Below are 44,439 nucleotides of genomic sequence, written 5' to 3' on the forward strand. Positions count from 1 at the left end.
GTGGTGGAGGCGCTGCGGCGCGTGGCGAAGCCGTCGGGCCTGTTGCTGCTGGTGGACGACGTGCACCGCGTGGACGGCGCGTCGCTGGAGATGCTCGCCGGGGTGCTGGCGACGAAGGACGCGGGCGTGGCGCTGGTGGGCACGGGCGACGTGGACGCGGTGCCCACGGCCCTGGCGTCGCTGCCCGTGACGGTGCTGGAGGGCCTGTCGTCCGCGGAGCTGAACGCGCTGTTGACCGCGAGCCTGGGGACGTCCCTGTCGCCGTCGCTGGAGCGGGCGGTGGGGGACCGGGTGCGAGGCAATCCCGCGCATGCGCTGGCCCTGGTGCGGCTGCTCGTCGCGGTGGGCGTGCTGCAGCGCACGGAAGAGGGGTTCCAGGCGAATGGGCCGCTGTCCGCCGCGTCCCTGCCGCAGGACCTGGGCCAGGTGCTGGGCGCGCGGCTGGAGCTGCTGCCTTCCGCGTCGCTGCGCTTCCTGCAGCGCGCGGCGGTGGAGGGCTCGCTCTTCTCCGCGGAGCTGGTGCGGGCGTCGCTGCTGGGCACGGAGGGCGCGGAGGTGCTCGACGATGCCGAGTGGGTGGTGTCCGTGCCCCGGCAGCCCGGCATCTTCCGCTTCACGCGAGAGGAGGCGCGGCAGGTGCTGCGCGAGCGCTTGTCGCCCATGCAGCTGCGGAGCGCGCACGAGGAACTGGCGGAGACGTTGGAGCGCGAGGCGTTCGCCAGCGAGCCGGCCCGCGAGGTGCGGGTGGCGGACCACCTGCTGGGGGCGGACGCGCCCGGCGCGCAGGCCGCGTGCGAGCGGGCGGGAGACTGGTTCGCGGCACGGGGGGAGTGGCGCGCGGCGGTGGAGTTCTACCGCTGGGCCCTGGGTCGCGAGCCTGGCGCGACGGCGGCGGTAGTGCGCTGGCAGTTGGGCGTGCTCGCGAGCGCGGCGCGGTGTCTCACGCAGGTGGAGCCCGCGGCGGTGGACGGGCTGGTGACGCCGTGGCTGGACCGCGTGTCGGTGATGCAGACGCCGGGCACGTGGGCGGAGGCCGCAAGGCGCCTGGCCGTCGCGGAGCTGAAGCTGGGGCGCGTGGCGGACGCGGAGGTGCGCCTGAGCATGGCGCAGGGCCCGGCGAACTCGGATCCGGAGGTCGAGGCCCTGGTGCTGGGGGAGCTGGCGCGGGTGCGCGAGGCCAAGGGCGAGACGACGGCCGCGGTGGAGCTGCTGGCGAGGGCCTTCCAGCGCATGGGGAACCGGGCCGCGCGGGCGCCGGACTTCTACTGGGAGCACTACCTGCTGCTGGGCCGGCTGCAGCAGCGACTGGGGCAGCTCGACCGGGCGCGGGTGGCCTTCACGCGCGCGGTGGAACAGGCGCGGTCGGTGGCGAGCGCGGTGGGCCAGGCGCGGGCCCTGTCGCAGCTCGCGGGCCTGCGGGTGCTCGCGGGAGAGCCGGCCCAGGCGCTGGCGGAGCTGGAGCGCGCGCTGGTGCTGGCCGACCAGGGTGGCGACGCGCAGGAGGTGGCGCGCATCCACTTCAACGCCGGCCGGCTGCTGGTTGCGGGCGGCCGGGTGCCGGAAGCGCGCGAGCGCCTGGAGCAGGCCCGGGAGCGCGCCCGGGTGGCGGGATGGCGGGAGGGGGAAGCCCTGGCGGCGCAGGTGCTGGGGACGATGGAGGGCAGGGCCCCGCGCCGCTGAAGTGCGAAAAAGATGTCAGCAGGCGTGCAGGCGTGCGGACTTCGACGGGAAGGAGCGTGGATTTCCCGCCCGTCGCGCGGTGGGCCGATAGACTCCGCCACCTCCCCTTCCGTCTGCCTTCGTGAATACGTTGCGTCTTTCCTTCCGTTCCCTGTGGGGTCTCTTCGCGCTGGGTGTCCTCGGTGCGTGTGGACCGTCTCCGACGACCATCACCGTGGATCCGCCCGAGCTGCGCTACCTGCGCACGCAGGGGCAGAACCTGCCGTTGAAGTACACGGTGCTGGATGCGGATGGGCGCAAGATGATGGACGCGCGGCTGCGCTGGACCAGCTCCGCGCCGGACGTGGCCTCCGTGCAGGAGGACGGCACGGTGGTGGCGCGCAAGTCCGGCAAGACCATCATCGGCGTGCAGGGGGGACGGGCGAAGGCGGCGCTGCCGTTGGATCTCACCATCCTCGCCACGCTGGAGGTGCGCGCGCCGGGCGCGGACTTCGTGGAGATGGGGCGCACCATCAAGCTGCGCGTGGTGGCGCGCAACGAGGTGGGCCACGTCATCCCCGACGCCATGCCCACCTTCCGCTCCAGCAATGAAGAGGTGGCGCACGTGGAGAACGGTGAGCTCATCGCCGCGACGGCGGGCGTGGCCACTGTCACCGCGACGCTGGGGCACCTGAGCCGGGCCATCGCCGTGCAGGTGGTGCCGCCGGACTTCGCCCGCCTGGGGCTGAACCTCACCTCGTACACGTTCAAGAAGAAGGGCCAGTCGGTGCAGGTCCAGGCGCGCGCGTACAACCGCAACGGCGCGGTGCTGGAGCGCGTGCCGCTGGAGTGGTTCAGCTCCAACTCGGCCGTGGTGACGGTGTCGCCCGAGGGCCGGGTGACGGCCGTGGGCACGGGCCGCGCGGTGGTGTCGGTGGTGGCCGGCCGTCGCCGCACCGCCGCGGACTTCATCGTCGAGTAGGGCCCTGGGGTGTCCCGGTGTCCTGGTGTCCCCGCCGTCATGAAGCGGCGGGGACGGGCAACCGGCGCGCGGCCTACTTCTTCTTCGCGGGCGGCGCGGACTTCGGAGCGGAGGGCTTGGGCGCGGTGTTCTTGCGGCCCTTCTTCGGCACCTCGTCCTCGGGGCAGGGCGGGCGGGGGCCGTCGACAGGCGGCTGGATGGTGAACTCGACGCGGCGGTTGAGGGCCATGCCCTCTTCCGACGCGTTGTCGGCCACGGGCTTGCTGCGCCCGAAGCCCTGCGAGCACACGCGCTCCGCGGCGACACCGCTCTCGATGAGGAAGCGCTTCACGCTGGCGGCGCGGCGCTTGGACAGCTCCAGGTTGTAGCTGTCGCTGGCGCGCGAGTCGGTGTGGCCCTCGATGAGGATGCGGTCGAGCTTCGGGTTCACTTCCATCACCCGCGCCACCTCCTCCAGCACGGGGAAGGACTCGGACAGGATGACGTCCTGGTCGGTGGCGAAGTTCACCTGCTCCAGGATGACGATTTTATTGCCCACGGTGCGTGCGAGCGGGCAGCCGTCCTTGCCGCGCGTGCCAGCGGGCACGTCCGGGCACTTGTCGATCCGGTCCACCACGCCATCGCTGTCGCCGTCGGAGTCCGGGCAGCCGCCGTTCTCCACCGGGCCCGCCACGGTGGGGCAGCGGTCCTTCTCGCCAATGACGGAGTCGCCGTCCGGATCCACGGGCGGCGGCGGCGGCTCGGGCGGCTCCTTGAAGCGCTCGATGGCCTCCCATTCACGCGTCTTGGCGGGCACCCAGATGATGGACGTGAAGAAGCTCAGGTTCGGGGACGCCAGCGAACAGCCACAGCCCAGGCCGCCGCCGAAGGTGAAGGTGATGCCGGTGGAGCTGTACCAACGCAGGCCGATGAGCAGCTCGGCGGGAATCTGCCGGGGCTGGTCGGGCTCCTTCTCCAGGCCCACCGCGCCGTTCACCATGCCGAGCAGGGTGATGCCGCTGCCGCGCAGGAGGGGCACTTCCGTGCCCAGGCCGAAGGGCGCCATGTCGCCCATGTTCACGCCGCTGAAGATGCGGTCCGGCCGCTTCCAGAAGCCGCCGTTGAGGGCCAGCAGGATGCCGGATTCAAAGCGGTAGTCGACGACGAGGCCCGGCGCGTAGGTCAGCTCACCGTCGCCCGCGAAGGCCTCCTGCACGCCGGTGGGGAAGCTGACGTTGAAGGTGAGCGCGCTGCCCCAGCCGTGGCCTTCCGCGGAGCGGCGCAGGCCGGGCAGGGCCACCTTGCCGGTGAGGCGCAGGTCGCCGAGCGCGAAGCTCTCCACCGGACCTTCGGTGCCGATGACCTCCAGGTTCTGGCCGCCCTGGAGCATGACGAGCGGCATGTCCACGCCCACTTCGGCCCAGTCGAAGAGGCCCACGGTGGCCATGACATCCAACTGGAGCCGGTTGCCCACGAGGCTGATGGAGCCCAGGTCTCCGTCCTTGGGGACGAGGGAGAGCGGGTTGATGGAGTAGCTGAAGTAGGGCCCGGCGGAGACGGACAGGTGGGACAGGGGCCGGGACTGGGTGACCATCACCAGGTCCTGCGGCGCGCCGGACGGACGGAACAGCTGGAGGTTGAAGCGCGCATCCGGCGCGGCGCTGGCGGCGGTGGACAGCGACAGGGCCAACAGCAGCGAAGGGAGGAGCGGCGTGCGGGAAGGCTTCATCGGACGCGGCGGGCGGAGCGCAGGAAGAGGAAGCCCAGGGCGAGGGTGACGAGGATGGCGGTGCTGCCGGTGGGCGTGTCCTCGGCGGTGGTGCCGCAGCAGAAGGCGCCGCCCTGCGGTTCGGTGCCGGGCTTGCGGCGGCCGCGCTCGCACTGGAGGGTTTCGGCCGAGCAGAACTCGACGCCCAGGCAGTCGCCGCTGTCGGCGCAGGACTCGCTGCAGGTGCTGGAGGCGAGGTCGCAGGTGCCGCCGCAGGGGCAGTGGGCATCCGCGAAGCACTCGACGCACGCGGCGCCGTCGCACACGAGGCCCTCCGCGCACGTCATGGCGCAGGCGCCGGTGTTGGAGCAGGTGCGCGTGGTGGGGTCGCAGGTGCCGCTGCCGCAGTCGGAGTCGTTGACGCAGCCCACGCAGACGCTGTTCTGCACGGAGCCGTCCGTGAGGCAGAACGGGGTGGCGTCACCGCAGGCACCGCAGCGGCTGCCGCAGCGCTCGTCGGTGGTGCAGGCGCTGCACTCACCGCTCAGGCAGAACTGGCCGTCGCCGCATTCGAGGTCGGTGCGGCACTGGACGCAGACCTCGCCGTCGAGACAGAAGGGGCGCTCACCGGGGCACTTCGAGCAGCCGGGGCCGCAGCGGTCGGCGGTGTTGCATTCGGGGACGGCGTCGACGCAGGCGCCGTTCACGGTGTCGCAGCGCTGGCCGTTGGAGCACTGGCTGTCGGTGGTGCACTCGACGCAGGACGGCGGGGCGCCAGGGGTGGGCGCGGCGCACTGGGTGCCGTTGGGGCAGCAGTTGCAGGAGTTGCCGGCGCAGGCGTCGTTGGCGTCACAGAGGACGCAGACGTGGTTGGAGCACTGCTCGCCCCGGGCGCAGTCGGTGTCCTGGTTGCATTCAGAGCAGGTGTTCGAGGTGGGGTCGCAGACCTGTCCGTTGGGGCAGTTCTCGTCGCCGGTGCACTGGACGCAGGCGAAGGTGGGCTCGTCGCAGACCTGACCGGAGCCGCACTGGGCATCGTTGACGCAGCCCTTGCAGGAGTTGTCGGTCAGGTCGCAGCGGCCGGTGGGGCAGTCCGCGTTGTCATTGCATCCGCGGCAGAAGTTGTCGGTCAGGTCACAGCGTCCATTGGGGCACTGGGAGTCCTCCGTGCACTGGACGCAGGCCGTCTGGCCGTTGAGGTTCGCGCAGTAGGGCGTGGACAGGCCGCACGGGGAGCAGCTCGCGCCACAGAAGAGGGCGGAGTCGCAGGGCGCGCAGAGCGCGGCGGAGTTGCAGTAGTAGTACGGACCGCAGGTGCTGTTGTTCTGCGCGTTCGCGTCGTTGCGGTTGCACTGCTCGCACTGGTTGAGATTGCCCGGGTAGGACGGGCGCCCGTTCTCCGACTGGTAGAACTGGGCGGGCTGGACCAGGGAGAAGCCGGCGGATGAGAGGGGGACGAGAGGAGGCGTGTTCGCGGGGCGATCGAAGTCCGTGAACGTGCCGTCCAGGATGGCGAACTCCAGCGCCCCGTGCTCCACGATCTGCACGTAGAGCAGTTCGACCGGATAGAGCCCTGACTGGGTGAAGGTCACGGCGTTGGTCGTGCGCCGTGTCGGAGCTCCCAGTTGCGGCGGGCGGATGATGACGTTGTATCGGGCGTTGCTCCGGTCGAAGATGACCAGACTGATGGCGTCGTCGGCGTAGAAGCCGAAGTGCAGGACGCGCCCGACCATGTCCGGCGTGACGTTCAGGTAGCCGCGAAACCGAGAGACGAAGGACGTGTCGGGACTGTTGTAGTGGAGCCCACAACCTCCGATGGGACAGCCCGTCACCACGTTCACGTAGTCGCCGTAGCTGAGCGTACGACCGTCATTCAGGTTGTTCGACAGGTCGAACGTGGAGCGCAGCACGGAGGTCTGCCGCGTCGCGCGGTTCTCCTCCATGTATGTATTCAGGTCGCCCGTGTAGTTCGTCTGGCTCTGCGGAAAGTCATTCAACGCCCGCGTCCACACGTTGGACGCCATGCAGAGCCCCGTGCCGACCTCGCTGTTCGGGGACGGGGCGACCGGTGCTCCGGTCACCACCACATCCGGCAGCTTCTGGGCCACAGCAGGCGCGCTCGCGAGGCACACAGCGAGCAGGGACAGCGCGGCACACGCGCGGAAGGGCAGGGGGGAGGGTCGCACGGCGGCGGGCAGCCTTTCAGATTTGCTTGACGTTCTCAACTTCCTTTCCCACGTCACACATCCCGGCGCTCGGATGCGACCTCCAGGGTCCTCCGCTCGTCGGACGACGTCCGTCAGGGACGAAATCAAACTCAGTCCGTACAGCAAGCAAAACTGGAAATCGTTGCGGTGCCGAAGGGGTCACGCGCGGCGGCACGCGACATCGCCATCCTGCGAGCGGATGAAGGCCGCGGCCAGCTCTCCGCCCAGTGCCGCGCACAGCACCTCGAAGGTCCGCCGCCGCGCGCCACCAAAGAAGGCCGGTTGCCGGGCGAGCGTCTCCGGGTGACGCACGAAGACGTTGTACCCGAGGATGCACCCATCCGCGCGCAGCACGGTGATGCCGTCGGTGGCCATCATGCCGCGCAAGAGCTGCGCGCTCGCCCGCACCGCGGACGCGGCGCTGCCATCCGGCGTCGCGTGGTGTCGGTCCAGCAGCGCCACCACGTCCATGGGCCGGGGCAACAGGATGCCATCCACGAAGAGCGCCGAACCCGCGCGCTCCCGGGGCAGCACCGCCACCAGCGTGCCGTGCGAGGACTGCATCACCTCGAACATCACCCGCCGGAAGAAACCCCGGGCGTGTTCGCGGCTGGAGGGCAGGACCTGTTCGGTCACCGCGCTGGCCAGCGAGTCCAGTACCACCGAGGGCGGCTCCAGGTCGACTCTCGCACCGGACAGGTACACGTGCCGGACCAGTCCGCCGCCCGCGCGCAGCTCGATGATGTTGTCCGCGAGCTGCAACACGCCCACCACGCGCACGCCCCGGTCCTGCGCATGCCGCAGGCGCTCCAGCGGCGTCTCCGCGAGCGGGAACGGATCCGTCCGGAAGATGCCGTAGGTGAGGCCCTCCGGCTCGCGCAGCAGGTACAGCGCCCACCAGCGCCCCTGGCCCAGCGGCGCGCACTGCTTGAGGGCCCGCTGGATGGTGGCGCGGTTGCGCGGTCCCGAACCGATGGGAATGGGGTCGTGCCCGCCCAGCAGCTCCAGCATCGCGCCCAGGTCGTCGCCCAGGAACGCGGTGGGGAACAGGAGCGCGCCCTCCTCGCGGTAGCGCGACAGCGTCACCAACAGCTCGCTGAGTGCGTCCGCCGTCAGCGGGCACGTCATGTCCGCCTCGTCGAGGAACGCCCCGACGGACTCGGTCAGCAGGTGGCGGAACGACAGGATGAGGGGAGAACCCGCCTCCGGGCCCGGACCGGTCATGGCGGATCCAGCATGACGCATCGGTGGCGGCGTGGCACGAAGTCTTCCCTCCGCCCGCAAGGCCGCAGGGTGTCCGGAAGCGGCCGTCTACTCCGTCGCCGCCCGCGCCGCCTCCAGCGTGGCCGCGGTGCGCAGCCATCCGTCGGCCTGGGCATCCAGGTGGGACAGCAGGTCCGTGAAGAAGCGCGTCTCCATCGCCTGCGCCAGCGTGGCCCCATGGGCATCCGCCCACTTGCGCGTCACCGTCGCGCGCACCTGGGCCCCCAGCAGGTCCACGAAGCGCTCCAGGAGCGGCGTGGACAGGAGCGTTCCCGCCCACACCACCGCGTCATGTCCCAGCCCGCCGGTGGCCACGGTCACCACCGCCGCCGCCCCCGACGGCACCGAGTACACCAGCGTGGTGAGCGTCTGGAGCATCTCCTCGCGCATGCCGCCCTGCAGCTCGCGGCCCACCAGCTCGCGACAGAAGTCATACAGCGTCGCCCGGTCCGCGGCGTGCGCATGCAGCGCGCCCAGCTCCAGCGGCGCGTCCAGCCGGCCGAGCATCGCGGGCCCGAAGGCCTCCGCCAGCTTCTGCTTCGTCTCCGCGTCGCCGCGCCACGCGGCCACCTCCGGCGCGAAGGCGTCCACCAGCCGCCGCAGCCCGTCCTTCAGCGAGTCATCCACCGCCTGGGTGGGCAGCGCCTCGTGGGGCCGGGGGCCGGTGAAGGACTCGCGCACCTTGCGGGTCACGAACGTGAGCGCCGTGGCCAGTCCCCGGAACGGCAGCCGCACCATCCGGTGGAAGGTGCTGCGCGCGTCCAGCTCATCGCGGAACGCATCCACGAGCACGTCCGCGGGCACGGCCTTCAACGCGGCCTGCGCGCCAATGCCCCGCAGGTCATGCCGCAGCCGTTGCCGCAGCCGCTCCGGCTCCCGCGCCGCGCGGGTCGCCGCCCGGGCCACCGCGTCCAGCTCCGCGCGCGCATCCGACAGCGATGCCTCCAGCGCCCGGGCCTTCAGCTCGCGTGCGTGCTCCGCCTGTCCCAGCAGCGCGGCGAGCGGGGGCCGCCCATCCAGCGGTTCGGTGGCGAGCGGCTTCAGTCCCGCCTCCACGTCCGGCTGGTGCGGCGCCAGGTAGCGCGCGAGCGGCGGATGGCCCACGTCCTGGGCCAGCTTCTCCAGGTGGCCTCGGGCCACGTCCTCGCGCGTGGCCTCGTTGTAGACGAGCAGGTACGGCCGCCCGTGGCCCACGGCCGCGCGCAGGAAGTCCACCAGCGCCGCGTTCTGGTACGTCTGCCGGCTCACCACGAACACCAGCACGTCCACCGTGACGAGCAGCGCTTCGGCCCGCTCGCGGTTGTCGCGGTACACGCTGTCGAAGTCCGGCGTGTCCATCACCAGCAGCCCGCGCGGCACCGCGTCCGCCAGCACCAGGTACAGCCGGCCCGCGGGCCCGGGCGCATCCACCGGCGCCACCGTACCCTCCACCACCGTGACGATGTCGTAGCGCTGGGTGAGCACGTCCTTCAGGTCACCCGTCCACGTCTCCGGGTTCGCCGCGGCCAGGCACTGCTTGGTCAGTCCGCCCTCGGGGCGCGCGGGGGACAGGGACGCCTTCGCCAGCGCGTTGAAGAGCGTGGACTTCCCGACGTTGTTGGGCCCGGCGATGGCCACGAGGAGCAGCGGCACGTCCTCCGTACCGGAGCCCAGGCGGGGCAACAGGTCGCGGCGCAGGCGTTCGGCCAGCCGGCGGGCCAGGTCGGCGTCGGTGCCTTCCGGAAACAGCTCCGAGGCGGGCAGGGCATCCAGGGCGGACGCGAGGGCGGTGCGCAGGGCGCGAGGGTCCTTCATGGGCATAGGGGCCCGCGCAAGACAGCACGCGCGCGCGTCGGTGCCCAGAGATGTGTGCGAACACTGTCCACCGGGGACACCCCCTCCACCGCGCTGGTAGGGTGCGCCGCATGCGCTCACTCCTCGTCTGCCTGCTTCTGTCGGGGTCCATCGCCTGCACGGCCACGCACGCCAACGCGCCCGTGGCCGACGCGCACGACCAAGGCCCGCTGCCCTTCATCCCGGATGACTACGCCCGCGCGCTCGCCGACGCGAAGGCGAAGGGCGTGCCCCTGTTCGTCGACACATGGGCGCCCTGGTGCCACACCTGTCGCTCCATGCGGGCCTACGTCTTCACCGACAAGGCCCTGGCGAAGCACGCGGAGCGCTTCGTGTGGCTGGAGCTCAACACCGACCTGACCCAGAACGCGACGTTCCAGGAGAAGTACCCGGTGGAGTTCTGGCCCACCTTCTTCATCATCGATCCGCGCGAGGAGAAGGCCCTGCTGCGCTTCGCCGGCAGCGCCACGGTGCCCCAGTTGGAGCGCCTCTTCGAGGACGGCGAACTCGCGTACAAGGGCGGCGCCACGGGCGCGGACGCACTGCTCGCCCGGGGCGATGCGCTCTACGGTGAGCGCAAGCCCGCGGAGGCCGCCGAAGCCCTGTCGCTCGCGCTCGCGGAGGCGCCCGCCGATTGGTCCCGCCGGGGCCGCGCGCTGGAGTCGCTGCTGATGGCCCAATACGGCGCGAAGCAGTACGTGCCGTGCGCCCAGAAGGCCGTGGCGGAGCTGCCGAAGGTGCAGCGCTCGCTCAACCTGGCCAACGGGGTCCTCAACGGTCTCACCTGCGCGCTGGCCATTCCGCAGGGCACGCCCGAGGCCGCCGACCTGCGCCACGCGCTGGAGGCGAAGGCGCGCGAGGTGCTCGCGCCGCCCGCCATCGCGATGGAGGCGGATGACCGCTCCGGCCTGAACGAGGTGCTGGTGGAGGCGCGCAAGGCCGACCAGGACACTGCGGGCGCGAAGAAGGTGGCGGAGGAGTGGCTCGCGTTCCTGGAGGGCGAGGCCGCGAAGGCGCCGAACCCCGAGGCGCGCACCGTGTTCGATTCGCACCGCATGCTCGCGGCGATGACGCTGGAGCAGCCGCAGCGGGCCATCCCCGCGCTGGAGCAGAGCGAGCGCGACCTGCCGAAGGACTACAACCCGCCTGCGCGGCTCGCGACGCTGTACCGCCTGTCAGGGCGGCTGGATGACGCGCTCGCCGCGAACGACCGGGCCCTGGCGCGGGTGCAGGGGGCACGGCGGCTGTCCGTCCTCTCCGGCCGCGCGGACATCTACGTGGCCCGCAAGGACACCGCGTCCGCGACGAAGACGCTGGAGGAGGCACTCACCTTCGCGAAGACGCTGCCCGCAGCTCAGGTGTCGCCGCGTCAGGTCGAAGGGCTGGAGAAGAAGCTCGCCGGCCTCAAGGCTCCGGCCGCATCCCCGGGCGCGGCGCCGTAGCCCTCACGCCAGGCCATTCCCCTTCGCGCGGGCCGTGTGAAGCGGCACCGCGCGCCGGGCCTCCAGGTCGAACAGTTCGAAGTCCTCCGCTCGGCCCTCTCGCATGGCGCCATCCGTGAAGACCATCACCGCTTCACCTGGACCCGTCGTGGGAGGCGGGCCGTGCGCGTAGTCCACGCGCGTCCCATCCGTCGTCAGGTGGCGCAGCACACCGTCGCGCACGGGACCCGGGGACACCAACTCCCGGACCCGCTTGTCGCGCGTATGGCCCACCACCTGGGTCAATCCCAGGGGCAGCCGCCGCGGATCAAACCGCCGACGGGGCGTCCCTCGCACGCGCTCCGCATCCTCCGCCTGGAGGCTGGGCCGCTGGTAGAAGATGCCCGTTCCCTCGCCCGACGTCGCGTTGCCCGGATGGTGCAGCCCTGGCAGCACCAGCGGCCCGCCCGTCCATGCCGCCACCGCCCGGTCCATCACGCCGTTGAGCGCGTCCGCCACCGCGTGCGCATCCGCCCATCGCCCGGACTCGAGCCCCACCACGTCCAGGTCCTCACGCGTGACGCCCGCGTGCAACACCAGCAATGACGCTCCCGCCGCATGCGCCACGCGGAACCGCCGCGCCCGCAGCAGGTGCTCCACCCACGCGCGCTGCTCCTCGTTCCAGGCGCTGAAGTCCCGCGCCACCAGCTCCACCGTGGGCAGTCCCGGCCAGCGCGCGATGAAGTCGCGTTCGGCCGCCGCGTCCGTGCCGTCCCCCCGGTAGAGCCGGTCCGCCTCCACCTGCGCGGCGTGGAAGGTCGCATCGGTGAAGTCCGCCAGTTCCCCCACGCGCCCCAGGTCGTGGTTGCCCAGCAGCAACACCGCTTGATCCGCCGGATGCGACGCGAGCCACGCCACCAACCGCAGGCCGCTCCGGGCCACGTGCTCGCGCTCGGACGCGGGACCCCAGTCGAAGTGGTCGCCCACGGACACCAGGCACACGTCCGGGCGCAGCCCTCCGTCCTCACCCAGCAGCCCGTGCAGCGAGAGAATGGACATCACCCGCTCGAAGTCCGCCTGCGGGTCTCCCATCGCCACGTGCCGCGTGCGGCGGCGTCCATCCGCGGGCGTCGCATGCGGGCCCTTCGCCACGGCCGCGTCGGCCCGAGCCAACGCCTTCTTGAGCAGCGCTTCGTCCATCCCCTCATCCTACGCACGCCTCGCGCGGCGCCCCACCCACCCCGGAGGGGCTTCGCGTCAGGACTGGAAGAAGCGCGAGATGAGCGCGGAGCGGCTCTCCACCTGGGCCTTGTTCAAGAGGTGCGTGACGTGCACCTCCACCGTGCGCTCGGCGCAGCCCAGGTGCAGGGCGATGGCCTTGTTCGTCTCCCCCTGCACCACATGCTCCAACACCTGCGCCTCGCGCGCGGTGAGCCCCCAGCGCTGGGTCAGCACCGGCAGCTTCGCGGTCGGCTCGATGGAGGGCGGGCCCGGATCCAGCACCAGGTAGTGGTCCGGCAGCCCTGGCGTGCGCAGCGGCCCGGAGGAGAACAGGGGCCCCGTGCCCGGAGGACTCCGGATGCAGTCGCGCACCTGCACCGTCACGCCCTGGACGTCCTGCTCCAGTCGGGCCTGGCCCGCCTTGTTCGTGTGCATCACCCGGCCGCTGAACGTGACGACCCACGCGGGCCGCCCCAACACCTCCAACGCAGCCCCCAGCGCCGGACCCAGGAGCCCCGCCTCCCGCAGCCTCCGGTCCATGGCCATCCGCCGCTGGATGGCCGGCGTCAGCGCGTGGAGCAGCTGCTGCTCCCGCTCCGTGAAGGGCTCGGGCCGGAAGGCCCCCAGCCAGCCGAGCATCGTCTCGCCCTCGCACACCAGCACCCGCAGCTGGGCCATGTGCTCCAACCCCAGACGCCGGTAGAGGCCCATCGCGTGGACGGCGAGCTGGGTCCGGGCCTGCTCCCACTCCGCCTCGCTCAATCCCAGCCGCTCCCACAGCGTGCCGTTCCCGGCCAGGGGCAGGGCCCGCAGCGTCTCCGTCAGCCCCAGCGCGGAGAAGCGCATCGGCTGGTTGCGCTGGGCCGGCGGCGGGCGCGCCGGGTCGAAGTAGCCAAAGTGGCTCCCCGCCGGCGGCAGCGACGCGTCGAACACCTCCGTCAGCACCGGGGGCGGCTCGGGGAAGCCCACGCCATGGACGAAGGCCGTGTGGTAGCGGTCAGGACCTACGTCCACACCGTAGGCCGCCGTCCGCTCAGCGCGCAGGGCGTCCCGGAGGGCCACGAGGACCGTGGGAAGGGCCTCGGAGCCGGGTTCCACCACCCCCAGCAGGCCCTCCAACTCACGTAGGAGGCGTTGGTCCTCGGAAATCAAATCAATCACGATTTCCTTAGTATATCCGTTGGAGGCAATTGGAAGACTTGTGAGGTCGGAAGTGGAATCCACAGTCGTTCCTTCTGTCCAGGTGAGAAGTCATTCCGGTCACCCCGAGTCGTTTGGGACTCGCGTGATTTCCTCAATAGAAATGGCTTTCGGCGGGGGGCACGATGCCGCTCCGTGCCCTTCCGGGGGGGTGGGCCGACCTGGAGTCGAAGAATCCGTGTGTGCGCGCGCCGGCGTCCCCCCAGGGATGTCCGGCGCGCTGCCCCTTTTTCCGACGACGTCCTCCGTGGCCCGGGTTCCTGTCCGACACCCCACGCATCCGGTGCCATGGGGCCTCGCGCCGTGACGTGGCGCGGCGATGATGGCCGCTCGCCCAAAGCCCTGACATGGGAGGTCCTGACATGACGCGTGACCATGCCTATTACGCCCGGGCGCTGGAGGGGCGGCGGTTGCCGGTGGCCTTCGCGGATGTGGACCTGCTGGGTGAGAACGCGGCGGCGCTGGTCCAGCGCGCGGGCGGCCTGCCGGTGCGCCTGGCCACGAAGTCGGTGCGGTGCGTGGCGCTGCTGCGGCGGGTGCTCGACGGGCATCCCGGCTTCCAGGGCCTCATGTGCTTCAGCGCCGATGAGGCCGTGCGGCTGCGCGAGCGCGGCTTTACGGACCTGCTCATGGGCTACCCCATCGTGGATCCGGAGGCCCTGGCGGAGCTGTGCCGTGCGCCCGCGCCGGTGACGCTGATGGTGGACTGCCAGGAGCACGTGGCGCTCGCGGCCCGGGCGGCGCGGCGTCAGGGCACACGAGTCCCCCTGTGCCTGGACGTGGACCTGTCGGTGGACCTGCCGGGGCTGCGCTTCGGGGTGCACCGCTCTCCGGTGCGCACGCCCGAGGACGCGTTGGCGGTGGCGCGGGGCATCGCGGCGGAAGGGGACGTCTTCCTCGCGGGCGTCATGGGCTACGAGGCGCAGCTCGCGGGCGTGCCGGACGCGGCGCCGCACGCGCGGGCGAAGAACCTGGCCATCCGCGCGCTCAAGCGGGCCTCGGTCGGTCCGGTGCGCACGCGAAGGCAGTCGGTGGTGGCGGCGCTGAAGGACGCGGGCTTCCCGGTGCGCTTCGTGAACGGCGGCGGCACCGGCAGCTTGGAGACCACGCGCGAGGACACGAGCGTCACCGAACTCACGGCGGGCAGCGGCCTGTATTCCCCCGCGCTCTTCGACGGCTATCGCGGCTTCCACCACCTGCCCGCGGTGGCGTTCGCCATCCCCGTCACGCGCCGTCCCGGCCCGGGCATTTTCACGCTGCAGGGCGGTGGCTACGTGGCCTCCGGCGCGGCGGGCGCGGACAAGCTGCCCGTGCCCTACCTGCCCGAGGGCGCGAAGCTGCTGCCCCTGGAAGGCGCGGGCGAGGTGCAGACGCCCATCGCGTACGCGGGGCCGGTGCCCCTGCCGCTGGGCGCGCCCGTGTTCTTCCGGCACGCGAAGGCGGGCGAAATCTGCGAGCACTTCCGCACGCTCCTGCTCATCTCCGAGGGCCGCGTGGTGGACGAAGTCCCGACCTACCGGGGCGACTGGGGATGACGGCATGGCGTCCGTGACGGCGAAGACGAAGACGTGGCGCAACTGGTCCGGCGCGGTGGTGGCCCACCCGTCGGAGTTCCTCCAACCGGACTCGGTGGACGCGCTGAAGGCCGCGCTCCGCGACGCGGGAGGGAGGGGCCGCACCGTGCGGGTGGTGGGCAGCGGCCACTCGTTCCCGCCGCTGTGCGCGACGGACGAGACGATGGTGTCGCTCGGCGCCCTGTCCGGGGTGGAGGCGGTGGACGCCTCCGCGCGCGAGGCCACCGTGTGGGCCGGCACGAACCTGCGCGAGCTGGGAACGCTGCTCGCGTCGCACGGCCTGGCGATGGAGAACCTGGGCGACATCAACAAGCAATCGCTCGGGGGCGCGCTGGGCACGGGCACGCACGGCACGGGCGTGGGACTGGGCATCCTCTCCACGCAGGCGAAGGCCATCACGCTCGTCACCGCGAACGGCGAGGAGGTGACGGGTTCGGAGGACGCGGCGCCGGAGCTGCTCCAGGCGGCCCGCGTGTCATTGGGGGCGCTGGGCGTGGTGACGCGCGTGCGGCTGCGGCTCTTGCCCGCGTACCGGCTGCGGCTGACGCGGCGGAACCTGGGGCTGGAGGAGTGTCTCTCCGGCCTGGATGAAGCGCGCTCGCGCCACCGGCACTACGAGTTCTTCTGGTTCCCCCACTCGGACCGGGTGATGACGAAGGCGATGGACCTCACGGAGGAGGCCCCGCACGGGGTGGGCGTGGGGCGCTGGCTCAACGAGATGGTGATGGAGAACGCCGTCTTCGGCGCGGTGAGCCGCGCGTGCCGGATGAACCCCGCGTGGTGCGCGCCGGTGAGCCGGCTGTCGGCGAAGCTGGCGTCGGAAGGCGTGCTGGCGGGGCAGAGCCACACGTTGTTCGCCACGCCGCGCCTCGTGCGCTTCCAGGAGATGGAGTACGGCGTGCCGGTGGAGCGGGGTCCGGACTGCCTGCGCGAGCTGTCTGAATACATCACGCGCGAGAAGCTGCCCGTGCACTTCCCGGTGGAGTACCGCTTCGTGCGCGGGGACGACGTGTTCCTGAGTCCGGCGCACGGCGGGGACCGGGCGTTCATCGCGGTGCACCAGTACCGGGGCATGCCCCTGGAGCCGTACTTCTCCGGCGCGGAGGCCATCTTCCGCAACCACGGCGGCCGGCCGCACTGGGGCAAGCTGCACACGCAGACGGCGGCGACGTTGAAACACCTGTATCCGCGCTGGGACGACTTCCTGCGGGTGCGCGAGCAACTGGACCCGGAGGGACGCTTCCTCAATCCCTATCTGCGACGTCTCTTCGTGGAGGAGCGGCCCGCACGTGCGCGGAGTGAATCCGAGAACGCACGGCTCGCGTAGCACCGGCGCGCCTGACGCGCACGGGCGCGAAATCCGCGACGCACCCTGATACATCCGTTTCGCGCCTGACGCGCGAGGTCATCCTCCAAGCCGCTGATAATGCACCCGTCCCCAGCCGGCATGCGGTTGGCTAGGGATGGGCCGCGCAGGACGCGGTGATGACCTCCGAGGGGGATGGATGCGGATGGAGCGTTCGTGGAAACGCGTGGTGATGGTGTCGATGTTGATGCTCGCGGTGGGCTGTCGCACGCCTGTCGGAGGCCTCAGGGCCGCGGGGGCGTCGGACTCGGGCAACTCCAGCGCGGGGGATGCGAGCAAGTCGGACTCGGGCAACTCCAGCCAGGGGGATTCGAGCAAGTCCGACTCGGGCAACTCCAGCGGCGGAGACTCGAGCCGGTCCGGGTCCAGTGGCGATTCGAGCGAGTCGGGGACGGGGGACTCCAGCGGCGGGGATTCGAGCCGGTCCGAGTCCAGCGGCACCAGTGAGCAAGGGTCGAGCCACTCGGACTCCAGTGACTCCAGCGACTCCACCGACTCGGACTCGGGCAACTCCAGCGAGTCGGATTCGGGCAGCTCCCGCGAGGGCCACGCCAGCCACTCGGAGTCGAGCGAGGGCAGCAACTCGGACACCAGCAAGTCGAGCCAGGCGGACCAGGGCGAGGACTCCAGCTCGCGGAGCGGGAGCAGCAACGAGCGGGGAAACCAGCTGCTGAGCACCGCTGCGGTGGCCCTGACGGTGCTGGGCCTGGGCGTCGTCATCTGGCAGGTGCAGGAGCACTCGGAGCGGCGCAAGGGGTTCAAGCCCTCAACGAGTGAGGTGGGGCGCGCGGCCCAGGTGTACTTGCGCGCGCGCACGTACCAGCTTCGCGAGGACCTGGCCCTGGGCGCGGGCCCGACGGTGGAGGACCTGGCCCAGGCGGCGCGCATCCGCCGTGAGAACCTGGATGTCTTTGGCCGGCTGCTGCGCTCGCACCGCCAGGAGCTGCTGGCGCTGGCGGAGGCGAAGGCCCTGACGCCCGACCGGGCCCGCGCGTGGCTGGAGCGGGTGGGGGAGCTGGCGCGCACCGAACCGCGGCTCGAAGAAGACCGTCAGGCGTTCCTCCTGCGGCAGGAAGGGGAGGCCCCGGCGGCCGAGGTCACCCGTTGAGGCCCTGCGAAGCGCGGGGGGCGTCCGTGCTGCGGATGGGCCTGCTGGTCCTGTTGGCACTGCCCGTCGGAGCCAGGGCCCAGGAGCCGTCACAGGCCGCCAACGAAGCGCAGGACGCGGAGCTGAACCTTCCGTCCCGCGTGGCCGCGCTGGAGGCCTCCACGGGCATCATCCTGCGCGACGCCGCGGCGCGAGATGCCGCGCTGATCTCCGACGTGGAAGCGGGCCTCGCCGCCCTGCCTCCCGCGATGCGCCGTCCTCCCGGAGGCCGTCTGGAGTTCGTGCTCCACCCGGAGCCCGCGCCGCTGGGCCTGGGCGACGGCTCCGAGGCCCGTCCCGACTGGTCCGGGGACCGCGAGCAGTTCCACCTCTACCGCTACGCCCCCACGCAGGAGCGCCGCGCCACCCTGCGCCTGTCACGCCTCACGGAAGTGGAGGCCGAACACCTGTGGCGCCGCCGGGCCGTGGTGCACGCCGTGATGCAGCGCTGGGACGACGCGAAGCGCTGGAGCCGGCGTCGGCAGTGGCGCCGGCTGGACGGGTGGATCCTCCCCTTCGAGCGGCCCCTGACGTGGAAGGAATCCGCGAGCATCACCTACGCCGGAGCCTTCAGCCGCGCGCGAGGCCAGGTCAGCGCCTCGCTGGACCTCGTCACCTTCGCGGAAGAACTCTTCATCCCCGCCGAGTCCCTGCGCGCGGACGCGCTGCCCGTGGATGATCAGGTGCGCTGCCAGGAGCTGTCCAAGGCGCGCGCCCTGTCGGAGTTCCTCGCGCAAGCGCACCTGGGCGACCTGCCCGGACGCGGTGACTGCCCGGCCTTCGACGCCTGGGCGGAGGCGGACGCGCTGTCCCACCTGGAGGTCCTGCTGGTCGCGGCCACGGGCCGGCAGCCCCAATCCCTCTTCGGCCACATCCTCCTGCGTCCGGTGTGGCGCGAGGGCACCGTGGTGCAGGGCCCCGGCTTCGAGCGCGTGGTGCAACTGGTGGCCCTCACCGGCCTGGAGTCGAAGGGCCTGGGCTACCTGGTGAAGGGCATGACGGGTGGCTACAGCACCGTCTTCCTCACCGGCACCCTGGGCGACATCGCCCACGAATCGCTGGAGCTGGAGCAGCGCACCATCCGCCGCTTCCGGTTGAACCTCACGCCCGGCGAAGCCCGGCGCATGCTGGAGCGCACCTGGGAACTCGAGCGGCGCGGCTACCTGGGCTACTACTTCTTCACCGACAACTGCGCCGCCGCGCTCCTCTTCCTCCTCAACGGAGCGCTGGAGGACGACCGTCACGTGCGAGCCCCCGGCACGCTGTGGGTGCTGCCCACCGCCACGCTGGACACGCTGGCGAAGACCGAAGTGGTGGACGCGGACGGACGCGCGGTGTCGCTCCTGGAGCACGTCCCGGACGCCTTTGAATCCACCGGCGACCGTGCCCGGCGCGCCCTCACGGAACAGGAGCAGCTCCTCACGAAGCTCGCCACGCTGCTTCCAGCTCAGGCCCTCGCGCCCCTGCGCGGCGTGCACCGCCTCCTCCAGTCCGCCGAACCCGACGTGCGCCGCGACGGTTACGAACACCTGACGCACGCGGTGACGACGGCGCTGGACTCCGCCCGCCCCACGTCACGCGCGGAGGTGCGCGAAGCCCTGCACGCCTACGTCGCGCACGCGGTGCGGGTGGAGCGCGCGGCGGTGGACCGGGCGGAAGCGGAGAAGCTGACCATCGACCGCGAGCGCCTCCTCGCACTCGACCTGAAGGAGGGCAAGGCCGCCGATGGCGCGCTCGACCGGCAGCGCCTCTTCGAGCGCGAGGATGCCTTGCAGCGCAAGCTCGCGGTGCTGGACCGCACGGCGGTGCTCCAGCAGGCGCTGGACGCGGCCACCAAGCGCCCGCCCACGCCGGAGGAACTCAAGGTCCTGGTGCGCGCGGAACGCACCGAGGCCGCCTTCGCCGCCGCCACCGACGCGCAAGGCCTGCTCAACGACGGACCGCTGGCGGACGTGGATCCGCGCGCGTTCCTCGCCCGGGACCATGCGCGCAAGACGGAAGGGGAGGCCACCTGGGCTCGGGGCGCCCTGCGCGAATCCGGCGCGTCCCGCACGGTGGTGAGCGCGGGCATGGACTTCCCGGGCGTGGGGGATGCCAGGCCCGTGGTGAGCCTGCGCACCTCCGCGATGAACGAAGCGCTGGGGGACGCGCGGCTGCATGGCTTCCAGTCCAGCAGCGAGCTGCGCGTGCTGGACGGGGAACTCTCCGTGGAGCCGCGCTGGGGCGTGCCGCGCATCCTCGGCTCGCGACTGACGCTGGTGGGCTACCGCACGCTGCTTCCGGAGCTGCCCCAGCAGCAGCGCTCGGTGTCGGACGCGCTGGGCTGGGGCGCGGAGGCGGGGATGTCCACGGACTCCGAACGCCTGCTGCCCTACCGGATGTCGGTGCAGGCGGAGGCGCTGGGCGTGGTGGCGTCGTCGGAGCGCTTCGACACCTTCCTCGCGGTGGGCCTGGGCGCGCGGGCGACCATGGACTGGAGCGCGTTCCAGAACGCGCCCGCCGTGGGCCCCCGTCTGTCGTTGTCCCACCGCGCGGGCCTGCCCGGACCGGGCGGCAGCGCGCTGCGGTTGGAGGCCGCGTACGTGCCCGCGTGGCGCGCGGGCACCACGTCAGGCTTCACGCACGAGGCGGACGCGACGCTCCAGGTGGAGTGGTACCTGGGGCGCGTCGCCCATTGGAGCGTGCTGCTCACTCCCCGCGCACAGGTCCACTGGGAGGGACGACTCGCGTCGTGGTCAGGTCCCGCGAATAATCGTGCGAGCCTTCCGGAAGGATGGGCGCGACGTCGCCTTGCGCTAGGAGTGGAGCTCCGCTGACGCGCGGGACGGTGATGACGGGGACCTCGCCGCTGAAGATGGGCCGGCTGGCGGCACCGGAGATGGCGCCCACGAACACCCCGATGGCGTGCAGGACGCTCCACGTCGTGAAGCCCAGTCCGGAGAAGATGCGCACGCTGCCCACGCCGAAGACGTAGAAGAGCGTGTAGAGCACGCCGGGCACCAGGATGGCCGTGGCGAGCGCGGCCCCCAGCGCACGGCGCGGCTTGCCCGCGTGGAAGCCGCCAAACACGCCCGCCAGCATGCCGTTGACCAGCGGCGCGAAGAAGGTGGCGAGGCTGATGAGCACCATCGTCACCACGCTCACCTTGAACCGGTTGTGCTTCCAATCGATGTGGCTGTGCACCACCCGGGTGTTCGCCGGGTGGCTCTCATACTCCAGCGTCTCGTTGGGCAGCGGCGGCAGGCGATGCGAGGGACTCTGGCGTTCAGGGGCGTCCGTATAGGTCTCATCCATGGGGCGTTGGCCTCCGTGCGGGCGGGGGGGAAGGACGGTGCCCGGACAGGGTTTGAGATGGTGCTGGAAGCGGGCAGGTGGAAGGGCTGACGGCTCCTCCGGACCCCGAGAGGAAGGGCGCCCGCCGCGCCTGCCCGCCGGGAATTTCCCCAACGCGGCGTGGGGGCGGCTGCCGCACGCGGGGGCCGTGACGCATCGGAGACTTGGCGCCCGGCGGCTGGCGGCTATGCTGCCGCGCCTCTGCCGTACCGCTTCCCAGCCTGGATGGACCCCATGAGCCTTCGCCGCAACCTGCTGACCGTCGCCCTCCTCTCCACCGCGCTGCTGTCGGCGTGCTCGCTCTCGCTGCGCCCGCGCTACAAGGACCTGATCCAGACGGCGGGCACCACCACGCAGCTCACCGAGGATCAGCTCGTGGTCCTGCGCGTGGTGGACTCACAGACGGGGCAGCCGGTGAAGGGCGCCAAGGTGGGCGGCGGTGAGTTCCGCAACCGCCTCAGCGCCATCAGCGACGAGAACGGCGAGGTGACCCTCAAGGTCAACCAGGCCCTGCTGACCGAGAACCCCCTGGTGGAGGTCGTGCTGCCCAAGGGCGTGCGCCACTACAAGCTCCAGGTGGTGCCCTCCGGTGAGTCCCCCGCCCCCGAAGGCGAGCCGGTCGTCGCCCCGCCGAGCATCCCGAACGAGCCTACGTCGCCCGCCGCGCCCGTGACGCCCGCGCCCGGCGCCCCCACCGAGACGCCCGTCCAGCCGGCGCCCACCAGCGGCACCTGAGCCGCGCTCAGGTGAACCAGCGGACCAGGCGCTTGCCCTGCAGGCGCCGGTACGCGACCAGCAGCCGCTGGAAGTCCCCGTTGATGGTGACGAAGCGCACGCCGTAGCGCCCCCGCGTGCGCTCCCCCGCAGAGCGGCGCGTCCACATCACCTCGCCCTGGAAGGGAACCTCTTCGTCCCCCAGGAGCAGCGCGCCCTCCAGCACGTCGCCCGCCTTCATCGGCTGGAGCATGTCCGCGCAGAAGCCGCTCTCCGACACGTCCCGCGTGTACACCGGCAGCATGCCGCGCAGACGGACGGCCAGGCGATGCTCGAAGCGGGGCACGGCTCGGGGCAGGTGCATGCCGCCCATTCTGTCAGAGTCCGTCTCGGCGATAAAATTGCGTCGGAACGGAACCAGGCAGGGGTGCGTGCCCGGCGTGCAAATCCCGGGAAACGTTGAGAAATCTCCCCGAGGAGGGAGCGGCCCATGTCGAAGGCGTTCACGAAGGAAGACGGGGGCGGTGACGAGGGGCTCACCCCCATGCGTCCCCGGACGACGGCGGGGGAGCAGCGCTACATCACCCCGGAAGGTTACCGCGCGCTCCAGGAGGAGCTGCTGGCCTCGCAGGGGCCGGTGCCCCAGGACTGGCCGGAGCTGGAGGCGGGCGTGCGCAGGCGTGAGCGCGAGCGCCGGGCGCGTGAGGTCGCGGCCATCCTGGAAGAGGTGCGGGTGGTGGAGCCGGATCCTTCGCAGGCGGGGCGCGTCTTCTTCGGCGCGTGGGTGGTGCTGGAGGACGAGGAGGGCGAACAGATGCGCTACCGCATCGTCGGGCCGGACGAAGCGGACGTGAAGGCGGGGCGGTTGAGTGTGGAGTCCCCGCTGGCGCGCGCGCTCCTGGGCAAGGAGGCCGGAGAGGTCGTCCTGGTGGAGCGCCCGCGCGGCCCGGTGGAGTACGAACTGCTCGCGGTGGAGTACGCGCGGTCCGAAGAAGCGTCCGCGCCGGGGCCTTGAGCGACGCTCAGCGCTTCGTGGCGTGCACGGTGACGAGGCCGGTGAAGGGCTTCGGCATGCCGCCCTCGCGCACCTCGACGGTGAAGCCTTCCGCCTCCAGCAGGGCGCGGGCGCGGGGCACCAGGAACGTCAGGTAGTACATGACGAAGGGCGGCTTCCAGAGCGCGTTGCGCACGCGCATGGCCGCGTTGAAGCCCTTCGCCACCCAGTAGCCGGGGTTGAGCGCGGACGGCGGATGGCCGGTGACGAAGACGAACCGCCCTCCCGGCTTCAGCGCCCGCGCGATGCCCTTCACCAGGCGCGGCTCGTCCGCTTCCAGGATGTGCCCGAAGGCGCCGAAGCTGGTGATCAGGTCGAACGCCTCCGTGAAGGGCAGCTCCAGCGCATCGCCCCGCACGAAGTCGAGCGCCGCGTCCCCGGGCGCATCCCGGAGCAGTTGGCGCGCCTCGTCCAGCATCCCCTGGCTCAGGTCCAGTCCGACGACGCGGTCGCGGCAAAGGGGGCGCAGCACGCGCATCGCGGCGCCGGTGCCGCAGCACACGTCCAGCGCGGCGCCCACGCTCCTTTCCGGGCCCACCTGCGCGAGCGAGGCCTTGAGCACCGCATCGGGCGTGCGGAACGGGGTGTGCTCGAACTTGGGGGCGAGCAGGTCGTAGCCGTGCTCGACGGAGGTGAGGGCCTGCCGGGTCAGCTCCCGGAAGGTGGGGCCATCGCGGTGGAACATGGGATGAGGTGTACCCACATCCACCGCCTCCCGTCACCTGGGGCTGCACGGGACCCGACGGACTTTGAATGTTTCGGCGGGGGGGCCGTCAGTCAGGACAAGCAACACAACGGAGGATGGAAGACATGGCTTTCAAGACTGCGCTCTCGACCCTGGCCTTCGCTGCACTGCTGCTCGGTTCCTCCTCGGCGTTCGCGGAAGACTGGCGCGGGCCGACGCGGGCGGATGCGAAGTGGGGGCACCAGAGCCGGGGCGGGTGGGAGGTTCCGCAGGGCCAGGCGTTCCGCTACGAGGATGACGACGCGCGCACGCGCCGCTTCGTGGGGTGCCGCGGCCCGAACTGCGATGCCCGCCCGATGCCGCGCCCGGTGGACTCGCGGGGCCGCTACGAGCTGCAGACGGTGGAGCGCTGGGTGCCGGCGCGCTACGAGCAGGTCTGGGTCCCGGAGCAGTGCGTGGCCCAGGGCCGCCGCGGGCGCCACGTGCGCTGCACGCCGGGCTACTACGACCAGCGCTACATCGCGGGCGACTACCAGGCGGTGACGGAGTGGGTCTGGGTGCCGTACGCCGGGCGCCGCTGGGTGACCGTGCACGCGGCGGCCTACTACCCGTAGTCGAAGCTTTCTGACGGCAGCAGGGGACGAACGCAGCAGGGGACGACAGCAGCACGCAGGGGACACGCGGGGCGGTACCTGGAGAGGGGTCTCCGGGTATCGCCCCGCGGCGTTTCGTGGCGGAAAAGGCTCCGGATGCCTTTCGCGAGCGGGCCTGTTAGGCAGGGCCCGCATATGGGGACCGCATTCATCACGGGCGCGGGCGTACGCGTCGGAAGCGCGGTGGCTCGCGCATTGGGCCGTGCCGGCTATGACCTGGCGCTCCACGCGAACCGCTCCGTGAGCTCGCTGGAGTCGCTGGCGGATGAATTGAGGGCGCTTGGCCGCGACGTCACGCTGTACGGCGCCGACCTCTCCGACCCGGAGGCGGTGGACGCGCTGGGCGCGAAGGTCCGGCAGGCGCATCCCGCGCTGGACGTGGTCGTCCACAACGCGGGCCTGTATGAGCGCGTGGACTTCGCGGCCATCACCCGCGAGCAGTACCGCAAGATGCTCGGTGTGAACGTGGACGCGCCCTTCTTCCTGACGCAGGCGCTGCTGCCGTCGCTGCGCGCGGGGAAGGACCCGGTGGTGGTGCACCTCACCGACATCGGCGGCGAGCGGGCGGTGAACCACTACGCGCACTATTCGGTGAGCAAGGCGGGGCTGGTGATGCTGACGCGCGCGCTGGCGGTGGAGCTGGCGCCGCATGTGCGCGTCAACGCCATCTCCCCTGGCGTGGTGGCCTTCCCCGAGCACTTCGACGAAGCGGCGCGACAGGCTGAACTCCAGCGTGTCCCCATGGGCCGCGAGGGCAGCGTGGAGGATGTCGCGCGCACGGTCCTCTTCCTGGCGCGCGAGGCGCCGTACCTCACCGGACAGGTCATCGCCCTGGACGGTGGAAGGAGCGCCCAGCTGTGAGCGACGAGCCCGCGTTGATCCATCCCCTCGTCACCGATGCGCAGGGCCGTCCGTTGGACGTGATGCAACTGCGCGGGCTCACGGTGGACTGCATCGTGGGCCTCTACAACCGCGAGCGCGTGACGCCGCAGCCGCTGCGCCTGGACGTGGCGCTCTTCCTGGACGCACGGCAGGCGGCGGTGGGCGGGAAGCTGGCGAACACGGTGCACTACGGCCGACTGGCGGGAGAGCTGCGCTTCCTCCTGGATGCGTGCCGCTTCGAACTGCTGGAGTCCGCGGCGGAGGCGGTGTGCCGGTACATCCTGGCGCCGCCCACGGACGCCGCGCCGCACGCGCGGGTGCAGGCGGCCACGGTGCGGGTGACGAAGCCGGAGGCGCTGGGCGGGTGGGCCATCCCCTCGCTCCAGGTGCACCGCACGGCGGAGGAGATGCTCTACCGCACGGAGGCGCATCCCTTCGGCCGGGTGGACGTCATCCACGAGGGCGCGACCTACGGCGTCTACCGGTTGCGGGTGGATCCAGGAGGCCGCATCCCACCGCGCGTGGACGGGCACACCGAGGGGTGCGAGCTGGTGCTGGGCGCGGGGTTGTTGCTCCAGGGCCAGCCGGTGGTCCGGGGCATGGCCTTCCAGGTGCCGCGCGGGTTCGTGCACCGCTACGACAACCCGACGACCACCGAGCAGACGGTGCTGGGCGTCTACCGGCCGCGCCTCGTGCCGTCGGGCGAGGGGAGTCCGGACGGGGTGGAAGGCTTGCCGGGACCGGGGACGCTGTACTACCTGCCCGAGTAGGCAGCAGCGCCCGCCCTGGGGGTGGGCGACCAAGCGACGACCCCGGGAGGTTGTGCTTAGCTCCGGGGCGTCCCGGGGTCGGCATCCTGGGAGTGGTGCCTGGCTCACGAAGGACACGTCGGATGAACCTGGACAGGCGGATTCAGCTCTTCATGGTGCTCGCGGGGGTGTTCATCACCTCGCTGGTGGTGGGCGACATCATCGGGGTGAAGCTGTTCGAAGTGCACCTGGGCTCGATGCCGGTGGTGTTGTCGGCGGGGATGCTGACGTTCCCGGTGACGTTCCTGCTCACGGACATCCTCAACGAGTTCTACGGCAAGCGGGCCGCGCGCTTCATCACGTGGGTGGGCTTCTTCATGGCCATCTTCACCTTCGCGGTCATCGCCGTGGCGGTGCGGGTGGAGTGGGCGCCCATGACGCTGGCGAAGGACTACAGCGGGACGGTGGCGGGGTCATTCAACAACGTCTTCGCCGGCTCGCAGCGCATCCTGATGGCGTCAATGGTGGCGTATCTGGTGGGCCAGTTCGCGGACATCGGGATGTTCAACCTGCTCAAGCGCACGACGAACAACCGGATGCTGTGGCTGCGCGCGACGGGCTCCACGGTGGTGTCGCAGCTCATCGACACGGCGGTGGTGCAGTACATCGCGTGGACGGGCGTGCTGCCCCATGACGTCATCGTGAAAATCATCTACTCGTCATACGCGGCGAAGCTGCTGGTGGCGCTGGGGCTGACGCCGCTCATCTACCTGGGGCACGCGTTCGTGGAGCGCAAGCTGGGCATCGCCCCGGTGGTGCTGGGTCCGGACGGTGAGCCGGTGAACCTCCCGGCCCCCGCCGCCGAGCCCTCTCCGGCACGCGCGGCCTGAACGGCGTAGACTGTGTGGGAGGGAGGACGCACCCATGCAGTTCACGCTCTCGCATCCACCACCGCTTGCCGAGCAGATCCTCCACATCATGCTCTTGGCCTTGCTTCTGGTGGGCATCCCCCTGGTGCTCTGGTTGAGGCGGGGCCCTCGCGACGGACGTGACGTCCTGGGCTTCGCGCCGGCTTCACCCCCGAGTTCCTTCCAGGGCTTCCAGGAGCGCCTGGGATGGGTCTGTACGAGGTTGCTCTGCCTCGGGGCGGTGCTGCTCGGCGTTCTCTTCGTTGGAGACGTCTGGAGGATCAGCTCGAAGGCCTTCGGTCCATCCGGGCTGTCTTCGCTGGAGGGCTCCGACGCCTTCTTCGCGCTGACCCTCCTCATCACGCCGTGGGTCGTGATTCCGCTGGTGCGCTGGCTGGAGCGCAGTCCCCGACTCGGGACGGGACTGGGGGCCCAGGGGCGCATCGGTCTTGCTCAGCGCTTGGGTGACCTGCTGGGCTGGGTCAGCGTCACGACGGTCCTCGCCGTGCCGGTCCTGTTCGGGATGTCCATCCTCGCGAGCATCGAAGAGAGCCCCGGTTGTGAGGTCATGCTCGTCAACGGGCAACCGCTCCCACCGCCTCCTGAGGTCTTGAGCCTTGCGCCCTCGATACCTGGGGTCATCATGATGGTCGTGCTGACGGTGCTGGTGGGAGTCCTGCGCGTGTGGTGGCTCCGGAGCACGTCGTCCCACCAGGACGTGCTTCACATCGAGCCCCACACGGTTCAGCCCTGACGCGCGTTCGCGGCCGGGTGCTTGAGCACCTGCATGGTGCCGCGCGTGACGCCGAACTGCTCATGCACGGCGGCGCGCTTCACAGCCTCGGTGGGCGACAGCCGACCCGCGAGCAGCTCCTGATACGCGGTCAGTACGCGCGAGGCCTCCTCGCGCGTCTCGCGCACGAACTCCACCCGGAACCGCCGCACGCCCCGCTCCAGCAGCCGGGGCACCAGCGACGCCGCGCTCTGCGCCTGCGCGTTGAACACCGTGTTGCGGCACCCCACGTCCACGATGACCGGGTGCTCCAGCCCCAACCGATCCTTGAGTGCGAGGGCGTGCTTCTCACACGGCCGTCCACAGGTCCGGTAGTCGCGCCCGTTGGACAGCGTGTGTGAATACACGCAGTGCTCGGTGTGGAACGTGGCGATGTGGTGGTGCAGCGCCACCGCGAACCGGTGCGCGGGCGCCTTCTCCAACAGCGCGAAGAGCTGCTCTGAGTCCAGGTCGTGCGACACCGTCAGCGTGTCCAGCCCCAGCCCCAACAGGTGCGCCGCCGTCAGCGAGTTGGTGACGTTGAGCGAGAAGTCCCCATGCAGCACCGGCCGCGAAGCCCCCGCCGGCTGCTCCAGGAAGTGCATCATCGCGCCCCAGTGCCGCACCAGCACCGCGTCCGGCCGCAGCCGATCCAGGCGCGTGTCGTAGCCCTCCTCGCCCGGCTTCTGCACGCGCACGGTGGCGATGGTGACGCGCAGCCCCGCCGCCCGCGCCCGCTCCACCGCGCGCTGGAGCCCCACCAGCTCCATCCAGTCCAGCTCCACCTCACCCACGCCCGCCGCGATGGCCGCCTCCAACTGCGCCTCGTTCCGGCACAGCGGCAGCAACCGGGGGCCCGCATCCACGGGCCGCGCTTCCATCCGCGCCAGCAAGCCCTGACGGACCCCGTCCTCCACCGCGTCGGCGCTCACGGTCCGCGCGGGCCCCCGCTCCACGTCCGCCGTCAGCTCCGCCACCAACTGGCGGCGCAGCGCCTTCAGCTCCGACACCGGCAGGTGCAGCCCCGGCGCAAGGCCCGAGCAGTCCAGCTCCGCCAGATGGAACGAGGTCCCACCCAGCGCGGCCAGCTTGTCCTTGAGCAGCGCCGCGTCCACGCCCGCACCGCGCGAAGGCGCGAGCAGCGTCGTCCCTACCGTCTCGCGCGAATGCCGCCCCGTGCTCATCCGCACGCGAAGCGGAGCGCCCTCCACTCCGGACACCCACAGCGACAGCGGGATGCGGCCCTCGGGCTCACCCTCCGCGAGCAGCCCCTCCGTGCGCCGTGCGAGCGCCGGATCGCTGTTCAGCCACACGCGCTGCCCCGGCTCCACGCGGCCCAGGTCCGGCCCGGGGTGGCCGAAGCCCAGCACCCAGGCGTCGCCCTCGCGCTCCACGCGGAAGATGGGACCGCCCGGCTCATGCTTGTCCTCGGGCGCGCCCGCGTCGAACACCACGCCCATGCCCGGACGCGGATCCACGTCCGCCGGATCCGGCTCACCCGAAAGCGGCGCGGACACCGCTCCCGTCGCGGACTCCGGCCGCTCCTCGCCCAGGCCCAACGCGCCCGTCCACGGCCGGTCATCCGGCACCACCAGCACATCCTTGCCCGCCACCGCGCTCACGCGGCCCAGGTACAGCCCCCGGTGTTTCGGAAAGCGCCCCTCCACCAGCGTCTGGTGGTCGGATCCGGCAAGGAACCCGTGGGAGAACCCCCGGCTGTACGACAGCGACATCTCCGCCAGGTCCTTCGCCAGCCGCGCCCCGTCGGGCTTCCCCGCCATCACGCCGTCCAGCCACCGGCGATAGCCCTGCACCGTGCTGGAGACGTACTGCGGTCCCTTGAGGCGGCCTTCAATCTTCAGGCTGTGCACGCCGATGTCCGCCAGCTCCGGCACGGCCCTTACGCCCGCCAGGTCCTTGGGGCTGAGCAGGTATTTCACCTCGCCCAGGTCGCGCGTCTCGCCGTCCACTACCAGGTCGTAAGGCAACCGGCACGACTGCGCGCACTGACCCCGGTTGGCGCTGCGCCCGCCCCACGCCTCGCTCGTGAGGCACTGGCCGCTCCAGGACATGCAGAGCGCTCCATGGATGAAGACCTCCAGCTCGATGTCCGTCTGCGATGCCAGCCGGCGGATCTCCGCCACCGACAGCTCGCGCGGCACCACCATGCGCGTGAAGCCCAGGCCCGTGGCGAACCGCGCCCCTTCCGCGCTGGACAGCGTCATCTGCGTGGAGGCATGCAATTCCAACTGAGGACACACCGCCCGCGCCAACAGCGCCACCGCCGGGTCCTGGACGATGAGTGCATCCACACCGGCCCTCGCCACCCCGCGCAGCAGGTGCTCCACCACCGGCAGCTCTGGTTCGAACACCAAAGTGTTCAACGTCACGTAGGCCCGGGCCCTGGCGCGGTGGATGAGACCCACCGTGTCCGGCAGTCGTTCCAGCGAGAAGTTCTCCGCGCGGGCGCGCGCGTTGAAGCCCTCATCGAGCCCGAAGTAGACGGCGTCCGCGCCACTGGCGAGGGCGGCACGCAACGACTCCAGGTCACCAGCGGGGGCGAGGATTTCGGGGCGTCGGGAAGACATGACCCCCTACCTAGCAAAATGCCTGGAGCCCCCTCAATCCCGTCGGTCTCCAAACGAGACGGATTCTTTTGCGTGACAAGGGTTTCGCCTGGAGGGGAGCCGGCCAGCCGGATGTTTGTGATTGGCCCGGACGGTGATATCCCAGTGGGTCAGGCGCGCCGAGCAGGCACCCGTCGGTCATGTGGTTGGGGGAGCACCGTCGAGCCGCGCGCCATTTCCAGAAGGGAAATCAATGGAGCGCGAGCAGGTGTCAGGGGTGCGATCCGCGCCCGGGCGGCTGGAAGCGGTGGATGCCATGCGGGGCACGGTGATGCTGCTCGTGTTCCTGTCCCACTTCGCGGATGCGTATCTCTATCCGCTGGGTGGAGAGGCCGCGCACCTGCGCGAGCGCATGAACCTCCTGACGATGATGGCCACGCCCGGCTTCATGGTCATCAGCGGCCTGATGCTGGGATTGCTGCACTCGCGCAGTCGCGACTTCGGTCCCCTGCGCCAGCGGCTCCAGCGCCGGGGGCTGTTCCTGCTCACGGCGGGGCACCTGCTCATCGTCCCCACGTGTCGCTTCTGGGCGGGGGAGTCCCTGTACCTGCTGCGCATCCTGCCGGTGACGGACACCCTTGGACTCGCGCTGCTCGTGGGCCCGTGGGTGGTGACGCGGCTGGATGGCAGGACGCGCGCGTGGCTGGGCATGGGCCTGTTCGTGGCGAGTTGGGCGGTGACGCTGTGCTGGTGGCCGGAGTCGGCCGTGGCGCAGACGCTCAAGGAGGCCTTCTTCGGGCAGCGCGAGCTGCACGTGTTCCTCTCCAGCTTCCCGGTGGTGCCGTGGATGGGCGTGTACCTGGTGGGCAGCATGTTCGGGGAGTGGCTGGGAACGTGGGGCCGCGCGGACGTGAAGGGCGTGTCGCGGCGCTTCGAATACGTGGGCCTGGGCGTCGCCACCTTCGGCGGCGTGCTGATGGTGCTCCACATCGCGGTGCACCACCTGTGGCACGGCGCGGGCTTCACGACGTTGATGGCGCTCACCTCGCAGGGGCAGAAGTACCCGCCGGGGCCTGCCTACGTCGCGCTCTACGGCGGCACGGTGCTCGCGGTGATGGGGCTCCTGATGCGCGCGGAGCAGGCTGGCCACCTGTCGCGCTACCTGCGCGCGGCGAGCGTCATCGGGCGGCACTCGCTGCTCGCGTTCGTGCTCCAGTTCTACGTGTACTACGTGGGGCTGTACCTGCTGCGCCTGCCGTACTCGCCGCTGTGGCCGCTGCTGTTCGTCGCCACCGCGCTGCTCCAGTGGGGCGTGCTGTACGCGTGGGACCTGCGGGGCCGCGGCAAGGAGGCCTCCGCGAGGCTGCCAGAAGGCGTGCCCGCGTCTGGCGCCCGTTAGGAGCAGGCGGGCAGGGGAGCGGACGTCCGTGCGTCGGGTGGCGGAGGCGGTAGGCCATCCCCACCCTTCGACGCAGGAGGTCGTGAATGCCCTACGTCGTCGTCTACATGAAGCCCACCTGTCCCTATTCGCGCCAGGCCATGGACCTGCTCAACGAGAAGGGCTGCGAGTTCCAGAAGGTGAATGTCGCCGCGGATGAAGCGCGGCACGAGGAGATGAAGGAGCGCTGCGGCCGTCACACCGTGCCGCAGATCTTCATCGCGGGTCGCCACGTCGGCGGCTGCGATGACCTGTACGCGCTGGAGGAGCGTGGCGAGCTGGATGGGCTGCTCGGGAGCGCCCCGTCGTCCCCCGCCCCCTGACCGCGTTCATCCGCCGTGCCTTGAGCCGTGTCCTCGCCGGGAGGCTTCATCCCGCCGGGCGCGGCTCGAGTCTTTCGGACACCCGGGATTGGTACTTCCGTTCAGTGGCCATTTCCGGGCAGGGGGCTGATTTTGTCGCCCTCGGTGACGAGCGGGTCCCCGACGTCGCGCCCAACCGCGCGGATTCACGTTCCCTGCCTGAAGGCCTGGCAGCCAGGCGGCGCGCACGACCCTGACGCCCGGGGAATGCGCGACGCGATGGCTGCCGTTGCCGGCCGACCCCGCGAGCGCCTTCCCGCGCCGTGAACCCCACGAGGAGTCCACATGCGCTTCCGCCTGCCCCTGACGACCATCGTCTGTTCCGCCGGGTTGTTCGCTGGCCTCGTCGGCTGTACCGGCAAGGTCGAACCCGCGCCCATAGGACGGAGTCCGGGTACGACAACGCCGCCCATCGTCAACCGTCCGGTGCCCACGCCCGATGCCGGCACCCGCGCCGATGCCGGTGTCCCTGACAGTGGCACCACCGGTCCGACGGATCCGCCGCCTCCGACGGATCCACCGCCCACGGATCCGCCGCCTCCGACGGATCCACCGCCCGCGGAGTCGCAGTACACGCGCGTGCTCTGGGTGTCTCCCAGCGGCAATGACACCGCGGCCGGCACGGAAGGCCTGCCCCTGCGCACGGTGGCGCGCGCGCTGTCGCTGGTGAAGCCCGGCGAGGCGGTGTTCCTCCAGTCGGGCACGTGGCGCGAACACGTGAAGCTCCAGGAGAAGCAGGGCACGGCGGCGAAGCCGCTGACGCTCCGGTCCGCGCCGGGCGCGACGGCCATCCTCAAGGGCGGCTCCATCGGGGAGACGGCGCTGGTGGACGTGAGCGGCGCCTACTGGAACGTGGAGGGGCTCACGGTGGACGTGGGCGGTGAGGCCGCGTTCGCGGTGATGTGGCGGGGCGCGGGCGCGCACCACGGCGTGCTGAAGAAGAGCATCGTGAAGAACGGCACGGAGGGCGCGGGCGTCTACGTGACGGAGAAGGCCCACGACGTCCTCATCGAGGACAACGCCATCTCCTACTTCGACAAGGGCGATGAGGACAGCCACGGCGTCGCGGTGCAGACCTCCGCGAGCAACGTGGTGGTGCGCGGCAACGACATCCACCACAACTCCGGCGACGGCGTGCAGTGCCTGGGGCCGGAAGGTGGCGCCACGCTGCCGGGCACGCCGTTCGACAACCTGCTCGTGGAACGCAACAAGCTGCACGACAACCGGGAGAACGGCGCGGACATCAAGACGTGCACGCGCGTCACGCTGCGCGGCAACACCATCTACAACCACCGCAGCGTGTCCTCCGCCGCGGGCGAGGGCATCGTCGTGCACCTGTCCCCCACGGATGTCACGCTGGAGGACAACGTCCTCTACGCCAACGCGCGCGCCATCCAGATTGGCGGCTACCGCGAGGGCGCCCCGCCCACCCGCGTCATCATCCGCCGCAACCTCATCCACGACGGCCTGGGTGAGTCTGAAGGTGAGGAGGGCACCGGCATCCGCGTGGACACCTCCGTGAACGTGAAGGTGCAGCACAACACCGTGTGGAACCTGAGCGGCGCGTGTCTCATCTTCGGCGAGGGCGCCACCGGCGCGAGCCAGGGGCTGGACGTGCGCAACAACATCTTCGCTGGCTGCGGCCTGGGCGCGCGCGGAGGGGCGGGCCGGAGCGGCGCGGTGATGGACGGCAACCTCTTCTTCTCCAGCGGGGGCGCGGTGACGTTCCGCCTGGACAACGCCGCGATGGGGCTTGCGGAGTGGCGCTCGAACGCCGGCCTGGACAAGCGCTCCCAGGAGCGCGCCCCCGGCTTCGTGAACACGGGCAGCGACGACTACCACCTCACCCCGGCCTCCGCCGCGCGTGAGGCGGGCCTGTCGCTGGGCCTGCCCTTCTGCGGGGCCGCGCCGGACCAGGGTGCCTTCGAGTCGGGCTGCCCCTGACCCCACGGGGCGTGTAGACTCCGGGCCCCCTCGCTCCGGAGTCTTCCGCCCCCCGTGTCGGCCCCGTCGGAACCCGCCTTCGGCATCGTCCTCGTCCCCCCGGTCTCGGTTGCCCGCGAGCCCCTGAACGCCGCCGCCGAGCGCGCGGGGCTGCGCGTGGTGGACAACCCCGACGATGCCGCCCTGGCGTTGGTGGACCTCACCGCCCCCGGCTGCGGCCCGGCGGTGGTGGAGCTGCTCACGTCCCTCAACGGGCCGCACCTCACGCTCATCGCGCTGGTGTCGCCGGATCCCCGCGGCTTCGCCGCCGTGGACACGCTGCGCCCCACCGACATCCTCACCCACCAGGGGCTGCCGCACGAGCTCACCTGGCGCCTGCAGCGCGCCGCCGAGCGCCACCGTGAACGCGAGGAGCAGGCCCGCAGCCAGACGGACCTGGCGCTGCTCCTGGAGCTCACCGCCGACTACGCGGAGAGCTCCGACGTGGAAGCGCTCCTGCACGGCGTGACACGGCGTCTGGCGGAGCAGCTGGACATCGCGCGCGCCACGCTGGTGATGCTGGGCGGCGGCGCGGACGAGGGCGTCATCGTCGCGGCCAGCGACGACCCGGGCCTCAAGGACCTGCGCATCGACCTGGCGCGCTACCCTGAAATCCGCGAGGTGGTGCGCACCGGCAAGCCGGTGGTGATGCAGGAGGCGGCCACGCACCCCCTGCTGGGCGACCTGGAGCGCCGGGCCGTGGCCGCGCGAGGCATCCACGCCATCGCCGCGCTGCCCCTGCCCATCCGGGGCGAGGTGCGCGGCGTGCTGCTGCTGCGCGCGGCCGGCCGGCGCCGGACCTTCAGCGCGCGCGAAATCGACTTCCTCACCACGGTGGCGCACGCGACGGCGGTGGCCCTGCGCAGCGCCTCGGTGCTCCAGTCGGTGCAGACCGCGCGGCTGGCGGCGGAGGAGAAGGCCGCGTCCTTCAAGCCCTACCAGCTCTTCTTCGCCCACGTGAGCGAGGGCGTGGCCATCCTGGACGACAAGGCCGGGGTGCTGTCGCTCAACCCCTCCGGCGCGCAGATGCTGGACACGCCCGCGAACGAAGCGCGCGGCAAGCACCTGAACCAAATCACCCAGCCCCTGGACGAAGGCGTCCTGATGGAGCTGGTGACGTCCGCGTCACGGGGCGAGGCGCGCTCGGGCGTGGACGTGGTGGTGCGCACGCCCGCGGGCCGCTGCCTCACGCTGTCCATGTCCGCGGCGCCGCTGCGCGACGAGGACGCGGCCACCATCCTGTCCTTCCGCGACGTGACGGACGCGCGCAAGCTGGAGGACGAGCTGCGCAACACGAAGGACTTCCTGGAGCGGCTCATCGACTCGTCGGTGGACGCCATCATCGCCGCGGACCTGAAGGGGCGGATCATCCTCTTCAACAAGGGCGCGGAGGCCATGTGCGGCTACTCCGCCGCTGAGGCACAGGAGAAGCTCACCGTCCTGCAGCTCTATCCGCCCGGCGTCGCGCAGCGGGTGATGGCGCAGATCCGCAGCCCGGAGCTGGGCGGGCGCGGCCGGCTGTCGCTCATCCGCCAGGAGCTGGTGCACCGCTCCGGGGAGCGGGTGCCCGTGAACATGACGGCCTCCATCGTCTACGAGGGCGGCCGCGAGTCCTTCAGCGTGGGCATCTTCACGGACCTCCGGGACCGGGTGCAGTTGGAGCGCAAGCTGTCGGACGTGGAGACGCGGCTGGAGGAGAGCGAGAAGAGCGCGGTCATCGTCGCGCTCGCCGGCACCGCGGCCCATGAGCTCAACCAGCCCCTCACCTCCGTGATGGGCTACGCGGAGCTGCTCAAGCGCAAGCTCAAGGAGGAGGACTTCGCCTGGAGGCCGGTGGACATCATCTACCGCGAGGCGGAGCGCATGGCGGAGATCGTCCGGAAGATCGGGAAGATCACCCGCTACGAGACGAAGTCGTACGTGGGGGCGCAGCAGATCCTCGACCTCGACAAGGCGACGTCCCATGAAGAGTGAGGTCCGCGCCGTGCGTCCGCCCGGAGCCCCGACTCCCGACGCCTTCCAGGCCTTCTTCGACGCGCTCGACGAGCCCGCGGCCCTCTGTGACGCGTCCCTGCGCGTCGTGGCCGTGAACCCCGCGCTGCGCCGCTTCTGCGAATCACACGGCATTGGCGTGGACGACGTGGAAGAGGCCCTGTCCGGCGCCAGCGCCCCCGACGACGGCCAGGCCCACGAGGTGGACCTGGTGCTGGCGAGCGGCACCTCGCTGGTGCTCACCCTGTCGCGCAAGGCGGACACCGTGGCGGTGCGCGCCCGCGTGGACACGGAGGTCATCAGCGGCCGGCTGGTGGTGGCCGAAAAGGCCCTGCTGGAGCAGGCGCGCACCGAAGGCGTGCTGCTGGACCTGGGCCGCAGCGTGGCGGAGGTGGGCGGCGAGGAGGAGCTGGTGGCCGCGGTGGCGCGCGGGGTGAAGGAGCTGTTTCCCAGCCGCTCCTTCTGCATCCGCATCGTGGATGCGCGCACCGGCGGCCTCACGTCGCTCTACGCCGAGGGCCGGCTCAAGGAGGGCGCGCACGAACCGCTGGTGCTCTTCCAGCGCTCGGTGGAGAAGACGAACCTGTCGCTCGCGTCCCTGCCGCAGGGCCGGGTGTCCATCTCGGAAGAAGTGCCGCTGCTCTTCCACGGCAGCACCCGCGCGGTGAGCGCCCCGCTGGTCGCGAGCGGCCAGCTCTTCGGCGCCATCAACATGGAGTACCCGGACGGCCTGGACGCGGACATCGCGCACGACGAGCGCGTGCTGCTCCAGCTGGCCAGTCAGGTCGCCGTGGCGGTGAAGAACGCGAAGCTCATCGACGAGCTGACGTTCGTGCGCAAGTACCTGGAGGAGCTGCTGGAGAAGGCCAACGCGCTCATCCTGGTGGTGAACCGGGACAAGCAGGTGGTGGTCTTCAACGAGGCGCTGAGCGCGCTCACCGGCCTGTCCAAGGAGCAGGTGCTGGGGCGGGATTTGTCCTCGCTGGTGGCGGACAGCGAACAGCTGCGGCTGGCCCCCGTGCTGGCGGCGGCCATGCGCGGCGAGTCGGTGAACAACTTCGAGACGCGCCTGCTCACCCACGACGGCGGCGAGGTGCGCGTGTCCTTCGCCACCTCCTCCATGCTCACCCAGCCCGGCGAGGTGGAGGGCGTCATCGCCATTGGCCAGGACGTCACGGTGGTGAAGGAGCTGGAGAAGCGCATCATCCACGCGGAGAAGCTGGCCTCCATCGGGCAGCTCGCGGCCAGCGTGGTGCATGAAATCAACAACCCGATGACGGCGGTGGCCACCTACGCGGACGCGCTGCTGCAGCGCTCGCGCCTGACGCCGGGCGCGAACCCGGCGGACCAGGAGAAGCTGCGGAAAATCCTGGAGAGCAGCCACCGCATCCTGCGCTTCACCCGCGACCTGGTGAGCTACGCGCGGCCCGCGCAGGACCGGCCGGAGCGGGTGTCCCTCAACGCCGTCGTGGACATGGCGGTGGGCTTCTGTGAACACGTCGTGTCCCAGGCGCGCGTCACCGTGCACCGCGAATACGCGGGCGACGTGCCCCCCCTGGCCGCCGTGCGCGCCAACCTGGTGCAGGTGTTCGTCAACCTCATCACCAACGCGTGCCACGCCATGCCGCCGGGCGGCGCCGTGCACCTGGTCACCGCGCAGGAAGGGCAGGAGGCGGTGGTGCGCGTGCGCGACACCGGCACCGGCATCGAGCCGCGCAACCTGGCGCGCATCTTCGAGCCCTTCTTCACCACCAAGCCGGAAGGGCGCGGCACCGGCCTGGGCCTGTCCATCTGCCAGGGCATCGTGGAGAACCACGGCGGCCGGCTCACCGTGGAGAGCACGGTGGGGCAGGGCACCACCTTCACCGTGCGGCTGCCGCTGGCCGTGGACTGAAAACCGCCGGGGCCGCGCGGGGGGCTTCAGCCCTCGCCGGCCTCGTCGTCCAGTTCGCGCCGGAACTCCTCGTTCGACAGCAGGCCCTTGCGCGCCATGATGCGCATCAGCGCCCAGAAGCGGCGCTCCAGCTCCTCCAGCCGGTCCGGCTCCTCGCGCGCCGCCTGACCGAAGAGGTAGTCCAGGTCATCCAGCACCCCGCCCGCGGGCGCCTTGGGCTTGTCCGCCGCCGGGGCCGCGCTCGCGCCCCCACTCCGGCGCCGCTTCGCCTGCTCCTCGCGCTCGCGGATGAGGTCCGCCAGCGACGTGCGCTGCGTCTTCTCCGCCGCCGGCAGCTCCTCCCCGACGATGACCTCCTCGTCGTCCTCCACCGGCACGGGCGCGCGCGCGGGCGGCGGTGCGGGCCTTGCAAGCCTTGCAGGCGCCGCGCCCGCCCCCGGCCTGGGAGCGGCCGCCACGGGCACCTTGTGGTAGTAGCGCAGGATGGCGCCGCGCACGGCGGACAGCGCCGTCACCCGGCCGCTGACCTTCAGGCCGCTGGTGAACTCGATTTCCTCGATTGCCGTGAGGTTGAGCGGATCCGCCATGGCCACCACCAGCTGGCGCCGGCCGCCCACGCTCTCCAGCGCGAAGGGGAACAGGTCGTGCTGTTCGCAGAAGCGCGCGCGCAAGAGGTGCACCGCCGCCCAGTCCGGGGTGATCGCCGCCAGGTCCACCTGGGGCATCTCCAGCGCTTCACTCAGGGCCTGGGCGAGCGTCGCCTCCGTGATGGCCCCCTGACCGATGAGCGTCACGCCCAAACGCTGCCGCGTCTGCCGCTGGGCGGTCAGTCCTGCCTCAAGCTGGGCGGGCGTGATCGCGCCGCGTTCCACCAGCAGCTCCCCGATGCGCTTCCTGGCCATGGTTTCCCGCCCTAGCACGGCCTCTGGAGGTGCCCAAATCGCTGGCCCGCTTGTCGCGGAAGCCGCTGGGAAGGGCTCGCCATGCAACCTGTCCAGTAGCTTGGCAAGCCGCGCGCCAACGCAAAATTCCTGTGAGATTTCAGTAACTAACGCTGGGGGTGGCTGCCTTGACACGTCTGGAAGCGGTTCCTAGACTCGCGCCACCGTGATCCCTTATTCCTGCTGACGGCCTGGGTGGAGGTCCACCCGGTTGAAAGCAGTCCGGAACAGCTCGCAAGCGCGAGCTTCGCCGCCCATTTGGAGGCCATCAGTGATGAACCTGGGGTTTGTGACCAATCTGTCCATTCTCGCCAACGCAGGCGGCGGCAACGAGACGTTCATGCAGGAGCTGGGTCGCCGCTGGGAGTCCGGTCAGGCGGGCATGTACCCCATCGCGCTGTGCCTCGTGGTGGCGCTGGCCATCATCGTCGAGCGCAGCATCGTCCTGTTCGGCAAGGCCTCCATCAACAAGGAAGGCTTCCTGCGCGGGCTGAAGAAGCACATCTACGCGGGCGACCTGGACAAGGCCATCAACTACGTGGCCGGCCAGAAGACCACGCCGCTGACGAGCGTCGTCAAGGCCGGTCTGATGAACGTCCCCAAGGGCCAGGAAGAGGTCCAGGCGGCGCTCGACGAGGCCAGCCTGCGTGAGACGCCTCGGCTGGAGGCGCGCACGGGCTACCTGGCGATGCTCGGCAACGCGGCCATGCTCGCCGGTCTGCTCGGAACGGTGAACGGTCTCATCACCTGCTTCGAGGCCGTGGCGAACGTGAACCCGGCCGACAAGGCGACCATTCTCGCGAACGGTATTTCTGAAGCCATGAACTGCACGGGCTTCGGTCTGCTGACCGCCATCCCGGCGCTGGTCGCCTTCTCCGTGCTGATGGGCCGCACCCAGAGCATCATCAACGACATCAATGAGACCAGCGTCTCCGTGCTGAACCTCATCGTGGCCAACCGCGACAAGTTCAAGAACCTGAACATCCCCGCGTCCGCCCACGCGCACGCCGAGGAGTAGTCCTCCTCAAAGCAGCGCAGGGTTGGAACCGGATGCACCGGCGCGCTGTCTGGTAGCCCCGAAGTGGTGGACCCAGACAGGCGCGTCCGTTCCCAGAGTCTTCTTGAAACGTCGTTCGTGCGCGAAGAGCGCGGTAGAGCAGGGAGGTAGTCGCCATGGCCGGCGGAATGGATCTGGGCACAGGTGGGAAGGGTGGCAAGAAGCCGCTCGATACCGCCATCAACATGGTGCCCTTCATCGACCTGATGGCAGTGACCATCAGCTTCCTCATCATGACGGCCGTCTGGACCCAGATCGGCCGTCTCCAGGTGTCCCAGGCCGGCGGGGCCTCTTCGGACGAGCAGGAGACGGAGGAGAAGACCAAGACGGTCCAGCTCACCCTCCTGGTGTCTCCCACGGAGATGCGGCTCACCGCCGACCAGAGCGCCTTCGACCCCATTCCCCTCACCCGGGATGACAAGGGCCGGCCGGACCTGACCAAGCTGGTGGCGCGCTTCAAGGAGTTGAAGGCGCAGCTTCCGGATCAGGCCGCCATCACCCTCCAGACCGAGGACCTGGTCCGCTACGAGGACCTGGTTCGCATCATCGACGAGTGCATTGGCTCTGGGTTGCCCCAGGTGTCCGTGTCCGCGGCGATGGGCTAACAGGAGCACTTCAAGCCATGGGTATCAAGGTTCCGGGCAAGCGGTACGGCAAGCGGCTGGAGCACTCCAAGGTGTTCGGCCACGGTGGGCACGGCAAGAAGAACGGGAACGCGGACCTGCTCATCACGCCCCTCGTCGACATGTTCGTCATCATCGTGCTCTTCCTCATCGCGAACTTCTCCGCGACGGGCGAGGTGCTGATGATGACCAAGGACATCGTCCTTCCCGAAGCGGTCAACGTGAAGGAAGTGGAGATGCACCCGGTGGTGATGGTGTCCAACGACCAGGTCAGCGTGTCGGGCACCATCGTGGGCCGGGTGGAGGACCTCACCAAGGACGAGTACCTCAACATCCCCGCGCTGGAAGAGAAGCTGCGGGACATGAAGAAGCAGTTCGAGGACCTCCACTCCATGGCGGGCGGCACGGAGACCTTCAAGGGGGACGTGAACATCCAGGCGAACAAGGACGTTCAGTTCAAGGTCATCAAGCGCGTGATGTTCAGCTGCGCCACGGCGGGCTATAGCAACATCAACTTCGCCGTCATCCAGGCCGGTGGCGCGGCCGCGGGTGAGAAGACCGCCGCCGCCACGCATTAAGCTTCGACGCTTCGCTCCTGATTCACGGACGCCCTGACCCCTTCGTGGGTCGGGGCGTTCGCGTTTTGAAGAAAGGCCTTTTTCGTCATGCCCCTTGGCGCCGTGCTCTTCGACCTGGATGGGACGCTGGTGGATTCGTTGGGGGACATCGCCGCGGCGATGAACCACGCGCTCGCGCACCACGGCCTGCCCCCGCACCCGGAGGCCGCCTACCTGCGCTTCGTGGGCGAGGGCGTGGCGCAGCTCGCGCACCGGGCCACCGGCGGGGCGGACCCCGCGCTCCAGGGGCGGGTGCTCTCCACGTACCACGCCTACTACGACGCCCACCTGTTCGACCGGACGCGCGTCTACCCGGGCGTGGTGGAGGTGCTCCAGGCGCTCGCGGCGGACGGCGCGCGGCTGGGCGTGCTCAGCAACAAGTCCGACGACTTCGTGAAGCGGCTCGCGGCGAAGCTGCTGCCCGGGGTGTCCTTCGCGGCTGTGTACGGCGAGCGTCCGGGCATCCCGCGCAAGCCGGACCCCACCGCGGCGCTGGCCCTGGCGGCGGAACTGGGCGTGGCGCCCTCCGCGTGCGGCTTCGTGGGGGATACCTCCGTGGACATGGACACCGCGAAGGCGGCGGGCATGTACGGCGTGGGCGTCACGTGGGGCTTCCGCCCGGCCGAACTGCAGGCGCACGGGGCGAAGGCGGTCGTGTCCTCGGCGGCGGACCTGCTGGCCGCGCTGCGCGCCGCCTGAGGCCTCCAAAGCGAAGGGGCCGCCTCCCTGGAAGGAGGACGGCCCCTGGAGGCTTCCGGGCGTCTACGGGGGGCTCAGGCAGCCACGGCCAGCTTCGGCTCGGGGACCTGCACCGGCGCGCGGCTCAACTGCTTGAGCATCCGGTAGTGCGACCCCACCGCGCCCAGGAAGGTCTCCGACTCCGGGTAGGGCAGGCCGTGCTCCTTGGCGGTGGCCTGCACGATTTCGCTCAGCGCCGGGTAGTGGATGCTGCACACCTTGGGGAACAGGTGGTGCTCAATCTGGTAGTTGAGCCCGCCCACGTACCAGCTCAGCAGGCGGTTCTTGCGGGCGAAGTTCGCCGTGGTGCGCAGCTGGTGCACCATCCACGCGTCCTCCACGTTGCCGGTGGCGTCCGGCAGGGGGAACTCGGTGGTCTCCACCACGTGGGCCAGCTGGAAGACGATGCCCAGGATGAAGCCCGCGGTCATGTGCATGGCGAGCAGGCCCACCACGAACTGCCACCAGGTGACGTTCAGCACCATCCACGGAATCACCAGCGTCCAGCCGTAGTACACGGCCTTCATGCCAATGAGGCGCGCCCACTCGGCCGGCGCGTGCTTCTTGTCCTTGTAGGGGCCCAGGTCCTTCTGGAAGAAGTACTTGTAGTCCTTGGCGAACACCCAGAAGACGGTGGTCAGCGAGTAGGCCAGGAACGCGTACAGGTGCTGCGCGCGGTGGTACGGCTTCCACTCGGAATGGGGCGACAGGCGCAGCTGCGGGCTGACCGTCAGGTCCTCATCCATGTTCTGGATGTTCGTATACGTGTGATGCAGCACGTTGTGCGTGATGCGCCACATATAGCTGTTCGCCCCGATGAGGTCGAACGCCAGCCCCACCACCGAGTTCACCCGCGCGTTGTCGCTGTAGGAGCCATGCACGCCGTCGTGGCCCACGCAGAAGCCGATGCCCGCGATGCCCACGCCCATCAGCACCGCCATGCCCAGCATGGCCCAGGGACCGAACCACCCCGTGAGCAGCAGCCCGTAGACGCCGAACGTGAAGCCCAGGATGGCCAGGGCCTTCACGTACATGGCCCCGTTGGCCCGCTGGGACAGGTTCCGGGTCTCGAAGTATTCGGAGACTCGACGCTTGAGGTCCTCGGCGAAGGACGCATCGCGCTGGCCAAAGGTCACACGGGTGGGGTTGGTCACGGGGAGGGACGCCTCATGGGTCTGGATGACGGGGTGGAACGGGACCGGCGTCCCCAGGATAGGCGACGTCGGAGTGGAAGTGTTCAGGGGCGGAAACTATTCCTCAACACCCGCCCCGCTTCGGGGTGTCACCCCTGGCTGGCCGGAGCGTCAGCCAGCGGGAAATGGACGGCCCCGAGAAGGCGTTTCACTGCACGACCCGGGTTGTTACCTTCGACGGCGTGAAGCCAGGACGGGAGTGGTTCCCGGCTCGACTTCATGCCTGTTCAGGGTTAAGGCGCCGTCTAGGCCCCGAATGCAGGGGCGGGCAGGCTGGCGATGAAGCCTTTCTGCCAGTGGGACAAGGAAGCAGATTATGGCAAGCGGTACGGTGAAGTGGTTCAATGATGCGAAGGGTTTCGGCTTCATCACGCAGGACAGTGGTGGTCCGGACGTGTTCTGCCACCACACGGCGATCGTGGCGGATGGTTTCCGTACCCTGGCCGAGGGCCAGAAGGTGGAGTTCGAAGTGAAGAAGGGCCCCAAGGGCCTGCAGGCGGAGAACGTCCGTCCGGTCTGAGCCTTCCGGCTCGGCTGACTCTTCACTCACCCACGAGGTCCGGCCTTGACGAGGCCGGACCTCTTTTTCGCTAATTTCTCCCGGGAGGTCCCATGCAGGGAAGGTCCACGAAGCGGCAGAAGGAAATGGCGCGCCAGCAGAAGCAGCGCGAGAAGGACACCAAGAAGGCCGAGCGCAAGACGGAGAAGGATCAGCGTCCCGAGCGCGTTGCCGGTGACGTCGATCCGGACATCGCCGGAATCGTCCCCGGGCCGCAGCCGCTGCCCGATGCGTTCAACGACTGATGCGGTGCGCATGAAAAACCGCCCCGGCCTGTGAAGGCGCCGGGGCGGCGGTAGAGGAGGGGCTGGAAGGCCCCTTTTTCATGTCCGGACGGTGGCTCAGCCGGTGCCGTAGCGCAGGCGTTCGCGGTCCTTGTCCTCCGCGCGGTTGTAGGCGGTGGCCGCGGCGATGACGTGACACACCCAGCCCAGCAGCCCGCCCGTGCCCAGCCAGAAGCCGGGGGTGATGATGAGCCAGAAGACCCCGCGCAGGATGTCTCCGTTGTAGATCTGCCCCACGCCAGGGATGAAGAACGACAGCAGCGCAGCAAGACCGGGACGCGACATGGATTCGTTCCTCCTTGCCTCCTGCTACGGCCCGGCGGGCTCCCCATTGCATCACCTGTCGGACAGCGCCTGGCCGCCGGGCAGGCAGGCGGAAGCATGGGGTGCAACGCCTCCGCGTCCCCGCTAGCATGACGCATGTTCTTCCGGCCCGGATGTCCAGGCCCGGAGGCACGGGGGGAAGTGATCATCCAAGCTCGGCATCAGGCCCGTGTGGCGGCGGCGTTCCAGGGTGGAGGCCTTGTCGAGGTCATCGCGCTGGCGGGCGTGTACCTCGTGGCCGCGCGTGCGGGCCTGTCGCTGGCGGCGGAGGGCAGCCACATCAGCGCCGTCTGGCTGCCGTCGGGCGTGGCGCTGGGCGGATTGATGCTCTGGGGCGTGTCGCGCTGGCCCGCCGTGTTCCTGGGCGCGTGGACGGTGGCGCTTTCGCTGGATGTGCCGCCGGGGGTGGGCCTGGGGGTCGCCGCCGGGGCCACGCTGGAGGCCGTGCTGGGCGCCCTGCTTCTGCGCCGGGTGGCGTGCTCGCGGGAGCTGCACCGCGTGCGCGACGTCGTGTGGCTGGGCGCGGGGGCCGCGCTGGGCGCGCTGCTGGGGTCGGG

At 70.6% G+C, this 44,439-nt stretch carries 38 protein-coding genes; 26 read left to right on the forward strand and 12 right to left on the reverse strand.

The window, feature by feature from the left end:
• Both D7Y13_RS48605 and D7Y13_RS06265 read left to right on the forward strand, forming a co-directional pair.
• The coding region (locus D7Y13_RS48605) for a tetratricopeptide repeat protein (RefSeq protein WP_147452425.1) at positions 1 to 1,680 on the forward strand (1,680 nt) is incomplete at its 5' end.
• 214 nt (positions 1,681 to 1,894) lie between these two features.
• Positions 1,895 to 2,641 (forward strand): Ig-like domain-containing protein, encoded by a 747-nt coding sequence (locus tag D7Y13_RS06265; RefSeq protein ID WP_233595720.1) that lies wholly within the window; start codon positions 1,895 to 1,897, stop codon positions 2,639 to 2,641.
• A gap of 73 nt (positions 2,642 to 2,714) precedes the next feature.
• On the opposite strand, the gene traB is transcribed toward D7Y13_RS06265, so the two are convergent.
• The 4 genes from traB to D7Y13_RS06285 form a co-directional block, all read right to left on the reverse strand.
• Positions 2,715 to 4,349: an outer membrane exchange protein TraB gene (gene traB, locus D7Y13_RS06270; protein ID WP_120630644.1), complete on the reverse strand. Its 1,635-nt coding sequence runs from the start codon at positions 4,347 to 4,349 to the stop codon at positions 2,715 to 2,717.
• On the reverse strand, positions 4,346 to 6,514 hold the full coding sequence (traA, locus tag D7Y13_RS06275; protein WP_233595759.1) for an outer membrane exchange protein TraA family protein: 2,169 nt from the start codon (positions 6,512 to 6,514) through the stop codon (positions 4,346 to 4,348). Before traA ends, traB begins: the two co-directional genes overlap by 4 nt.
• 180 nt (positions 6,515 to 6,694) lie before the next feature.
• Positions 6,695 to 7,759: a hypothetical protein gene (locus D7Y13_RS06280; RefSeq protein WP_120535770.1), complete on the reverse strand. Its 1,065-nt coding sequence runs from the start codon at positions 7,757 to 7,759 to the stop codon at positions 6,695 to 6,697.
• An 87-nt stretch (positions 7,760 to 7,846) separates the two neighbouring features.
• Complete coding sequence (locus D7Y13_RS06285; RefSeq protein ID WP_120584805.1) at positions 7,847 to 9,592, reverse strand: GTPase; 1,746 nt, start codon at positions 9,590 to 9,592, stop codon at positions 7,847 to 7,849.
• Between the two features lie 110 nt (positions 9,593 to 9,702).
• Between D7Y13_RS06285 and D7Y13_RS06290 the strand changes: the two genes are divergently transcribed.
• The gene (locus D7Y13_RS06290; protein ID WP_120584803.1) at positions 9,703 to 11,073 is read left to right on the forward strand and encodes a thioredoxin family protein; all 1,371 of its coding nucleotides are present in this window, start codon (positions 9,703 to 9,705) and stop codon (positions 11,071 to 11,073) included.
• Positions 11,074 to 11,076: 3 nt separating this feature from the next.
• On the opposite strand, the gene D7Y13_RS06295 is transcribed toward D7Y13_RS06290, so the two are convergent.
• On the reverse strand, positions 11,077 to 12,252 hold the full coding sequence (locus D7Y13_RS06295; protein ID WP_120584802.1) for a metallophosphoesterase: 1,176 nt from the start codon (positions 12,250 to 12,252) through the stop codon (positions 11,077 to 11,079).
• A gap of 57 nt (positions 12,253 to 12,309) precedes the next feature.
• On the reverse strand, positions 12,310 to 13,434 hold the full coding sequence (locus D7Y13_RS48610; protein ID WP_120584801.1) for a helix-turn-helix transcriptional regulator: 1,125 nt from the start codon (positions 13,432 to 13,434) through the stop codon (positions 12,310 to 12,312).
• Between the two features lie 401 nt (positions 13,435 to 13,835).
• On the opposite strand from D7Y13_RS48610, the gene D7Y13_RS06305 reads away from it, so the two are divergent.
• The 5 genes from D7Y13_RS06305 to D7Y13_RS06325 all read left to right on the forward strand — a co-directional run bounded on the left by D7Y13_RS06305 (position 13,836) and on the right by D7Y13_RS06325 (position 21,628).
• On the forward strand, positions 13,836 to 15,008 hold the full coding sequence (locus tag D7Y13_RS06305; RefSeq protein WP_120584800.1) for an amino acid deaminase/aldolase: 1,173 nt from the start codon (positions 13,836 to 13,838) through the stop codon (positions 15,006 to 15,008).
• A 4-nt stretch (positions 15,009 to 15,012) separates the two neighbouring features.
• Positions 15,013 to 16,374, forward strand: a complete 1,362-nt coding sequence (locus D7Y13_RS06310; RefSeq protein ID WP_120584799.1) for a D-arabinono-1,4-lactone oxidase — start codon at positions 15,013 to 15,015, stop codon at positions 16,372 to 16,374.
• Positions 16,375 to 16,558: 184 nt separating this feature from the next.
• Complete coding sequence (locus tag D7Y13_RS47775; protein WP_233595758.1) at positions 16,559 to 17,521, forward strand: hypothetical protein; 963 nt, start codon at positions 16,559 to 16,561, stop codon at positions 17,519 to 17,521.
• Positions 17,522 to 17,556: 35 nt separating this feature from the next.
• Positions 17,557 to 20,376 (forward strand): Lnb N-terminal periplasmic domain-containing protein, encoded by a 2,820-nt coding sequence (locus tag D7Y13_RS06320; protein ID WP_120584798.1) that lies wholly within the window; start codon positions 17,557 to 17,559, stop codon positions 20,374 to 20,376.
• A gap of 751 nt (positions 20,377 to 21,127) precedes the next feature.
• On the forward strand, positions 21,128 to 21,628 hold the full coding sequence (locus D7Y13_RS06325; protein WP_120584797.1) for a hypothetical protein: 501 nt from the start codon (positions 21,128 to 21,130) through the stop codon (positions 21,626 to 21,628).
• A 7-nt stretch (positions 21,629 to 21,635) separates the two neighbouring features.
• Here the strand turns inward: D7Y13_RS06325 and D7Y13_RS06330 are convergent, their stop codons facing one another.
• The gene (locus tag D7Y13_RS06330; protein ID WP_158620428.1) at positions 21,636 to 21,971 is read right to left on the reverse strand and encodes a PilZ domain-containing protein; all 336 of its coding nucleotides are present in this window, start codon (positions 21,969 to 21,971) and stop codon (positions 21,636 to 21,638) included.
• A 126-nt stretch (positions 21,972 to 22,097) separates the two neighbouring features.
• Between D7Y13_RS06330 and D7Y13_RS06335 the strand changes: the two genes are divergently transcribed.
• Positions 22,098 to 22,622, forward strand: a complete 525-nt coding sequence (locus D7Y13_RS06335) for a GreA/GreB family elongation factor (protein WP_120534722.1) — start codon at positions 22,098 to 22,100, stop codon at positions 22,620 to 22,622.
• 7 nt (positions 22,623 to 22,629) lie between these two features.
• Here D7Y13_RS06335 and D7Y13_RS06340 read toward each other — a convergent pair whose 3' ends face one another.
• Complete coding sequence (locus D7Y13_RS06340) at positions 22,630 to 23,346, reverse strand: class I SAM-dependent methyltransferase (protein ID WP_120534723.1); 717 nt, start codon at positions 23,344 to 23,346, stop codon at positions 22,630 to 22,632.
• A gap of 125 nt (positions 23,347 to 23,471) precedes the next feature.
• Here D7Y13_RS06340 and D7Y13_RS06345 point away from each other — a divergent pair, with 125 nt between their 5' ends.
• The 5 genes from D7Y13_RS06345 to D7Y13_RS06365 all read left to right on the forward strand — a co-directional run bounded on the left by D7Y13_RS06345 (position 23,472) and on the right by D7Y13_RS06365 (position 27,292).
• Positions 23,472 to 23,960 (forward strand): hypothetical protein, encoded by a 489-nt coding sequence (locus tag D7Y13_RS06345; protein ID WP_233602181.1) that lies wholly within the window; start codon positions 23,472 to 23,474, stop codon positions 23,958 to 23,960.
• A 174-nt stretch (positions 23,961 to 24,134) separates the two neighbouring features.
• Positions 24,135 to 24,860 carry an SDR family oxidoreductase gene (locus tag D7Y13_RS06350; protein ID WP_120534725.1) on the forward strand — a complete coding sequence of 242 codons (726 nt, stop codon included), beginning with the start codon at positions 24,135 to 24,137 and terminating at the stop codon, positions 24,858 to 24,860.
• Positions 24,857 to 25,651: a dihydroneopterin aldolase gene (locus tag D7Y13_RS06355; RefSeq protein ID WP_370450785.1), complete on the forward strand. Its 795-nt coding sequence runs from the start codon at positions 24,857 to 24,859 to the stop codon at positions 25,649 to 25,651. Before D7Y13_RS06350 ends, D7Y13_RS06355 begins: the two co-directional genes overlap by 4 nt.
• Positions 25,652 to 25,773: 122 nt before the next feature.
• Positions 25,774 to 26,520 carry a queuosine precursor transporter gene (locus D7Y13_RS06360; protein WP_120584816.1) on the forward strand — a complete coding sequence of 249 codons (747 nt, stop codon included), beginning with the start codon at positions 25,774 to 25,776 and terminating at the stop codon, positions 26,518 to 26,520.
• 34 nt (positions 26,521 to 26,554) lie between these two features.
• Positions 26,555 to 27,292, forward strand: coding sequence for a hypothetical protein (locus D7Y13_RS06365; RefSeq protein ID WP_120584815.1), 738 nt, complete (start codon positions 26,555 to 26,557; stop codon positions 27,290 to 27,292).
• On the opposite strand, the gene D7Y13_RS06370 is transcribed toward D7Y13_RS06365, so the two are convergent.
• On the reverse strand, positions 27,283 to 29,898 hold the full coding sequence (locus D7Y13_RS06370) for a U32 family peptidase (protein WP_120584814.1): 2,616 nt from the start codon (positions 29,896 to 29,898) through the stop codon (positions 27,283 to 27,285). The two genes, D7Y13_RS06365 and D7Y13_RS06370, sit on opposite strands and share 10 nt — an antisense overlap.
• Before the next feature lie 256 nt (positions 29,899 to 30,154).
• Here D7Y13_RS06370 and D7Y13_RS06375 point away from each other — a divergent pair, with 256 nt between their 5' ends.
• The 5 genes from D7Y13_RS06375 (at position 30,155) to D7Y13_RS06395 (ending at position 37,546) form a co-directional block, all read left to right on the forward strand.
• Positions 30,155 to 31,276 (forward strand): heparan-alpha-glucosaminide N-acetyltransferase domain-containing protein, encoded by a 1,122-nt coding sequence (locus D7Y13_RS06375; RefSeq protein ID WP_158620429.1) that lies wholly within the window; start codon positions 30,155 to 30,157, stop codon positions 31,274 to 31,276.
• An 86-nt stretch (positions 31,277 to 31,362) separates the two neighbouring features.
• The gene (gene grxC, locus D7Y13_RS06380) at positions 31,363 to 31,638 is read left to right on the forward strand and encodes a glutaredoxin 3 (protein ID WP_120584812.1); all 276 of its coding nucleotides are present in this window, start codon (positions 31,363 to 31,365) and stop codon (positions 31,636 to 31,638) included.
• Positions 31,639 to 31,962: 324 nt separating this feature from the next.
• Positions 31,963 to 33,621, forward strand: a complete 1,659-nt coding sequence (locus tag D7Y13_RS06385) for a right-handed parallel beta-helix repeat-containing protein (protein WP_120584811.1) — start codon at positions 31,963 to 31,965, stop codon at positions 33,619 to 33,621.
• Positions 33,622 to 33,675: 54 nt separating this feature from the next.
• On the forward strand, positions 33,676 to 35,634 hold the full coding sequence (locus D7Y13_RS06390) for a PAS domain S-box protein (RefSeq protein ID WP_199732865.1): 1,959 nt from the start codon (positions 33,676 to 33,678) through the stop codon (positions 35,632 to 35,634).
• Positions 35,624 to 37,546 (forward strand): ATP-binding protein, encoded by a 1,923-nt coding sequence (locus D7Y13_RS06395; protein WP_120534732.1) that lies wholly within the window; start codon positions 35,624 to 35,626, stop codon positions 37,544 to 37,546. Before D7Y13_RS06390 ends, D7Y13_RS06395 begins: the two co-directional genes overlap by 11 nt.
• A gap of 26 nt (positions 37,547 to 37,572) precedes the next feature.
• On the opposite strand, the gene D7Y13_RS06400 is transcribed toward D7Y13_RS06395, so the two are convergent.
• Positions 37,573 to 38,448, reverse strand: a complete 876-nt coding sequence (locus D7Y13_RS06400; protein ID WP_120534733.1) for a cyclic di-GMP-binding domain-containing protein, MshE-related — start codon at positions 38,446 to 38,448, stop codon at positions 37,573 to 37,575.
• A gap of 313 nt (positions 38,449 to 38,761) precedes the next feature.
• Between D7Y13_RS06400 and D7Y13_RS06405 the strand changes: the two genes are divergently transcribed.
• From D7Y13_RS06405 to D7Y13_RS06420, 4 genes are all read left to right on the forward strand, one after another.
• Positions 38,762 to 39,505: a MotA/TolQ/ExbB proton channel family protein gene (locus D7Y13_RS06405; RefSeq protein WP_120534734.1), complete on the forward strand. Its 744-nt coding sequence runs from the start codon at positions 38,762 to 38,764 to the stop codon at positions 39,503 to 39,505.
• 155 nt (positions 39,506 to 39,660) lie between these two features.
• Entirely contained in the window at positions 39,661 to 40,149 is a 489-nt protein-coding gene (locus D7Y13_RS06410; protein ID WP_120534735.1) for an ExbD/TolR family protein, read from the forward strand.
• 17 nt (positions 40,150 to 40,166) lie between these two features.
• Positions 40,167 to 40,745, forward strand: coding sequence for an ExbD/TolR family protein (locus D7Y13_RS06415; RefSeq protein ID WP_120584810.1), 579 nt, complete (start codon positions 40,167 to 40,169; stop codon positions 40,743 to 40,745).
• Positions 40,746 to 40,832: 87 nt separating this feature from the next.
• A complete protein-coding gene (locus D7Y13_RS06420) occupies positions 40,833 to 41,483 on the forward strand; it encodes an HAD family hydrolase (protein ID WP_120584809.1) in 651 nt (216 codons plus the stop codon).
• A gap of 74 nt (positions 41,484 to 41,557) precedes the next feature.
• Here D7Y13_RS06420 and D7Y13_RS06425 read toward each other — a convergent pair whose 3' ends face one another.
• On the reverse strand, positions 41,558 to 42,676 hold the full coding sequence (locus D7Y13_RS06425; RefSeq protein WP_120584808.1) for a fatty acid desaturase family protein: 1,119 nt from the start codon (positions 42,674 to 42,676) through the stop codon (positions 41,558 to 41,560).
• A gap of 355 nt (positions 42,677 to 43,031) precedes the next feature.
• On the opposite strand from D7Y13_RS06425, the gene D7Y13_RS06430 reads away from it, so the two are divergent.
• Positions 43,032 to 43,235 carry a cold-shock protein gene (locus D7Y13_RS06430; RefSeq protein WP_120534739.1) on the forward strand — a complete coding sequence of 68 codons (204 nt, stop codon included), beginning with the start codon at positions 43,032 to 43,034 and terminating at the stop codon, positions 43,233 to 43,235.
• 92 nt (positions 43,236 to 43,327) lie between these two features.
• Positions 43,328 to 43,519, forward strand: coding sequence for a hypothetical protein (locus D7Y13_RS06435; protein ID WP_120534740.1), 192 nt, complete (start codon positions 43,328 to 43,330; stop codon positions 43,517 to 43,519).
• Between the two features lie 96 nt (positions 43,520 to 43,615).
• Here D7Y13_RS06435 and D7Y13_RS06440 read toward each other — a convergent pair whose 3' ends face one another.
• Entirely contained in the window at positions 43,616 to 43,843 is a 228-nt protein-coding gene (locus D7Y13_RS06440; RefSeq protein ID WP_120584807.1) for a hypothetical protein, read from the reverse strand.
• Between the two features lie 180 nt (positions 43,844 to 44,023).
• Between D7Y13_RS06440 and D7Y13_RS06445 the strand changes: the two genes are divergently transcribed.
• Positions 44,024 to 44,439, forward strand: a 416-nt coding sequence (locus D7Y13_RS06445) for an MASE1 domain-containing protein (RefSeq protein ID WP_244222324.1), incomplete at its 3' end; no start/stop codon positions are given.

The sequence above is a fragment of the Corallococcus praedator genome, assembly GCF_003612125.1.
In the GTDB taxonomy this organism is placed as follows: domain Bacteria; phylum Myxococcota; class Myxococcia; order Myxococcales; family Myxococcaceae; genus Corallococcus; species Corallococcus praedator.

What these genes read in the sequence shown, in the direction of transcription:
- D7Y13_RS06290 (WP_120584803.1), top strand. Translation starts at nt 9,703, where the DNA reads ATGCGCTCACTCCTCGTCTGCCTGCTTCTGTCGGGGTCCATCGCCTGC.
- D7Y13_RS06415 (WP_120584810.1), top strand. Translation starts at nt 40,167, where the DNA reads ATGGGTATCAAGGTTCCGGGCAAGCGGTACGGCAAGCGGCTGGAGCAC.
- D7Y13_RS06350 (WP_120534725.1), top strand. Translation starts at nt 24,135, where the DNA reads ATGGGGACCGCATTCATCACGGGCGCGGGCGTACGCGTCGGAAGCGCG.
- D7Y13_RS06335 (WP_120534722.1), top strand. Translation starts at nt 22,098, where the DNA reads ATGTCGAAGGCGTTCACGAAGGAAGACGGGGGCGGTGACGAGGGGCTC.
- D7Y13_RS06385 (WP_120584811.1), top strand. Translation starts at nt 31,963, where the DNA reads ATGCGCTTCCGCCTGCCCCTGACGACCATCGTCTGTTCCGCCGGGTTG.
- D7Y13_RS06310 (WP_120584799.1), top strand. Translation starts at nt 15,013, where the DNA reads ATGGCGTCCGTGACGGCGAAGACGAAGACGTGGCGCAACTGGTCCGGC.
- D7Y13_RS47775 (WP_233595758.1), top strand. Translation starts at nt 16,559, where the DNA reads ATGGAGCGTTCGTGGAAACGCGTGGTGATGGTGTCGATGTTGATGCTC.
- D7Y13_RS06330 (WP_158620428.1), bottom strand. Translation starts at nt 21,971, where the DNA reads ATGCACCTGCCCCGAGCCGTGCCCCGCTTCGAGCATCGCCTGGCCGTC.
- traB (WP_120630644.1), bottom strand. Translation starts at nt 4,349, where the DNA reads ATGAAGCCTTCCCGCACGCCGCTCCTCCCTTCGCTGCTGTTGGCCCTG.
- D7Y13_RS06370 (WP_120584814.1), bottom strand. Translation starts at nt 29,898, where the DNA reads ATGTCTTCCCGACGCCCCGAAATCCTCGCCCCCGCTGGTGACCTGGAG.
- D7Y13_RS06345 (WP_233602181.1), top strand. Translation starts at nt 23,472, where the DNA reads ATGGCTTTCAAGACTGCGCTCTCGACCCTGGCCTTCGCTGCACTGCTG.
- D7Y13_RS06285 (WP_120584805.1), bottom strand. Translation starts at nt 9,592, where the DNA reads ATGAAGGACCCTCGCGCCCTGCGCACCGCCCTCGCGTCCGCCCTGGAT.
- D7Y13_RS06440 (WP_120584807.1), bottom strand. Translation starts at nt 43,843, where the DNA reads ATGTCGCGTCCCGGTCTTGCTGCGCTGCTGTCGTTCTTCATCCCTGGC.
- D7Y13_RS06420 (WP_120584809.1), top strand. Translation starts at nt 40,833, where the DNA reads ATGCCCCTTGGCGCCGTGCTCTTCGACCTGGATGGGACGCTGGTGGAT.
- D7Y13_RS06340 (WP_120534723.1), bottom strand. Translation starts at nt 23,346, where the DNA reads ATGTTCCACCGCGATGGCCCCACCTTCCGGGAGCTGACCCGGCAGGCC.
- D7Y13_RS06430 (WP_120534739.1), top strand. Translation starts at nt 43,032, where the DNA reads ATGGCAAGCGGTACGGTGAAGTGGTTCAATGATGCGAAGGGTTTCGGC.
- D7Y13_RS06360 (WP_120584816.1), top strand. Translation starts at nt 25,774, where the DNA reads ATGAACCTGGACAGGCGGATTCAGCTCTTCATGGTGCTCGCGGGGGTG.
- D7Y13_RS06400 (WP_120534733.1), bottom strand. Translation starts at nt 38,448, where the DNA reads ATGGCCAGGAAGCGCATCGGGGAGCTGCTGGTGGAACGCGGCGCGATC.
- D7Y13_RS06410 (WP_120534735.1), top strand. Translation starts at nt 39,661, where the DNA reads ATGGCCGGCGGAATGGATCTGGGCACAGGTGGGAAGGGTGGCAAGAAG.
- D7Y13_RS06365 (WP_120584815.1), top strand. Translation starts at nt 26,555, where the DNA reads ATGCAGTTCACGCTCTCGCATCCACCACCGCTTGCCGAGCAGATCCTC.
- D7Y13_RS06325 (WP_120584797.1), top strand. Translation starts at nt 21,128, where the DNA reads ATGAGCCTTCGCCGCAACCTGCTGACCGTCGCCCTCCTCTCCACCGCG.
- D7Y13_RS06295 (WP_120584802.1), bottom strand. Translation starts at nt 12,252, where the DNA reads ATGGACGAAGCGCTGCTCAAGAAGGCGTTGGCTCGGGCCGACGCGGCC.
- D7Y13_RS06320 (WP_120584798.1), top strand. Translation starts at nt 17,557, where the DNA reads ATGGGCCTGCTGGTCCTGTTGGCACTGCCCGTCGGAGCCAGGGCCCAG.
- D7Y13_RS06305 (WP_120584800.1), top strand. Translation starts at nt 13,836, where the DNA reads ATGACGCGTGACCATGCCTATTACGCCCGGGCGCTGGAGGGGCGGCGG.
- D7Y13_RS06280 (WP_120535770.1), bottom strand. Translation starts at nt 7,759, where the DNA reads ATGACCGGTCCGGGCCCGGAGGCGGGTTCTCCCCTCATCCTGTCGTTC.
- grxC (WP_120584812.1), top strand. Translation starts at nt 31,363, where the DNA reads ATGCCCTACGTCGTCGTCTACATGAAGCCCACCTGTCCCTATTCGCGC.
- D7Y13_RS06405 (WP_120534734.1), top strand. Translation starts at nt 38,762, where the DNA reads ATGAACCTGGGGTTTGTGACCAATCTGTCCATTCTCGCCAACGCAGGC.
- D7Y13_RS06395 (WP_120534732.1), top strand. Translation starts at nt 35,624, where the DNA reads ATGAAGAGTGAGGTCCGCGCCGTGCGTCCGCCCGGAGCCCCGACTCCC.
- D7Y13_RS06435 (WP_120534740.1), top strand. Translation starts at nt 43,328, where the DNA reads ATGCAGGGAAGGTCCACGAAGCGGCAGAAGGAAATGGCGCGCCAGCAG.